Genomic DNA, 57,671 nt, shown 5'->3' with positions numbered 1-57,671 from the left:
AGTGCGGCGCATGCACGGTCCACCTGAACGGCCGCGCAATCAAATCCTGCAACATCCTCGCGGTCCAGGCCGAAGGCGCAACCATCACCACCATCGAAGGACTCGCCAAAGACGGCGCCCTGCACCCGATGCAAGCCGCCTTCAAACACTGCCACGGTCTGCAGTGCGGTTTCTGTACGCCCGGTATGGTGATGAGCGCGGTCTCGCTCGTCGAGCGCCAACCCAATCTCACCGGCGACGACGTGCGCGCCCAGCTCGACGGCAATCTCTGCCGCTGTACGGGCTATCACAACATCGTCAAAGCAGTGCTCGAAGGCGCCGAAGGCATGAAGTCCGCCGGCACGGCCAACGCCACCGCCGCGGCCACTGCGCCCGCCACCGCCTGAGGAGCCGACGATGAACGCACCCGACACCCACCTCATCGGTACTTCCGTCGAACGTAAGGAAGACTATCGTTTCCTCACCGGCAACGGTCAGTACACCGACGACATCGTCCTGCCGCAGCAAACCTACGCGGTATTCCTGCGCTCGCCGCACGCACACGCAAAAATCAACAGCATCGACACCACTGCCGCCAAACAGTCGCCCGGCGTCGTCGCGATTTTCACCGGCGCGGACATGGCCGCGGACAGCGTCGGCGGACTGCCGTGCGGCTGGCTGATTCACAGCACCGACGGCAAGCCGATGAACGAGCCGCCACATCCGATCATCGCGCACACGAAAGCACGCCATGTCGGCGATCAGGTCGCGCTCGTCATCGCCGACTCGATCAAGGCCGCGAAAGACGCCACCGAACTGATCGAGGTCGACTACGACGTGCTGCCGGCCGTGGTCGACACCGCACACGCGGCCGATCCGGGCCAGGCCGCGGTTCACGACGAGGTGCCGGACAACGTCTGCTACAACTGGGGCCACGGCGACAAAGCCGCGACCGACGCCGCCTTCGCCAAAGCCGCGCACGTCACCACGCTCGACATCGTCAACAACCGCCTGATCCCGAACGCGATCGAACCGCGCGCGGTCAACGCAAGCTACTCAGTGCAGGACGACAGCTATACGGTCTACGTCGCGAATCAGAATCCGCACGTGGAACGCCTGTTGATGGCCGCGTTCGTGCTGTCGCTGCCGGAATCGAAACTGCGCGTGATCGCACCGGATGTCGGCGGCGGCTTCGGGTCGAAGATTTTCCTGTATGCCGAAGATGTCGCGCTGACGTGGGCATCGAAGAAGATTCGCCGTCCGATCAAATGGACCGCCGAGCGCTCGGAAGCCTTCGTGTCAGACGCGCACGGCCGCGATCACGTGACCAAGGCCGAACTGGCGATGGACGCCGACGGCAAGTTCCTCGCGATGCGCATTCATACGATCGCCAACATGGGCGCGTATCTGTCGACCTTCGCCTCGAGCGTGCCAACCATCCTGTACGCGACGCTGCTCGCCGGCCAGTACGCAACGCCCGCCATTTACGCGGAGGTGAAAGCGGTCTTCACCAACACCGTCCCGGTCGATGCCTACCGCGGCGCAGGCCGTCCGGAAGCGACGTACGTGGTCGAGCGTCTGGTCGAAACCGCCGCGCGCGAGATGAAACTCGATCCAGCGGAAATCCGGCGGCGCAACTTCATCCGCACGTTTCCGTATGCCACGCCGGTCGGTCTCACCTACGATACCGGCGACTACGAAGCCACGCTCAGCCGTGCGCTCGAACTCGCTGACGTGAAAGGCTTCGCCGCGCGCAAGCAGGAATCCGAAAAGAACGGCAAGCTGCGCGGCCTCGGCTACTCGTGCTACATCGAAGCCTGCGGTTTGGCGCCGTCGAACATCGCCGGCGCATTGGGCGCACGCGCCGGGCTCTTCGAAGTCGGCCAGATTCGCGTGCATCCGACAGGTTCGGTCACCGTGTTCACCGGCTCCCACAGTCACGGCCAGGGGCATGAGACAACCTTTGCGCAAGTGGTCGCGGACCGGCTCGGCATTGCGCTGGAAAGCGTGGAGATCGTTCACGGCGACACCGGTCGCATTCCGTTCGGCATGGGCACATACGGCTCGCGCTCGATCGCGGTCGGCGGCTCGGCGATCATGAAGGCGCTCGACAAGATTGAAACCAAGGCAAAGAAAATCGCCGCACATCTGCTGGAAGCCGCGGCCGAAGACATCGAGTTCAAGGACGGCGTGTTTCGCGTCGCGGGCACCGATCGCACCAAAGCATTCGCCGACATATCGCTCGCCGCCTACGTGCCGCACAACTATCCGCTCGACGTGCTCGAACCGGGCCTCGAAGAAAGCGCGTTCTACGATCCGACCAACTTCACGTATCCGGCGGGCTCGTACATCTGCGAAATCGAGGTCGATCCGGAAACGGGCGTCTGCCGCATCCAGCAGTTCACCGCGGTCGACGATTTCGGCAACGTGATCAATCCAATGATTGTCGAAGGCCAGGTGCATGGCGGGCTCGCACAGGGCATCGGGCAGGCGATGCTGGAGCGCTGCGTGTACGACAACGAAAGCGGCCAGTTGCTGTCCGGTTCCTATATGGACTATGCGATGCCGCATGCGTCCGATCTGCCGAACTTCACCGTCGAAACCGCGAAGGGCACGCCGTGCACGCATAATCCGCTCGGCGTGAAAGGCTGTGGCGAGGCGGGCGCGATCGGTTCGCCACCGGCAGTCATCAATGCAATCCTCGACGCGCTCGCGCCGCTCGGCGTGACCGACCTGCAGATGCCGGCGACACCGCATCGCGTATGGTCTGCAATCCATGCTGCCACGCAACCCCACTAAGATCCTGAGCGGAGCATTCGACATGTATTCATTCGAGTATCAACGCGCGACGGATCCGAAAGCGGCCGCCGCAGCCATCGCCGCCGACAGTGACGCAAAGTTCATTGCCGGCGGACAAAGCCTATTGCCCACCATGCGTCTGCGGCTCGCGCAGCCGTCGCAACTGATCGACGTGACGCGGATTCCTGCGCTTAAATCGATCACCGTCGACGCCGGCAAGGTGACGATTGGCGCAGCCGTATGCCATGTGGACGTCGCGGATCATGCGGAGCTGCGACGGGTGCTGCCGGCGCTCGCGGATCTGGCCGGGCACATCGGCGATCGCCAGGTGCGCGCACTCGGCACCATCGGCGGTTCGCTCGCGAACAACGATCCGGCCGCCTGCTATCCGGCTGCTGCGATGGCTCTCGACGCGACCATCGTCACCGATCGGCGACGGATTTCGTCGAGCGATTTCTTCGTCGGCATGTATGAGACCGCGCTGTCGCCCGACGAGCTGATCGTGGCCGTCGAGTTTCCAGTGCCCGAACGCGCGGCCTACGAGAAATTCCGCAACCCGGCTTCGCATTTTGCGCTGGTCGGCGTGTTCGTCGCGAAGTTCGCGAGCGGCGTGCGTGTTGCTGTGACAGGAGCGGCGTCTGCCGTATTTCGCGTGCCGGAACTGGAAAGCGCGCTGACGGCGAATTTCACGCCCGAGGCCGCGCGAGCGGTAACCGTCTCCGACGCCGACCTGAACACCGACATGCACGCGAGCGCCGAATATCGCGCACATCTGATCCCGGTGCTAGCCGGGCGAGCGGTGACGAAGGCAAACGGTTAGCGATCCTAGCAGTTTGCGGCTGACGTGCCTCGGCGGAGCGCGTCAGCCGTGTTCGATCACGCCCGCGGTATGGCGCGACGCACGCGCTCATCCGCTCCGTTCCGCCGACGGTATGAGTGACACGGCCGAGCGCGCCGTTTTCCTCTTCACCATGCAGAGTCAGGAACACCATGCAGCCTGCTTCAATCGACGACACTCTTGCGCAACTCGCCGCCCAAAGTTACTTCGCCAGCCGCGAACTCGCGACCGCGTTGTATCTCGCCCTGCGCATGGAGCGGCCGTTGTTCGTCGAAGGCGAACCGGGTGTCGGCAAGACCGAACTCGCCAAAGCCGCGGCGGGGATGCTCGGCACCTCGATGCTGCGGCTGCAATGCTACGAAGGACTCGACACCGCCAGCGCGCTCTATGAATGGGACTACCCGCGCCAGATCATGGCGCTGCGTCTGGCCGAAGCCGCTGGCGAGCGACCTGGCAACGACACGCTGTATCGCAGCGAATTCCTGCTGAAGCGTCCACTGCTGCAAGCGCTGATGCCCGACGAAAATCATCCGGGCGCGCGGCGCGTACTGCTGATCGACGAGATTGACCGCGCCGACGAACCGTTCGAAGCTTTTCTGCTGGAACTGCTGTCCGACTTCCAGGTATCGATTCCCGAATACGGCACCGTGCGCGCGGAGCAGCCGCCGCTCGTCGTGATGACGTCGAACCGCACGCGCGAAGTGCACGACGCGTTGAAACGCCGTTGCCTGTATCAATGGATCGGCTATCCCGAGCGCGATCGTGAACTGGAGATCGTCGCCGCGCGCGCGCCGCAGACGTCGGTTGAATTGCAACGGCGCGCGGTTGATTTCGTGCATCGGCTGCGCGGCATGGATCTGTTCAAGGCGCCCGGCATCGCCGAAACGATCGACTGGTGCCGCGCGTTGGAAGCGTTGTCGGTAACGGAGCTCGATCCGCAATCGGTACAGAACACCCTGGGTGTGCTGCTCAAGTATCAGGACGATCTGGCGCGCGTCGACGCCGCGCAGATCGCGCAATGTCTCGTGACGCCGGGATAACGGCGATGACCGCCTCCATCGACCCGTCGGGCGCTCCGATCAATACACCCACACTCGCGCACAACGTCGTCCACTTTGTGCGCGTGCTGCGCGGCGCGGGCTTGCCGATGTCACCGGCGCAAGCCGTCGACGCACTCGCCGCACTGCATTGGATCGACCTCGGCCGCCGCGACGATGTGCGCGCCGCGCTCGCCACGCTCCTCGTCTCCGCGCCGGACGAACGCGACCTCTTCAACGCCGCCTTCGATCTGTTCTGGCGCGACCCGGATTGGGAAGGCAAACTGCGCGCGCTGCTGCTGCCTAAAGTCCGCGACGGGTTGCCGCCACCCAAACGCAACAACCGTCTCGCCGACGCGCTTGCCGTGCGCACGCCCCCCTCGCCGCACAGCAAGGCGCCACAGGAAACCGAACAACACGAACTACACGCGCACGTCACCTTCAGTGCTGAAGAGCGGCTACGTCATCGCGATTTCGAAACGCTTTCCGCTGACGAATGGCGAACATTGCGGCATCTGATCCGCGGCCAGCGTCTGCCGCTTGCCACCGAGCCGACGCGCCGCCTGAAGGCCGCGTCGCACGGCACGCATGCCGATTTGCGCGCGAGCGCACGACAAGCAGTGCGCGCCGGTGGCGACTGGACGGTGTGGAAGTATCGCGCGGTGGTGGAACGCAAACCGCCGCTCGTGTTGCTGCTGGATATCTCCGGTTCGATGAGCAGCTATTCGCGCGCGGTCCTGTACTTCTGCCACGCGCTTCTGCAATCGCGTGAGCGTCTGCAGGTGTTCCTTTTCGGCACGCGCCTGACCAACGCGACGCGCGCGCTGCGCGAGCGCGATCCCGACGTGGCGATCGCGACGCTCACCGATCAGGTGGTCGACTGGTCGGGCGGCACGCGGATCGGCGCGGCGCTCGCCGAATTCAACCGGCGCTGGGCACGTCGCGTGCTGACTGGCCGTGCCACGGTGCTGCTCGTCACCGACGGCCTGGATCACGAAGCGATCGACGTGCTCGACACCGAAATGGCCCGTCTGCGCCGCTTCGCATACCGTATCGTGTGGCTCAACCCGCTGTTGCGTTTCAGCGGTTTTTCACCGAAAGCGCGCGGCGTGCAGGCGATCCTGCCGTACGTCGACGCACATCGTCCGGTTCACAATCTGGACAGTCTGACGGCGTTCGGCCGCGACCTCGCACAACTTACGCGCGCGCCTCGTTTGACCGTCTCCGCCAAGACATCTGCAGGAGCAACGCCATGGAATTAAGTGAAACCCATACGCTGCCGGTTTCCCAGCAGCGCGCGTGGGATGCGCTAAACGATACCGAAATCCTGCGCGCGTGCATTCCCGGCTGCGAAAGCATCGACCCGGATGGCGAAAACGCGTATGCGGTGGTGTTGAGCGCATCGGTCGGTCCGGTGAAGGCGCGCTTCAAAGGGCGTATGCTGCTGACCGATATCGAGGCGCCGAGCAGCTACACCATCGTTTTCGAAGGTCAGGGTGGCGCGGCGGGCTTCGGCAAGGGCAATACGCACGTCACGCTCGAACCCGAGGGTGACACCGCGACGAAGCTCACGTACACGGCGACTGCACAGGTCGGCGGCAAGCTCGCCCAGATCGGTTCGCGGCTGGTCGACGGCGCTGCGCGTAAAATCGCGGGCGAATTTTTCAAGCGCTTCGGCGCGCAGGTCGGCGGCGACGCTGATGGCCCGACGGCCCCGGAAGACGGGGACACTGCAGCCGCCGACGCGACGGCGCAGAATACAGAATCGAATGAGCCTGCGGACACCGAGTCCGGCGGCGACGGAACGAAAAGGAAGAAATCATGGACAGCGTGGATCTCGAAGTCCTGAAGTCCAGTGCACGTTGGCTGGAAGAGGGGCATCGCGCGCTACTGGTGACGGTGGTGAAGACGTGGGGCTCGTCGCCGCGTCCCGAGGGCGCGATGCTCGCGGTGCGTGACGATGGCCTCGTGGTGGGCTCGGTCTCGGGCGGCTGCATCGAAGACGACCTGATCGACCGCGTGCGGCAAAAGGGTATTGAGCAGACCCGCCCGGAGGCGGTGAAGTACGGCATTACCGCGGAAGAAGCGCATCGCTTCGGCCTGCCTTGCGGCGGCACGATCCAGCTGGTGCTGGAGCCTTTGACGCCGCAAAGCGGCATTGCCGATCTGTGCCATGCGGTGGAGGATGGCCGTCTGGTGGCACGCGAAGTCGACATGGTGACGGGCGCAGTACGGCTCGATACCGCGCTGGCAACTGACGGCGTGCATTTCGACGGCGAGCGTCTGCTGACGATTCACGGCCCGCGTTACCGGATGCTGGTGATCGGCGCGGGGCAGTTGTCGCGCTATCTGTGCAACATCGCGGTTGGGCTCGACTATCAGGTCACCGTGTGCGATCCACGCGAGGAGTACACCGAGGAGTGGCGCATTCCCGGCACGAAGATCGTGCGGACGATGCCGGACGATACGGTGATCGAGATGAAGCTCGACGAGCGGTGTGCGGTGATTGCACTGACGCATGATCCTAAGCTGGATGATCTCGCGCTGATGGAGGCGTTGAAGACGCCGGCTTTTTATGTGGGTGCTTTGGGCTCGAGAAGGAATAATCAGGCGCGGCGCGAGCGGTTGAAGGAGTTTGATCTGAACGATACCGAGTTGGCCCGGCTGCATGGGCCGGTTGGGATTTATATTGGCAGCCGGACACCGCCTGAGATTGCTGTTTCTATTCTTGCTGAGGTTACTGCGGCTAAGAATGGGGTTTCGTTGCCGACTTTATTGCAGGTTGAGGGCGCTAAGGCAGCGCGGGAGATTGCTGCTTCTGGTGGTGGGGCTGCTTGTAGTGTCTAGGTTTTTGCCTTTTGCGGCGGCATTGTCAGTGTTCTGGGGGCGTTGGCCTTTCCTTGCATTGTTAGTGGTCTATTAGCGTTGCCCCTGTGCGGGGCGGCACCTACTTTTCTTTGCCGGCTGCAAAGAAAAGTAGGCAAAAGAAAGCAGCTTAAACCGCTAATACTAAGTGGGTCCCGTGGTCTGCTGCGGGTAGTGGTACATCTGGAATCCGTGTTCTCGCACATTCGACGTTAGTGACAAAGGTGTCATCAGCTCCCACTCCGCACTGCGTGCGTCGCGGACGGGTCTGCATGGGAAACCACCGGCTTCGGTTGGCGTAGCGGGGGCCGTCGGCTTCGCCTCGGCGACGCGCCTCTGCACTCACCCGGGAACCCCCACTTAAAATGATATGTCGGTGTGCCGCAATCATAGTCACGGTCACGGCTTCGGTGGTGGCAGTGCAAGGACGGCCACGCCCCGTTGGCGAGGCGTGGCCGTCAAAACGTAGAGGGTGGTTTTGTGAAGTGCTCTTCGGCGCGCGCAGCGCCGCCGGAAGTATGACGCCCTTGTCACTAGCGCATGCAGGGGCACGAACACAGATTCCAGATGCACCACTACCCGCTGCAAACCACGGTGCCCACTTAGTATTAGCGGTTTAAGCTGCTTTCTTTTGCCTACTTTTCTTTGCAGCCGGCAAAGAAAAGTAGGTGCCGCCCCGCACAGGGGCAACACTAATAGACCACTAACAAAACAAGGAAAGGCCAACGCCCTAAGAACACAAACAACAAGCGCCGCGCAGGCAAAAAAACCAGGTCACATTAACCCACAAACCACAGCGGCAACCACCGAGCCGCCCACCAGCATGACACCCACCACGCGGCGCTTATTCAGCTCAGTCCACAGCAGGACACCGGTCAGGGAAAGCAAAATCATCCCCCCCGCGATCGTATCGATCAACAAAACCCACCCAACACTCAAACCCACACCACGATGCAAATTATTCATCGTAGTAAGAAACGAGTTCTGCGTGCGTTTCACCGCAACAAACCCATTCCCAACCCAATACTCAGCCTGCACATTCTGAGTAGGCCCAAAAATCCCGACTTGCCAGAACTCCGGCTGCATCGTGCTGCGATCGCCCCACGCCACCGGATGTGCCGGCTCGCGTTTCACCCGCCCCGGCTTGCCGTCGATCTTCAACTCACCCTTGAGCCACTTCGCCATCTCCATCGGCGACTTCAGCTGCCCTTGCGGCACAGAAATCTGCATCTCCTCGACCTGCGGCTCACCCGACGACACTTTCAACGGTCCGCCCCGATGATTCAGCAAAAAACCCGTCGCGCCAAACATCAGCCCCAACACCGCGCCCCACAGGCCAACCCAGCCGTGCACCTTGCGCAACCACTTGATGAAATTCGCCCGCCGCGAACGCTGGCGCCGCGCCGCCTGCTCGGCGTCGTCCATCAAATGATGACCGCGCTCCGACGTATGTGCCGTGTATTGCGTGCTGCCACCAGCAGCAGGTTTCATATCGATCGAATCAGGCGCGTTCACATCCATGCTCCAGGCGCAGCAAGTTAAACCCTCGCCAACGGGCGGCGGCCAGGCGCACGCTCTCATCAGCGGTAAAGGAAAGTTCGAAGAGAAAGGCCGGACAGACCCGGCTTGCGGTCCAGGCCGTCCAGCTGAGAGGCTGGCTGGCAGTCACAGAGGAGGAGAAATGTGACAGAAAGCTGGCGATGCCTTTCAATTGAGAATGGATATCATTACACAATTAGGGCATTTGCTCAATCGCAATGCTCGGTATCCGCTTGACATCCGGGCGGCGCAAACCGACTCTAGCTGGCGATCCCGTCAACGTTGCCGTTCCGGATACCTGCCCGCCATGCGCCTCACCTCTTTGGTCTGTCTTGCCTCTCTCGGCTGGCTTGCCGGCGTTCATGGCGCGAGCGCGAGCATCGCGGCCAAGCTGGACGATCCCTATACCAACGAAGGTGAAACGCAGACCTTCACCGTCAACGCCGACGGCTCCTTCTCGAAGCTCGATTCGATGACGCTGCACGTGAACAACGAAGCAGGCGTCGCGCGAGTGGCGCAGCAATACGTCTGGTTCAACCGCAATATGGCGGACGTGCAGATCATCGAGGCCTACACGACCACCGCCGACGGCGTGCGTCACGACGTGCAGCCCGATCAGATCCGCGACGTGCAGGAAGCGCGCTCGTTCGACGCGCCGATGTTCCAGGACATCCAGGAAAAGGTGATCGTGTTCCCCGCCGTCGAGCCCGGCGCGCGCGTACACCTCACCTATCGCAAGACGCAAAAGCAGCCGATCGAGTTGGGCGAATTCAGCGACTTCACACCGCCCGATCTCGCGCCGACCCACAACTTTCACCTCATCTACGACCTACCCGCCGGCAAGCCGCTTTATGCCGATGCACGCGGCTTCACCGCGCTTCAACCGGTCACGCGCGACGGCCGCACACGCTACGAATACCGTTACGACAAGGCGCATTTCAGCCGGCTGGAGCGCGGCTCGATCGCGTACGTGTCGTACGGCGACCGGCTAATGGTCTCGACCTTTCCGGACTACGCCGCTTTCGCCGCCAGCTACCGGACGTCCGCCGCCGACCCGAGCGCGCGCGACACCGCCGTCACGCGTCTTGCGCAAAACCTCACCGCGCGCGACCACACCCCGCACGACAAAGCCAAAACGCTGTACGACTGGGTGCGCCGCAACGTCCGCTATGTGGCGATCTACGTTGGGCGCGGCTCGGTGGTGCCGCACAGTGCAAGCGCGATCCTCGCGAACCGTTATGGCGACTGCAAGGACCACGTAGCGCTGTACGGCGCGATGCTCGACGCCATCGGCGTTCGCAACGAGCCGGCCTTGATCAGCAGTGGCTCGATTTACACGTTGCCCAGCGTGCCGGGCTATGGCGTCATCAATCACGTGATCACCTGGCTGCCGGATTTGCAACAATACGCGGACTCGACCGCATCGAATGTCGAGTTCGGTTTTTTGCCGTCGTCCGATATGAACCGGCCTACCGTCCTCGTCAATCAGGGGGTGGTCGCACAAACGCCGGCCACCGAGTTGATGACGCGCAGCACCGACCTGTCGATCAAGGTCGAACCGGATGGCTCGGCGAGCTTCACCTATCGCCTGGAAGCATCGGGCGCCACTGCCGAACAGGCGCGCGCGATGTTGCGCACACAGACGCCCGCGCAACGTGAGGATTCAATTCAGGCAGAACTGCGCAGCGCCAACCTGCGCGGCACCGCCACGCTGACCACCAGCGACCTCACCGTTGCCGACGGCCCGCTGACGATCTCGATGAAAGGCACGCTCGAAAGTCTGGTGGTACCGGGCGCCGCGGCATCGATTCCGGCGCTGACGAGTATGGCCGGCGGCTTCGAGGCGGACACCCGCTACTGGCTCGGCGAACGGCAGCGCACGCAGCCATTCGTCTGCCACAACCTGGCACTGCATGAACGCGCGCGCATTGAATTGCCGGCGAATTTCCACGTGCTGGAAATGCCGGAAGCGAAACGAACCCAGGACCGCTTCGTCGATTTCCAGTCGCAGTACACGTTCGATCCACTCAGCAACGTGGTGACGATGACGCGCGACGGCGCCACCCATTTCGATAGCGAGGTCTGCACGCCCGACGACTTCGCGAAAATGCGTCCCGCGATCGAAGCGATCGGGCGCGACGTGCGCGCCGAAGTGATTGTCAAATCGACGCTGGTGGAATCGTCGAGCGTGGCGTCGCAGGCGCCGTAGGACCGCTACCGCTCAAACCGGCCAGAGCGGCCCTTCCTCCATCGCGCCGAGTTGCTCGCGCAGTTCGAGGATGCGGTCTTCCCAATAGCGCTGCGTGTTGAACCACGGAAACGCCGCCGGAAACGCCGGGTCGTCCCAGCGGCGCGCGAGCCACGCCTGATAGTGAATCAACCGTAGCGTGCGCAACGCTTCGACGAGATACAGTTCGCGCGGCTCGAAGTCGCAGAAGTCTTCGTAACCCGCGAGCAGATCCGCCAGCGCACGCGAAGCCTCGACGCGATCGCCCGGCAGCAGCAGCCATAAATCCTGCACGGCCGGACCCATGCGGCTATCGTCGAAGTCAACGAAATGCGGACCCGCGTCGGTCCACAACACATTGCTCGGATGACAATCGCCGTGCATTCGCAGCATGCGAATATCGCCGGCACGCTCGAAGGCGCGCTCGACGGCCTCAAGTGCGAGATTCACCACGGTCTGCCAGGCGGTGCGGACATCGTCGGGCACAAAGTTGTGCGACAGCAGGAAGTCGCGCGGCTCGTAGCCGAACGTGTTGATGTCGAGCGTAGGACGTTCGGTGTAGTTCTGCGTCTGTCCAACCGCATGGATGCGGCCGATGAAACGCCCCAGCCATTCGAGCGTATCGCGCCGGTCCAGATCGGGCGCACGGCCGCCGCGGCGTTCGAAGATCGAGAAACGGAAACCGTCAAAGGTATGCAGCGAGCGGCCTTCGAAAACACGCGCGGGCACTGCCGGAATCTCACGCGCGGCGAGATCGGCAACAAAGGCGTGTTCTTCGAGAATGGCGGCGTCGGTCCAACGCTCGGGACGGTAGAACTTGGCGACCACTGGCGGGCCGTCTTCCACGCCCACCTGGTACACGCGGTTCTCGTAGCTGTTGAGCGGCAGCATGCGACCGTCGGTGTACACACCGACGCTGCTGAGCACGCTGTCGAGCGCGTCGAGCACGATTTCCGGCTTGAGCCGGGCGAAAGGTACGGCGCTATCGGCGCCGTCCTGTGGGTCGAGATTGTCGTCGTTCATGTCCGCATTGTGCGCCGCGCCGTCGTCAAAGACGAGGGCGTCGGCTCACCTTGCGGCTAACTGCCACCTGCAACCACCATGAATCGGACTCAAACCAGCTTCAATGCACCTGTGCGCTCGACGGGCGAACCTGCTCGCCCGTATCGATCAGATCTTCAAGGAAAAAGGGTTCAGTATTGAGATGCTCCGATGTGCCGGGTTCGCCGGCATACCAGGCCACCATAGCCATGTCGCCGAGAATGCGCATGACAATCCCGCGTGCGCCCTGCGGCACCGCGATATGCACCGATCGGACAATGGAACCGATTTGCATGATGTTTCCCCGTTTCTCCCATAGCCGGCTTTATGGTTTCCGCGCCGGTCAAGGTGATGATAAAAGCGCCGCTTCGCCGATAACGTTGCGTACGCACCCAATCTGCTGCGCGTAAGACGCGTGAGAGGTTCGAGTCATTGTTCCCGTTTTGCGGGGCCATGGAAAGCGCGAACTCAGGGCTGTTCACCCGTCGTTTCGCCCTATTCCCATTACAGCGCGCCGGGCCGATGATCTGGGCGTAAAGCGTCGTAACGAGACCATCATAAACCCAGCCGGGGCGATATATCAAAATCATGCACCGTCAGAACGACCCGCTTAATTCGCCCGTGGCGACCGCCGGCCGCCGTCGCGGCATGCCTCATGGCCGCTGTGCACGCCACGTCCGCGGCGCCGGCTTTCATCCCCTTCACTAGCCATGTGGATCGTTCGTCTGGCGCTGCGGCGCCCCTATACCTTCGTCGTGCTGGCCCTGCTTTTGCTGATCGTCGGCCCGCTGACGATCCTGCGCACGCCGACCGACATTTTCCCAAATATCGACATTCCGGTGCTTTCGGTGATCTGGTCGTACAACGGCCTGCCCGCCGACGAAATGGAAAAACGCATCGTGCTCAACTACGAGCGCGGGCTGTCGACCGCGGTCAACGATATCGAGCATACGGAGTCGACTTCGCTGAATGGGATCGCAGTGGTGAAGATCTTTTTCCAGCCGCACGCGAATATCGATGAAGCGCTCGCCGAAGTCACGGCGCTGTCACAGACGCAATTGCGTTCGCTGCCGCCAGGCATCACGCCGCCGAATATCCTGCGCTACAACGCCTCGACGGTGCCGATCCTGCGCCTCGCGCTGTCGTCAGCTTCGCTCACCGAGCAGGAGCTGTTCGACTTCGGCAATAACTTCCTGAAGACGCAACTCGCCACCGTGCCGGGCGCTTCGGCTCCGTTGCCGTACGGCGGCAAGCAGCGGCAGATCATGGTCGATATCGATTCGCGCAAGCTGCAGGAGCGCAATCTGTCGCCAATGGACGTGGTCAACGCCGTCACCGCACAAAATCTGATCCTGCCCTCCGGCACCGCGAAAATCGGTTCGACGGAATATTCGGTGGAGATGAACGGCAGTCCGGATTCGCTCGCTGGCCTCAATAACATTCCGATCAAATCCACGGCTAACGGCACCGTCTATATCCGCGACGTCGCTCATGTGCGCGACGGCTTCCAGCCGCAAACCAACATCGTGCGCGTGAACGGCCAGCGCGCCGCCTTGCTGACCATCAACAAAAGCGGCAACACATCCACGCTCGAAATCGTCGACCGTATCAAGAAGATGATGCCGACGCTGCGCAACCTCGTGCCGGCTTCGCTGAATATCGACCCGGTGGCCGATCAGTCGCTGTTCGTGCGCGCCTCGGTGCAGGGCGTGCTGCGCGAAGCGCTGATCGCCGCGTGTCTCACCGGTCTGATGATTCTGCTGTTCCTCGGCAACTGGCGCGCGACGTTGATCATCGCCGTGTCGATTCCGCTGTCAATGATCACCTCGATCATCGCGCTGTCGATGCTTGGCGAAACCATCAACATCATGACGTTGGGCGGGTTCGCGCTCGCGGTCGGTATTCTGGTCGACGACGCGACGGTGGCGATCGAAAACATCAGCCATCAACTCGAGCAGGGCAAGACGCTGGAGCAGGCGATTCTCGACGGCGCGCACCAGATCGCGATTCCGACTCTGGTCTCGACCTTATCGATCTGCATCGTGTTCGTGCCGATGTTTCTGCTGACGGGCGTCGCGCACTACCTGTTCATTCCGCTCGCCGAAGCGGTGGTGTTCGCGATGCTGGCCTCGTATTTCTTCTCGCGTACGCTCGTGCCGACCATGGCGAAGTACCTGCTGCGCCACCACCACAAGCCGGCGGATCTGCATCACGCGCCCGAGCAAACGCGCAATCCGTTCATGCGCGTGCACTATGCCTTCGAGCGCGGCTTCGCACGTTTTCGCGATCGCTATCGCGTGTTTCTCGAGGCGCGGGTTGCACGACCGGGTCTGTTCGTGACGCTGTTCCTCGTCTGCTGTGGCGCGTCGATGCTGCTGATGCCGTTTCTCGGCCGCGACTTTTTCCCGCAAGTCGATGCGGGCACCATTGCGCTGCATCTACGCGCGAAAACCGGCATGCGGGTCGAGGAAACCGCAGTAGTGACCGATCGGGTCGATACGCGGATTCGTCAGCTGATACCGCCGGGCGAGTTGCATTCGCTCATCGACAATATCGGCTTGCCGGTCTCGGGCATTAATCTCTCGTACAGCAACACCGGCACGATCGGCACCTCGGATTCGGACGTGCTCATCACGCTGAATCCCGATCATCATCCGAGCGCCGATTACGTGCGCACGCTGCGCCGCACGCTCACCGATGAATTCCCCGGCGTGCAGTTCGCCTTCCTGCCCGCGGATATCGTCAGTCAGACACTCAACTTCGGCATGCCCTCGCCGATCGACATTCAGATCGTCGGGCGCGACGTCGCCGGCAATCGCGCGTTCGCCGCGCAGTTGCTGAACCGGCTGCGCACCGTGCCGGGTCTCGCCGATGCGCGCATCCAGCAGCCCGCCGATTTGCCGCGCATCTTTATCGACGTGGACCGTACACGCGCACAGCAAGCCGGCTTCTCGCAACGCGACATCGCAAGCGATCTGCTGATTACGCTGTCCGGCAGCCAGCAGACCACGCCGACGTTCTGGCTCAATCCGCGCAACGGTGTCAGCTACAACGTGATCACGGAAGCGCCGCAATACACGATCGATTCGCTGCAATCGCTCGCGAACATTCCGCTGAATGCCAACGGCCGCAGCAATATCCTCGGCTCACTCGCCACGATGAAACGCGAAGCGGGCAACGCGGTGCTCACCCACTACAACGCGCAGACCACCATCGACATTTTCGGCACCGCCGACGGCCGCGATCTTGGCGGCGTCTCCGACGACATCAGCAAGATCATCGACAACGCCAAAGCCAACCTCCCCAAAAGCTCGACCATCGAAGTACGCGGCCAGGTGCAGACGATGAACGATTCGTTCTCGGGCCTGTTCGCCGGTTTGGTATTTGCGATCCTGCTGGTGTATCTGCTGATCGTGGTGAATTTCCAGTCGTGGCTCGATCCCTTCATCATCATCACGGCGCTGCCGGGCGCGCTCGCAGGCATTGTGTGGATGCTGTTTCTCACGCACACCACGCTGTCGATTCCTGCGCTGACGGGCGCGATCATGTGTATCGGCATCGCCACTGCGAACTCGATTCTCGTGATCAGCTTTGCACGCGAACAACTGCTCGAACACGGCGACGCGACGCGCGCGGCGATCGAGGCGGGCTTCACGCGTTTCCGCCCGGTACTGATGACGGCGCTCGCGATGGTGATCGGCATGGTGCCGATGGCGACCGGTCTCGGCGAAGGCGGCGAGCAGAATGCGCCGCTCGGGCGCGCGGTGATCGGTGGTTTGACGGTCGGCACGTTAGCTACGCTGATCTTCGTGCCCGTTGTGTTTTCGATGATCTACCGGCGGCTCGCGGCACGGCGCCAGCGTGCGGCCGAGCATGTGGTGCAAAAACCATGACAACTAGTACGACACACGCAACACAAAGCACAAGAGGCAGCTTCGACTGCCCACGCATTCTGATAGGGGAAGCTTGATGGAAGGAAAACGTCCAGACGGATCCAACGCCGCGCCCGATCCAGCAAAAGGGAAGCGCGCACGCTGGGTAATCGTGGCAGTAGTCGTGGTGATCGTCCTGCTCGCGGCGCAAGGTATCTGGTCGCGCCATGACGCGCATGCGGCACTCGAGCGCGACGCCGAGCACGCCAGTCAGACGAACGTCGAAGTCGTGCGTCCGCAGAAGTCGACGGCGGGACTCGACCTCGTGCTGCCCGGCAACGTGCAAGCCTTTCTCGACACGCCGATTTACGCACGCACCAACGGCTATCTGAAGAAGTGGTACGCGGACATCGGCGCGCACGTCAAGAATGGCCAGTTGCTCGCGGAGATCGACACACCGGAAGTCGACGATCAACTGCGCGCCGCCCGCGCCGACCTCGCGAATGCCAACGCCAACTACGCGCTCGCGAAAAGCACCGCCGACCGTTGGACTGACATGCTGAAAAGCAAATCGGTCTCGAAGCAGGAAACCGACGAGAAGGTCGGCGACATGCTCGCGAAGAAAGGCACGCTGGACGCCGCTCACTTCAACGTGGCGCGCCTCGAAAAGACGCAGTCGTTCCAGAAGGTCTACGCGCCGTTCGATGGCATCGTGACGGCACGCAATGTCGATGTCGGCGCATTGATCGACGCAGGCAGTTCCGGCGGACCGGCGAAGGAACTGTTCCATGTCGCGCAGGCGGATAGATTGCGTGTGTATGTGAACGTGCCGCAGGCCTACGCACAGCAGGTCCGCGCGCAGCAGACGGCGTTTCTGACGCTCACCGAGACGCCGCCCAAACATTATCCAGGGACCGTGGCGCGTACCTCGGGCGCCGTCGATCCGCAACAGCGGACCATGCTCGTCGAAGTCGACGTAGACAATCGCAATGGCGATCTGCTGCCGGGCGCATACGCGCAGGTGCATTTCGCGTTGGGCGCCGGCGCCGCGCCGTTTACGCTGCCTGGCAACGCGCTGCTGTTTCGCTCGGACGGCGTGAAAGTGGCCACCGTGGATCCACAGCACAAAGTGAAGCTGCTGTCGGTTTCGCTCGGAACAGACTTCGGCACGCGCGTAGCAATCGCATCCGGTTTGCAAGGCGATGAACAGGTGATTCTGAATCCGCAGGATTCGATCATCGATGGGGCGCCGGTGCGGATCGTGCCGGCAAAAGCGGGGGCTGCTGCGAGTAGCGCAGCGGGTGCTTCGAGTGCGGAGGGCGCTGCGGGCGCCTCTGGTGCTGCGGCCGCAAGCGCGCCAATCGCCCACGTCGCCAGCCTGCAATCAGCGAGGATGTCCTTGTGAGCGCGCCAGTATCACGTCGCCATGTCGGGCCACCGTTTGCACACGGCTCGCTGCTTGCCGTAGCGTCGGTCTTTGTGTTCACGCTCACCGCCTGCACCGTAGGCCCCGACTACGTCAAACCACCTGCCACCACCGCCGCAACCTACAAGGAACTCGAAGGCACCGGCTGGAAGCCCGCGCAACCCGCCGATACCTTTACGCGCGGCGCGTGGTGGAACGTCTACGCGGACCCGACGCTCGACGCGCTCGAGCAGCAGGTCGCGAGCGCGAACCAGAACGTGCAGGCCGCCGAGGCGCGCTTTCGCGCCGCCCGCGCGACAGTTGCGCAATACCGCTCGACCTTCTTCCCTGTCGTCAGCGCGAACGGCGATTATTCTCGTGGGCGGACCTCGGAGAATGTGCTGCATAAATCGACCGCCGGTCTCACGCTGAACGATTACCTCGTGCAAGCCGACGCGTCGTGGGAACCGGACTTGTGGGGCCGCGTGTCGCGCAGCGTCGAGGGCGCGAAAGCCGAAGCGCAGGCGAGCGCCGCCGATGCGCAAGCCGCGCTCCTCTCGATGCAGGCCGAACTGGCAACGGACTACTTCGAACTCCGCGGTCTCGATCAGGAACGCCAACTTCTCGACGACACGATCAAGGCCTACAAGGAAGCACTCGATCTGACGCAACACCGCTACACCGGCGGCATCGCCACCGACGCCGATGTCGCGCAGGCGCAGACGCAGTTGCAAACCACTCAGGCGCAAGCGCTCGACCTCGGCGTGCAGCGCGCGCAACTCGAACATGCGATCGCGATCCTGATCGGGCAGACGCCCTCGACGTTTTCCCTGCCGGTTGCGCCGCTCACCGCCGTGCCGGTGGTCGCGGCGGCCGGCGTGCCATCCGCGTTGCTCGAACGACGGCCCGACATCGCGTCGGCAGAGCGGCACGTCGCCGATATGAACGCGCAGATCGGCGTGGCAACGGCGGCATTCTTTCCGAACCTGATTTTGTCGGTGACGGGTGGGCTCGAAGCGACCAACTACAGCCAATGGCTGCTGGCGCCGAGCCGTCTGTGGTCGCTCGGGCCAACACTGGCCGGCACGCTGCTCGACTTCGGCGGACGTGCATCGGTGAAAGAGCAAGCCCGTGCGCACTACGACGAAAGCGTTGCGCAGTACCGCCAAACCGTGCTGACGGCGTTCGGCCAGGTCGAAGACAACCTCGCCGCATTGCGCGTGCTGGAACAGGAAGCCGCCGCGCAAGACGACGCCGTGGCTGCCGCGCAGCGTTCGCTGGCGGTCGTGTCGAATCGCTATAAAAACGGCGCGATTACGTATCTCGACGTCGTGGTCGCGCAAACCACGGCGCTCAGCAACGAGCGGAATGCGGTGTCGATCGCGCGCCGCCGCATGGCCGCGAGCGTCGCGTTGATCAAGGCATTGGGCGGCGGTTGGGACGCGTCCGCCTTGCCGACCGACGAACAGATCGTGCATCCCGTACCGCCCGCGAGCGATGCGGCGGCGCACGGTTAAACTTTTCAGCGTATCCTTAACTGCTTTGAGTACTTTGCGCTCCCCAAGGAGATTTTTTCGTGACCGCATCGCCGGATTCCCACCGGACTGCTGCTTCGGCTGTTCCTGTTTCGTCTGCTTCGTTCACCTCCGCTACTGTGCCTGGCGTCCCTGACATTCCCTATCTCGAACGCGGCACGCGTGCCTATTGGCGCGCCAGCATCGCACTGCTGTTCGCGGGTTACGCCACCTTCTCACTGCTGTATTGCGTACAGCCACTGCTGCCGGCGTTCTCTACGGCGTTCAACGTAACGCCGGCACAAAGCAGCTTGTCGCTCTCACTGACGACAGCCGCGCTCGCGCTCGCCATATTCGTGGCTGGGTTCGTCTCCGAAGGCTGGAGCCGTCACAAGTTGATGACGGCATCGCTCACGCTGTCGGCGCTGCTGACGATCGCCGTGTCGATCGCGCCGCACTGGCATCAATTGCTCGTGTTGCGCATGCTCGAGGGCCTCGCGCTCGGTGGCGTGCCCGCCGTCGCGATGGCGTACCTCGCGGAAGAAGTGCATCCGGATGGACTCGGTCTGGCGATGGGGCTTTACGTCGGTGGCACGGCGATCGGCGGGATGGCTGGGCGCGTGATCACCGGCGTGGTCGCGGATCTGTTTTCGTGGCGCGTGGCAATCGGTACGATCGGCGTGCTCGGCATTCTGTCGATGCTCGCGTTTCGTGCGTTGCTGCCGCCGTCGCGCCATTTCGTACCGCGTCGTGGGCTCGGCTTTTCCCATCACCGCACCGCCTTGCTCAAACAATTCACGCGACCCGGCTTGCCGCTGCTATTTCTGCTCGGCTTCGTGCTGATGGGCAGCTTCGTCACGCTGTACAACTACATCGGTTACCGGCTGCTCGCGCCACCGTACCTGCTGAGTCAGTCAGAGATCGGCGCGATTTTCGTCGTCTATCTGACGGGCGTGGTTGCCTCGCCGTGGTCGGGCCGCATGGCCGACACCTTCGGCCGGGCGCGCGTGCTGACCGCCAGCTTGCTGCTGATGGCATTTGGACTCGCACTCACGATGCTGCATCCGCTGGCAGCCATTGCGACCGGCATTGCTTTCGTGACGTTCGGCTTTTTCGCCGGACACTCGGTGGCGAGCGGCTGGGTCGGACGCCTCGCCAAGGAAGCCAAAGGCCAGGCGGCCGCGCTATATCTGCTCGCGTATTACATCGGTTCGAGCGTGGTCGGTTCTTATGGCGGACGCGTATGGGCAGCCGATGGCTGGAACGGCGTCGCCGGACTGGTCGGCGTGCTGCTTGTCGTAGGCCTCGTTGCGGCCATGCGCTTGCGGCAGCGCGAACGGATCACGGCATGAGGGAACGCTGCTGATCGGCCTTGCGGAAACCCGGCCTGGACACAGCGTGAATCAGGGCCTGCACGGGGTATGCCCCTGTAAGGCGAGAACTATCCGCAGCGCATCAAACAAGCTCGGAAAGTAAGGCCTGTGTAAGCAAACACTTCATTTTTTACGAGGTTTTTGCTGCAACGCGCCAATCGCGGCTCCCCCTGCGGCACTGGGTTCAGCAGCCTGCGAAGACGCGCTGCAGCGCCGCAATACGTTGTTATGTTGATCTAACCGTCGCCTATACTCGAATCGACTGCTGGCAGTGCATGACTCCAGAAATCGAGCCGCTGCCCGCGTTGGTATTACATAAGGAGACGGGTATGACGACCTACTTTACGATCGGCGATTTCATCCTGGTCATTCCGATGGCGCTGGCCGGCGCCCTGTTTGTCGGCGCGCTCCCCTGCAAGACGGAATTTCGGCACAACGCGTTACGCGTGCTTGGCGCGCTGATCGGTGTGGTGTTCGCGGTCGTGCTGGTCGAAGGCTTGCCTGCGCTAGTGTAGCGGGGTCCGGCGAAGGCGGCCTGTGCGCTTCGCCGATGGTTCGGTCAACTGAACGCACTCGCTTCGGCCATTGCGTGGGAAACGTGTGCGCTTGAATTGCGTTTGAAAGAAAGCCGCCTCATGGGCGGCTTTCTTCGTTTCTACGGCGTGTCTCTACGACCTGACACGCTGCGGGATCAAATCGCCTGATCCGTCGACGGTTTTTCCCACAGGTTGATGCCGCCTTCGGTCGCATAGCGATCGATCTCCGCCAGCTCCTCCTTCGAGAACGCGAGATTCTTCAGCGCACCGACGTTCTCACGCACCTGTTCCGCGCGGCTTGCGCCGATCAGCACCGACGTGACGCGCGGATCGCGCAGCGCCCAGGCGAGCGCCATCTGCGCGAGGCTTTGTCCGCGACGCTGCGCGATGTCGTTGAGCTTGCGCACGTGCTCGATGTTTTGCGGGCTCAGATGCTCCTGCTTCAACGAACCGCCGCCCGGCTTATTGACGCGCGCGTCTTCCGGCACGCCGTTCAGATATTTGCCGGTGAGCAAGCCCTGCGCGAGCGGCGTGAACGCGATGGCGCCCGCGCCGACTTTCTCGAGCGTGTCCAGCAATTCCTGCTCGATCCAGCGGTTGAGCATGTTGTACGCCGGCTGATGGATCAGGAGCGGCACCTTGTACTCGGCGAGCAGCTTCGCCATTTCGAGCGTCTTGGTGGCCGAGTATGACGAAATACCGATGTACAGCGCCTTGCCCTGCTGCACGGCGGTTGCCAATGCACCGGCGGTTTCTTCGAGCGGCGTATCGGCATCGAAACGATGCGAATAGAAGATATCGACGTAGTCGAGGCCCATGCGCTGCAGGCTCTGATCGAGACTCGCGAGCACATATTTACGCGAGCCGCCGCCCTGACCGTACGGACCCGGCCACATGTCCCAACCTGCCTTCGACGAAATCAGCAGTTCGTCGCGATACGGCTTGAAGTCGTCCTTGAAGAGCCGGCCGAAATTGGTTTCGGCGCTGCCGTACGGGGGGCCGTAGTTGTTGGCGAGGTCGAAGTGCGTGATGCCCAGATCGAAGGCCGTGCGCAGGATGTCGCGCTGCGTGGAGATCGGCGTGGTATCGCCGAAGTTGTGCCACAGGCCCAGCGACAGCGCCGGCAGTTTGAGACCCGACTTGCCGCAGACTCGGTATTTCATGTCCGAATAGCGTTCTGAAGCTGCTTCGTAAGCCATTGCTAGTGTCCTTGATGTTGAAGTCGCCCGGCGATCACGGGCGTGAGGAAATCACATGCTGCGGGAGGCGTGCAGGTTTTATATTCAGGTATGGGTGAGGCCAGACCGCTATGGTAGCCAATCGCCGCGATGCGTGCAGGCGCCCAGTATGCGGGATGGACGACGGCTTGCGGCTCCCTTACACTTTGGCCGATCAAAGCTTAGCGGAGGGATGGGTTCATGACGAAGGCGATTTCAATCGCGCTGATTGTCGGCGGTATTGTGTTGTTGTATTTCGGCGGGCAGGCGTTCAACTCGGTCAGCAGCGAGGTGTCCCGCGTGTTCACCGGATCTCCGACCAACAAGGCGATCATGCTGATTGTGGGCGGCGTTATCGCCACGATTGCCGGCCTGACCGGGGTGGCAGTTTCCGGGCGCAAGCGGTAGAGCGTGAATTGCCTGCACGGCGTGGGACCAAAGGGCCTCCGCGCCGCGAAAGGCAAAAAAACCTAAAAGACAATTTCAGGCTTGGCCGCCGAGCGGGATCCCGGCAGGGGCACATTGCTCGCCCCGTGATAGGTGAACACCAAAGAAAATTTCACCTGATCGCTGAGATTCTTGCCGGCCGAATGCAGCGTGTTGCAATGAAAGAACACCACGTCGCCGGGCTTTAGTTCGGGCGAAACCGCAGTGCGAATCAACGCCTGATTCTCTTCCAGATCCGAGCGGAAAAACTTGGCCTCGTCGAAGCGGTCGGATGTGAAAGCCGCGCTGTGCGACTTCGGCACCAGCCACAGCGCCCCGTTATCGACCGTCTCCGACCCCACCGCGAGCCACACCGACACCAGGTCGTCACGCTCGAACGACCAATACCTCACGTCACGATGCCAGCCGGTCAAACTGCCATAAGCAGGATGCTTGGTCATCATGCAATTGTGATGCGCCCGCGATAAGCGCGGCTCCTCGCCGAAGTACAACTCCATCCAGCCGCGAATTTCCGGCGCGGTGGCCCATTGCGCAAAATGCGGATGGCGCCCGTACGCATCCAGCAGGCGGCGAACCGTATGCCCACCCGGCGCGTGTTTGGAGTCCGGTGCGCCCGGATAGCGCAGATCCGCTTCGAATTCGATTGGCGCGGCCGCTTCCTGCAACTGGCGCTCTGCAATCTGCTTCAGTTCAGTGCAACGCTCGGGCGAAACCAGTCCCGGCACGACGACAAATCCCTGCTCCCGCAACGTTTGAATCTGCTCTTTCTTCGAGTGAAGTGACATGGTGTTCCGTTACTTTCGACTGACTGATGCTCGATTGTAAAACGGGCGCGATCGGACTGCGTGCTGTTTCATCTGCCGGGAAGCCGGGCCTTACGCACTACTTTCACGCGAATGGGCGGTTTGCATGGCACGCAGTCTGGGCACGCACGCACGAAAATCGCCCGCAAAGGGCGCGACCCCGCAAACAGGCAAATCCTGTTCACTCCGTAAAAACCCGTATTCGCAGGGTAAAAACCGACTTTCTGACGTCATGAATCGCGTGTAGCCTGCACACATGTTGATCGTTCTTCCCGCACTTTTACGGCACGCGCTGCCCGCCAAGGCCGACTCCGCCGTCCTCCGTGTCCTTTCCAGTCGAATTCCGGGCTTTCGCGCCGTCCATCGCGACACCGCCGTTGGCACATTTGGTGCTCTTTCTGGCGCACACTCCGTCGCGCGACACGTTGCCCACTTGTGAAGCCATGCATACTCTTCTGAGCACCCGTCTTACCCGCGCCGCACTTAAAGCGGCGCGTCCGGCACGCCGCCATGTTGTGCGTGCACTGCGTCACCATGCCACCCGCACTCGCGCATTAGGCGAACAATGGCGCGAAGCCAAAGCGGTCGACGGCATTCGCACGTGGTTCCACACCTTCTTCTCCGCACTGCGCCTGCAAGGCAGTTCGCGCCGCTTTTCGCTGCGCACGCTGCTGCGCAAACCGACGCCGTTGCGCCTCACCGCTACGCACAATGCGCCGGTCGCCGCCCCGCAGAGTACGAGCCGCCGCCCGCGCCGGATGTCGACGAGTGGTAGCAGCGGCTGGTTTGCGTTCGCGTTTGCGAGTCGCTGAGTGCGTGGCTAAGTGAGTGGCCGAATGAGTCGCGGCACACCGCAAAGGCAATAAAAAACCCCGTCCCCGGCTTGGCGCCCGGGCGGGGTTTTTTGTTGAAGCGGATTGCGTGCGCTTATTCGGCGAGCGCGACAACCGGTTCGGTGCCTGCTGCTTCGGCGAGCACGAGTGCCTTATCCGTGGCTTCCCACGTGAATTCCGGCTCTTCGCGGCCGAAGTGGCCGTAGGCCGCGCTCTTCTCGTAGATCGGGCGCAGCAGGTCGAGCATCTGGATGATGCCCTTCGGACGCAGGTCGAAATGCTCCAGCACCAGCTTCGTGATCGTCGCATCCGATACGCGGCCCGTGCCGAACGTGTTGACCATGACCGACGTCGGCTGGGCAACGCCGATCGCGTACGACACCTGAATCAGGCAGCGCGACGCCAAACCAGCCGCCACGATGTTCTTCGCGACATAACGGCCGGCATAAGCTGCCGAACGGTCGACCTTCGACGGATCCTTGCCCGAGAACGCGCCGCCGCCGTGCGGAGCTGCGCCGCCGTACGTATCGACGATGATCTTGCGACCCGTCAGGCCGCAATCGCCTTGCGGGCCGCCAATCACGAACCGGCCGGTCGGGTTCACCAGAAACTTGATGTCGCCCTTGATCAGGTCAGCCGGCAGCGTCGGCTTGATGACTTCTTCGATCACGGCTTCGCGCAGCGTGGCCAGATCGATGTCCGGCGAATGCTGCGTGGACAGCACGACCGTGTCGATCGCATGCGGCTTGCCGTCGACATAACGCACGGTGACCTGCGACTTCGCATCCGGACGCAGCCAGGGCAGGCGGCCGTCGCGGCGCAGATTCGCCTGACGTTCCACCAAACGATGTGACAGGTGGATCGGCAGCGGCATCAGTTCCGGCGTTTCTTCACACGCATAACCGAACATCAGGCCCTGGTCGCCGGCGCCTTGATCGAGGTTGTTGTCGTGCGCGCGGTCCACGCCCTGGGCAATGTCCGGCGATTGCTTGTCGTACGCCACCAGCACCGCGCAGCCGCGGTAGTCGATACCGTAATCGGTGTTGTCGTAGCCGATGCGCTTGATCGTGTTGCGCGCAACCTGTATGTAATCGACGTTCGCGGTGGTGGTGATTTCACCGGCCAGCACGACGAGACCCGTGTTGCACAGCGTTTCGGCTGCGACACGCGAGTACTTGTCCTGGGTCAGGATGGCGTCGAGGATGGCGTCCGAAATCTGATCCGCGACTTTGTCGGGATGGCCTTCGGACACGGATTCGGAAGTGAAGAGATAATCGTTTGCCACGTTGCAGACTCCTGTTTTGTGGTTACGGTTGAGTTTCACGTAGCCAGCTTCGGGAGCCTTGAAGCGGCGACGCTTTAGCGGATTACCTTACCGGCAGGGGGCTTATCCCATGGATCGCACCCGCCAGCTTCGCCCCGCAAGTTGTCTATTAACTCGGCGAAGCCCTTATTATAGCGACTTCCTTTGATTGTCACAGAGTGATCACCCGTGCTGTATTTCGACCCGTCTTCAGGTTTCTTGAGCAAAGCGTCGCTCGACGCCCTATACGGAGGGCCGGCATGCTGAGTCGTCTTGGTGCCCATCTGGCCATTGGGCTGCTGAAACTTCTGGCGTTGCTGCCATACGGTTTCGTTGCGCGACTGGGCGACGGGCTGGGCTGGCTGCTCTATCAGATCCCCAGCAACCGTAAGCGCATCGTCCACATCAATCTGAGCTTGTGTTTCCCGGAGTGGACCGCCGAGCATCGCGAAGAGATCGCGCAGAAACACTTCCGCCACGCGATTCGCAGCTATGTCGAGCGCAGCGTCCAGTGGTTCGGCTCGGCGAAGAAGCTCGAAAAGCTCGTGCAGGTGGATAGCGAGATCGACCTGCTGGACCCCGACATGCCGCCCACCCTGTTGCTTGGCGCGCATTTCGTCGGTATCGAGGCAGGCTCCGTGTTCATCAATCACGCGCTGCGCCGGCAGTGCGGCGCGCTCTATCAACCGATGTCCAACAAGGTGCTCGACGACGTGGCGATTGCCGCGCGCGGCCGGTTCGGCGCGGACATGGCAAGCCGCGCGGACAGTGCGCGCATCGTGCTGCGCTGGCTGCGCGACCGCAAGCCCGTCATGCTCGGCGCCGATATGGACTACGGCATGCGCAACTCGACGTTCGTGCCGTTCTTCGGCGTACAGGCGTGCACGCTGACGGCGGTCGGGCGGCTCGCTGGGGTCGGCCATGCGCAAGTGGTACCGTTCATCGGCGAGGTGCTGCCGAACTACAAGGGCTACCGGCTGAAGGTCTTCAAGCCGTGGGACAACTATCCCTCGGGCGACGACGACGCCGACGCGCGCCGCATGAACGCCTTCCTCGAAGAGCAGATTCCGCTGATCCCCGAGCAGTACTACTGGGTGCACAAGCGCTTCAAGACCCGGCCGCCGGGCGAGCCGAGCGTCTACTGAACGGTCTTCGAAAAAAGCGCCTGAACGCTTAAATAAAACGACGTTCGGCGCACCTGCGGGCGCGTCACTTACAATAGCGTGATGAAACTGAAATTCACCAAAATGCACGGCGCGGGTAACGACTTCGTCGTGCTCGACGGCTACACCCAGCCGGTCAACCTGACGCCGGCGCAGGTGCGCGCGCTCGCGGACCGGCATTTCGGCGTTGGCGCCGACCAGTTGCTGCTGGTCGAGAAACCCACCGTGGACGGCGTCGATTTCAGATATCGCATCTTCAATTGCGACGGCGGCGAGGTCGAGCACTGCGGCAACGGTGCGCGCTGCTTCGTCAAGTTCGTGCGCGACAACGGCCTGACCGACAAGCGCAGCGTGCGCGTGCAAGTGCAGAACGGCACGATCCTGCTGACCATGCAGGAAAACGGCGAAGTGCTGGTCGACATGGGCGCCCCCGTGTTCGAACCGGAGCGCGTACCGTTCGCCACCAAAGGGCTCGAAGGCCGCCGCGAGGGCGCGGACACGCTCTGGCCGCTCGACGTGAACGGCGCGACGCGCTGGATTTCGGTGGTGTCGATGGGCAATCCGCACGCGGTGCAAGTGGTCGACGACGTCGAAGATTTTCCGGTCCTCGTCGAAGGTCCTGTGATCGAACGGCATGCACGTTTCCCGCAGCGAGTGAACGCGGGCTTCATGCAGATTGTCGGACGTAGCGAGATCAAGCTGCGGGTCTACGAACGCGGCGCCGGCGAAACGCTGGCGTGCGGCACGGGCGCGTGCGCGGCAGTCGCCGCCGGCATTCGCCGCGGGCTGCTGGACGCGCCGGTGCGGGTGCACACGCACGGCGGCCAGCTGACCATCACGTGGGATAACTTGCAAGAAGGCACGCCGCTGCTGATGGCTGGCCCCGCGGCAACCGTCTTCGAAGGCGAAATCGAACTGGCCGACTGACCCGCGCCAGCGCACTACCCGATTCAGCGGCCGAGCGATCGGCCCAGGATGTACCAGACAAGTGGCCTCGAACAGGCCGACGAAGAAGCCGATGAAAAGCCGGACGAAACAGCTCTTCACCGGCCGACCGAACTCATGACCGATGCGCCGCCCGAAGGCGTCGTCCCGTAGTCCTTTAGCCGAAACCATGAACGATCGCGAAGTCGCCGAATACCTGCTCGCCAACCCCGAATTCTTCGCCGAACACGCGGAAATGCTCGCGACGATCCGGCTTGCGAACCCGCACGGCAAAGCCGCGGTGTCGCTGCAGGAACGGCAAATGGAAATGCTGCGCGACAAGAACAAGCATCTCGAACGGCGGCTGGCCGAGCTGCTGCGCTATGGGCACGAAAACGACAGCATCGCTTCAAAATTCAATCGCTGGACCATTCGCGTGATGGCCGAACGCGATCCGTACGCGCTGCCGCGTACGATCTCCAACGGCTTACGCGATATTTTCGACGTGCCACAAGCCGCGCTGCGTGTGTGGGATGTCTCCGAGCCGTATGCACAGGCCGAGTTCGCGCGCCATGTCGGCGAGGAAGTACGAATCTTCGCGAATAGCCTCACCACGCCGTACTGTGGCGCGAACACCGGCTTCGAAGCGGCGCAGTGGCTGGTGCCGACGGTGTCGGCGGTGAGCGACGACGGGGCCGCAGGCGGTACCGACGAGTCCGCGCACGCCACTGAGTCGATTGCGCTGCTCGCACTGCGCGACCCCGAGGGCAAGGAAGAAGCACCCACCTTCGGCCTGCTGGTGATGGGTTCGGCCGATGCCCGCCGCTTCCACGACGGCATGGCAACCGATTTCCTGACGCAGATCGGCGCGTTGGCGAGCGCGGCGCTGAGCCGTCTGCTGCCGCGCTGAGCCGCCGATCCCGCCAAAGGCCATCGTGACCGAAGCCGACCCGATCGCCGCCTATCTGTCGAATCTCGAACATGAGCGGCGACTGTCGGCACACACGCTGCGCGGCTACACCCACGAACTCGAAGAGCTCAAGCTGCTGGCCAAAGGCCGGCCGCTCGAAAGCCTCACCGCTGTCGATATTCGCGGCGCGGTTTCGCGGGCGCATGCCGGCGGCCTGACGGCGCGCTCGATCAGCCATCGGCTGTCGTGCTGGCGGGCGTTTTACCGCTGGTTCGCGGGACGCGTCGATCTGCCGGCCAATCCGGTCGCCACTGTGCGGGCGCCGAAGCAGGCCAAATCACTGCCGAAAGCGCTGTCCGTCGACGACGCCACGCGCCTGATGGAAAGCCCGCCCGCTGCGACGCCTGAAGGTTTGCGCGACCACGCGATGCTCGAACTGTTCTACTCGTCGGGCCTGCGACTGTCCGAGCTGGTCGGTCTCGACGCCCGTTTTGCCGACGCCAGCGGTTACCGCTCCGCGGGCTGGCTCAAGCTCGATTCCGCCGAAGTCGAAGTGCTCGGCAAAGGCAATCGGCGCCGCATCGTGCCAGTCGGCAGCAAGGCGCTCGATGCCCTGAACGTGTGGCTCGCTGTGCGTGATCAGATGGTGAAACACGATCCGCATCCGCTGTTTCTGTCGGCGCGCGGCAATCGGCTGTCGCCGAATGTCGTGCGTGATCGCGTGAAGCGCGCGGCGCTGGTCGCCGGCATTCCCGCCAATGTGCATCCGCACGTGCTGCGGCATTCGTTCGCCACACATGTGCTGCAATCGAGCGGCGATCTGCGGGCCGTGCAGGAACTGCTCGGGCACGCCAGTATCACCGCCACGCAGGTCTATACCGCGCTCGATTTCCAGCATCTCGCGCACGTCTACGATCAGGCGCATCCGCGCGCCAAAAAACGCGACTGATTCCGCTCTTTGCTTTTTTGCGGCTTGCGGTCTCCGCCTTCGCTTCACTTGCCGTGTGCCTCTTTGTCCACGCGGCCTACTGCTCCTGCTGACACCCCAATGAATACCGTTACGCTCAAACCGTCGAAAGAAAAATCGCTGCTGCGCCGCCATCCGTGGGTCTATGCCAACGTGATCGATCGCGTCGACGGCAATCCCGCTCCCGGCGCGACCGTGCTGGTGCGCGCGCACGACGGCCGTTTCCTCGCCCGTGCGGCCTACAGCCCGCATTCGCAGATTCGCGCACGCGTATGGAGCTTCGACGAAATGGAGCCGATCGATCACGCGTTCTTCAAGCGCCGCGTGCAGCGCGCGCTCGCGCACCGTCAAACGATGGTGCACAACACCGGCGCGGTGCGGCTGATTTTCGGCGAAGCGGACGGCCTGCCTGGCCTGATCGTCGATCACTACGTCGCCGAGGACGCGGGCCAGCGCAGCCAGCTGGTGTGCCAGTTCATGGCGACGGGCGTCGAAGCATGGAAGGAAGCGATCGTCGCGGCGCTGACCGACGCGACCGGCTGTCCTAACGTCTACGAGCGTTCGGACGTGTCGATTCGCCAGAAAGAAGGGCTCGAGCAGATCACCGGCGTGCTCGCGGGCGAGGCGCCGTCGGAAGCGCTGATCGCGAGCGAAAACGGCGTGCGCTATCACGTCGACGTGCGCAACGGCCACAAAACCGGCTTCTACGTCGACCAGCGCGACAACCGCTTGCTGGTGCAGGAGCTGGCGAAAGATCGCGACGTACTGAATTGCTTCTGCTACACCGGCGGCTTTTCGCTGGCGGCCTTGAAAGGCGGAGCGAAGCGTGTGGTGTCGATCGATTCGTCGGGCGACGCGCTCGCGATCGCGCAGCAGAACGTGGCCGCCAACGGTTTCGACGCCGAACGCGCTACCTGGCTCGACGCCGACGCGTTCAAAACCTTGCGCCGCCTGTACGACGAAGGCGAACGCTTCGACCTGATCGTGCTCGATCCGCCGAAATTCGCGCCTTCGCGTGAACACGTGGACCGCGCCTCGCGCGCCTATAAGGACATCAACCTGACCGGCCTGAAGCTGCTGCGCCCGGGCGGCCTGCTGTTCACCTATTCGTGCTCCGGCGCAATCGACTCCGAACTGTTCCAGAAGATCGTGTCCGGCGCGGCGGCCGATGCGCGTGTCGATGCGCGGATTCTCAAGCGCCTCGGCGCCGGGGTCGACCACCCGCTGCTCACCGCCTTCCCCGAAGGCGAATACCTGAAAGGCCTGCTGTTGCAAATTGCCTGATCGCCCATAGCTTCAGGGTTATTTCCCGCGTGCCGCGGAGGGGTTCGCCCCCGCTGCCAGCGCCGGCTTGACAGATATGTTTCAATATCCGGCTAGATCGGGTCGCGCGCCGTCAGGCTGGCGCGCCCGGCAAACCGGATTCGCAGACGCATTCGCTGAACGTTCGCGCTGCACATTTCGATTCCGCACAGACTCACGTACATACAGGCGACCAACATGATCCCAGTCACCATCCTGACCGGCTTTCTCGGCAGCGGCAAAACCACCCTGCTCAAGCGCATCCTGAACGAAAAGCACGGCATGAAGATCGCCGTGATCGAGAACGAGTTCGGCGAAGAGAACATCGACAACGAAATCCTCGTGCAGGACACGAGCGAGCAGATCATCCAGATGAGCAACGGCTGCATCTGCTGCACGATCCGCGGCGACCTGTCGCGCGTGCTGGGCGATCTGGTGGCGAAGAAGCAATCCGGCGAACTGGATTTCGACCGTGTCGTGATCGAAACCACCGGTCTCGCCAATCCGGGCCCGGTCGCGCAGACGTTCTTCATGGACGACCAGATCGCCAACGAATTCCTGCTCGACGCGATCATCACGCTGGTCGACGCGAAGCACGCGAACCATCAACTGGACGAGCATGAAGTGGTGCAGCGCCAGGTCGGCTTCGCCGATCGCCTGTTCATCACCAAGTCCGATACGGTCGACGAAAAGCACGTGGACGATCTGCGCCATCGCCTGCTGCACATGAACCCGCGGGCTGCGATCAAGATCGTCAACTTCGGCGAAGCGGACATCAAGGAAATCTTCGACCTGCGCGGCTTCAACCTCAATTCGAAGCTCGAAATCGACCCGGATTTCCTCGCTGAAGACGAACATGCGCACAGCCACGCTCACGCGCATGACGAGCACGGCCACACCCATGCCGATCACGACGATCACGATCACGAAAACTGCGATCACGACCACGGCAAGTGCGACCACGAAGGCCACGACCACGCGCATCACCATCACGCGCACCACGACGACAAGATCAAATCGTTCGTCTACCGCAGCGACCGTCCGTTCGATCCGAACAAGCTCGAGGACTTCCTCGGCGGCATTCTGCAGATCTACGGCGAGCGCCTGCTGCGCTACAAGGGCGTGCTGTATATGAAAGGCGTCGACCGGAAGGTGGTGTTCCAGGGCGTGCATCAGATGATGGGCAGTGATCTGGCCGCGAAATGGCAGCCGATCGAGAAGAAGACCAACAAGATGGTGTTCATCGGCATCGAACTGCCGCAAGACCTGATCACCGACGGCCTGGACGCCTGTCTGGCGTAAGCGTCACAAGTCGTCGCAAATGCCGGCTCGTGCCGTGCCGGGCAAATGGCGCGGCACGCGGCATGCTGGAGCGCGCTTATCACGAGCGTGTGTCCGGCGGGCACCATGGTAATCGTCTGCAGAATACGGGCGGGAGGAGCGGCCCGAAAGCCTGCTGAAATGTCGGCCGTGTGAAAAGCACGTGAAAACCCTGCTGTATTAAAGCGTACACGACCATCGCTTTTTGACCGTGCGCGCGTTATATTTTCGGGATATCAGTGCGCCGCCGGGGGATTTTCACCAGTTGCGGTGCTGGATTGTGATTCAGTTACAATACGTGCCCACTGGAGAATGACAACGAATTGCCCGGTCAGCGCGTATCCCGCGCCGGGCCTGAAACGGCGCCGGAAAATCTTATCCGGAAAGCACGCCGACAATGCCGGCTGGCACAGCAGTCAATGCGCGCTGCCGGCAAGCAATGCCTCAGGAGCATTTGAGAAACGGTTTCCAGAGGAGTTCGGCCCCGCATTGGCGTAGCGACGCCCGGCGCGTGGGCGCAAGGCGCTTCGGCGTCACCGACAGCCCATCGTCCGTGCCCGCCCAGCGCTCAGCGTCCTAGTGGCGCCTTTGCGGGCAATACGAAAGTGCGGGCACTATGTAAGAGTTTTGCCTCACATTGAAGAAGCAAGCCAGATGACGACGAAACGACTCTTGACTGAAGCCGAAATCCTGAAGATGAGCGATAAGGATTACATGAATGCGGATCAGCTCGCTTTCTTCAAGAACAAGCTCGAACAGCTGCAGGCGGACATTCTCCGCAATGCCGGCCAGACGACCGAAAACCTGCGCGAAACAGTAATCGTGCCGGACCCGGCCGACCGTGCAACGATCGAAGAAGAGCATGCGCTGGAACTGCGCACGCGCGACCGCGAGCGCAAGCTGCTGAAGAAGGTGCAGCAATCGATCGCGCGCATCGATTCGGGTGATTACGGCTGGTGCGAAGAAACCGGCGAGCCGATTGGTGTTCCGCGTCTGCTCGCACGGCCCACGGCTACCCTGTCGCTCGAAGCGCAGGAACGCCGCGAACTGCGCCAGAAGCTGTTCGGCGACTGAACGCCAACGGCGCGGCTTCGGCTCCGCGCCCTTTTAAGCTGCTTCGTCGAGAGGCGCACGGTGATCTGTGCGCCTTTTTTCTTTTGTGTGCCCCTGCGCACAGTCCCCCGCTCCGAATCCCGTGTTTTTGTCTTATGCCGTTTGCCGGCTCTTGATATGACCGCGCACGCCCTAAAATAAGTCGGACATGCGTTGCACGAGCGCGCGCCGGCCGGTTGATCGTTTCAGCGTTGCGCGCCGTCCGCTTCCAGGATTCATGCGGTGGTGCATTACATTGTGCTGCCGTGTCCTACCCGTTTTGCAAAGAGGAACGCATATGGAGCAATTTCACGGCACAACGATCGTTTCCGTGCGCCGCGGCGACAAGGTCGCGCTTGGCGGCGACGGCCAGGTGACACTGGGCAACATCGTCATGAAAGGCGGTGCGAAGAAAGTCCGGCGCATCTATAACGGCAAGGTGATGGTCGGCTTCGCCGGCGGCACGGCCGACGCCTTCTCGCTGCTCGACCGCTTCGAAGCGAAGCTGGAAAAACATCAAGGCAATCTGACCCGCGCCGCCGTCGAACTCGCCAAAGACTGGCGCACCGACCGCATGCTGCGCCGCCTCGAAGCCATGCTGATCGCCGCGGACGCCACCACCACCCTCGTCATTACCGGCAACGGCGACGTGCTCGATCCGGAAGGCGGAATCTGCGCGATCGGTTCGGGCGGCGCCTACGCGCAAGCCGCCGCCAAGGCGCTCGTTGACAATACCGATCTATCGCCACGCGAGATCGTGGAGAAGTCGCTGGAGATTGCCGGCGACATGTGCATCTATACGAACCATAACCGCGTCATCGAGACGATCGAGTAAGGACCCACGATGAGCACCATGACCCCTGCCGAGATCGTCTCGGAACTCGACAAACACATCATCGGCCAAGGCCGCGCGAAGAAAGCAGTTGCCGTGGCGCTGCGCAACCGCTGGCGCCGTCAGCAGGTTGAAGACCCGCTGCGTCAGGAAATCACGCCGAAGAACATTCTGATGATCGGACCGACCGGCGTCGGTAAAACCGAAATCGCGCGGCGTCTGGCGAAACTGGCCGACGCGCCGTTCATCAAGATCGAAGCCACCAAGTTCACCGAAGTCGGCTACGTGGGCCGCGACGTCGACAGCATTGTGCGCGATCTGATGGAGATCTCGATCAAGCAGACGCGCGAAACGGAAATGCGCAAAGTGCGGACCAAGGCTGAAGATCAGGCCGAAGACCGCATCCTCGACATCTTGCTGCCGAGCGCCCGGCCGGTTGGTTTCGGCGCGAGCTCAAGCGCCACGGACACGGCGGACGAAGGCAGCACCACGCGCCAGACCTTCCGCAAGCGCCTGCGCGAAGGCCTGCTCGACGACAAGGAAATCGAACTCGACGTCGAACAGCCGCAAGTGGGTATGGACATCATGGGGCCGCCGGGCATGGAAGACATGACCGAGCAGATCCGTTCGATGTTCGCGAACATCGGCGGCGGCAAGAAAACGCGCCGCAAGCTGAAGGTGAAGGAAGCGCTCAAGGTGCTCACCGACGAAGAAGCCGGCAAGATGCTCAACGACGAAGAGGTGAAAGCCAAGGCGGTGCAGAACGTCGAGCAGAACGGTATCGTGTTCCTCGACGAAATCGACAAGATCGCGTCGCGCAACGAAGCAGGCGGCGGTGAAGTGTCGCGTCAGGGCGTGCAGCGCGATCTGCTGCCGCTCGTCGAAGGCACCACGATCAACACCAAGTACGGCATGGTGAAGACCGACCACATCCTGTTCATCGCGAGCGGCGCGTTTCATCTGTCCAAGCCGAGCGATCTGATTCCGGAACTGCAAGGCCGCTTCCCAATTCGGGTCGAACTGGATTCGCTGTCGGTGGGCGATTTCGAATCGATCCTTGTGTCGACTGACGCGAGCCTCGTGAAGCAATACCAGGCACTGCTGGCCACCGAAGACGTGCACCTCGAATTCGCCAACGACGGCATTCGCCGCATGGCCGAAATCGCGTACTCGGTCAACGAGAAGACCGAAAACATCGGCGCACGCCGTCTGTACACGGTGATCGAAAAACTGCTTGAAGATGTCTCGTTCGCAGCCGGCAATCATTCGGGCAAGACGGTGCAGATCGACGCGGCGTATGTCGATCGCGCGCTGAACGATGTGGCGGAAGATGAGGATCTGTCGCGCTACGTGCTGTGATGCCGATGCTGACGCCGCGTTAAAGCCGCGCGCCTCGCACACCGCCAATCATGTGTGAGGCGTAAAAAACGGGCTGTCTTGTGAAAGACAGCCCGTTTCGCTTTCCGGCCCGCAAGGGCGAGAAGGCCTCTGCGCCTACTGCTTCACCGGCCGCTTCGCCAACTTCCGCTGCAGCGTTCGACGATGCATGTTCAACGCGCGCGCAGTAGCCGAAATATTGCCGCCGTGCTCCGCGAGTACACGTTGAATATGCTCCCACTCCAGGCGCGCAACCGACAACGGCGTCGGATGCTCGATCGCCTCTTCCGCTTGCAGCGCGCTCGCTTCGCTTTGCAGCGCAGACAAGATCGTCTCCACGTTGGCGGGCTTCGCCAGGTAGTTATCGGCGCCGTCTTTCACCGCCTGCACGGCCGTGGCGATGCTGGCATAACCGGTCAACACCAGCATGCGCGCATCAGGCTGCAAATCACGCAGCGGCGCGACGAGCGTAAGACCGGAATCATTGCCGAGATGCAGGTCGACCGTGATCTGGCTGAACTTCTGCTGGTTCGCCAACTTGATCGCCTCATCCGCGTTGTGCGCTTCGGCCACCGTATAACCGCGCCGCGTCAAACCGCGGGCGAGGATGCCGGAGAACACCTCATCGTCGTCGATCACCAGAAAATTCATATCGCTCATGCCTGTTTCTCCGTGTTGGATGGTGTAGTGCCTTGACGGCCCGCGCCTGATAATTTGCGCGCCGCAAGCGGCAGTCTCAACACTGCACGCGTGCCACGCGGCTTGATCTCGCTGACATCGGCCAGCTCGATCGATCCCTTCAGACGTGCCGCCGCTGAAAATGCCAGATACAGGCCCACGCCGTGCCCGCCCTGTGTGCTGTCGACCGGCATCGCGCCAAGCGACCCGCGCAACGCAGCGGGAATGCCAGGGCCCGCGTCGCATACCTCGAATGCGATCTGGTCGCCGCGAGCGGTGAGCGTGCACGATAGCGTGACGTGATCGCGGCTCGCACGCGCGGCGTTGTCGAGCAGAATCGTGAGAATCTGACTGACCGCAACCGTATCGTCAAGACTGACGTCCGCAGGCGGCACGCCGATCCGCTCGAACTTCACATGCGGGTGACGCAAGCGCCATTGTTCGCCAAACGACTCGAGCCATTCGCTGACCGTTTGCCGGTTGGTCGCGGTCGATGCACGGCTGCGCAGCCGCGCAAGCGCCGAAGTACACAGCGTCATTTGCTGTTCGAGCAACTCCAGATCTGCGCTGTATGGCGCGAGTCCCTTATCGGTTCGCGCGGCGTCGCGCAATTCTTCGGACAACATCGCAATTGTAGACAGCGGCGTGCCGATTTCGTGCGCGACAGTGGCGGCCTGGACGCCGAGCGCGACGGCGCGTTCATCGTGAAGTAAGCGCTGCTGCGCCTCTCCGAGCGCTGCGTCACGTAGTCGCAGAGCGCGTGACATGCGTGCGACGAACCACGCAATCAGGCCAACGCTGACCATGAAGTTCACCCACATGCCGGCGCGAAAGTAGTCGAACAGGTTCGCGGGGTTGTCGAGATTGAGAGGCACGGAATCAAAACCGAGCACGGCGTAGCAGGCCACGGCGAACGCGGCGAGCCACGCCATCAAATGCCATGGCAACACGGCGGCGGCAATGGCGAGCGATGGCAGGTACAGCGAAACGAATGGATTAGTGGTGCCACCGGAGAGGAACAGCAGCGCCGACAACGCGCCGAGATCGACCCAGATCTGGCCGAACAGTTCGAGATTGGACTCAGGCCGCTGCTGCGAAACGCGCCACCACGTAAGCCCGTTGAAGATCACCTCGAGGGCGATCACGAGCAACATCGCGGGCAACGGCAGGTGCACGCCGAAGAAGGTCTGCACAAACGCAATCGTCACCAGTTGGCCAATGATGGCGAGGCTGCGCAACCAGAACAGATGGCCGAGGTTGACGCGGCCGGTGTTAGTTATACGGTGCATGACTTTAGTTTAACTGTTCGGACTAGTCCGACTTACCTCACGGCCTTGCGCCGGTAACATGGAATTTTGCGACAGCGTTGCGCGAGCCGGTTGCTCAAAATCGGTCCTCGCGCCATCCAAACTTAACCATGCTGCCAATCTCTGATAGCGAGACCCCTGCCTCATCAGCTTTCCTGACTTTCCTGCGACATGCCGCCGCAGCCCGGCAAACCGGCACCGCAGAAGCAGAGGCCAGATGGCTCGATGCCGCTGCACAACGCCATCCACTCGACAACGAGTCCATCGATTTGCTCGTCGCCACTTTGCTCGCAGAACATCGTGACGACGACGCGGTCGAACTCGCCGCCATTATTGCCCAACTCGATCCCCACCGCGCGCTTGCACACTTTCGTTTCGGCTACGCGCTGCAGATGGCAAACCGGCATAGCGCGGCAATCTCGCCATATCGCCGCGCACTCGCCATCGATCCGAAACTGCCGCAGTTGCGTAACAATCTCGCCGGTGCCCTCGCGCTCACTGGCGGCGACCTCAACGAGCAGGTCGCACTACTGGAACGTGCGGTTCATGAAGAACCCCGCAACGGCGACGCATGGACCAATCTCACTCAGGCGAGCCGCGCCAATTTGAATCTGCCACGCGCGCTCGAAGCCGGCGCAAGGGCCGTTCAATGCGCGCCGCATAGCCCGCTAGCGCATAACAACTATGCGCTGGCGCTACGTGAAGCGCAATGCTGGGACGAAGCGGAGCACGCCGCAAGAACCGCCTGCGCAATAGCACCCAACGACGCGAGCATGCGCTCCAATCTCGGCATGCTGCAACTCATGCGAGGCGATTACACGCACGGCTGGCAAGCCCACGAAGCGCGCTGGGACGGCTCGTTTGAATTGGGCGGCAACCGCCCGGCGATGCCGGCGCCGACCTGGCAAGGCGAACCGCTCGCCGGAAAAACACTGCTGGTGTGGGGCGAGCAGGGCATGGGCGACGTCTTGCAGTTCAGCCGCTATATCCCTCTGCTGGCCGAACGTGTTCATCGCGAGGGCGGCCGCCTCGTCTGGAATTCATTTCCGCAGATGGGTGCGTTGCTCGCGCGCAGCCTCGGCGATCATGTGGACGATTTCTCGGCCGGTGGTGGCGTCGAATCTTTGCCGCCTTTCGACTACGAAATCCCGTTGCTCAGTCTGCCTTTGATATTCGACACGCGCGAAGAGACGATTCCCGCTGCGACTCCGTATTTGCATGCGGACGCTGCGGCGCGTGCGTCGTGGCAACAGCGGCTTGCCGGCGAAACACGGCTTAAAGTCGGGCTGGCGTGGACCGGCAGTCTTGGCCATCAGCGCAACCCATTCCGGCGAGTGGGTTGGGAGCGCTATGCAAAACATTTCGGCGGCATGCAGGGCGTGGCGTTCTATTCGCTGCAGCCGGGTGCTGAGGCGGACGTCGCGGCGGCCCGGGCAGCGGGCCTGCCACTGTCGGACCACACCGCCGAATTTGCCACCTTCGACGACACGTCGGCATTTGTCAGCGCGCTCGATCTCGTCATCACGGTTTGCACGTCCGTGGCGCACCTGAGCGGCGCACTCGGCCAACGCACATGGGTGCTGCTCGATGTCAATCCGCATTGGGTCTGGCTGCTCGACCGGCCCGAGAGCCCGTGGTATCCGAGCGCGACTCTCTACCGGCAGCCGCAGTTCGGCCAATGGGATCCGGCGCTGGAGGCTGTTGCACATGATCTGAGCGCGCTTGCGGCCCGCCACCACGCGGCATAGGCCGGCATGGAGCGGCAACGCGGCCGACAGAACCGCGCCGCGTTCAAAGTGACCGGCTCCTCCCGGACCCGATTGCACGGCTCGCGCGATTTCCGCTGCAAGACATTCAGGACACAGGCAGCGTCCTGACGGATCAAGCCGGTCGGCCGGCAGGGCTGGCATCTCACGGCACCAGCAGTCGAACGGCACCCCATGCATGGCGCAATCGAACGCATGACCACAGCGCGGGCAAAGCGCGCTGCTTGCGGAGTGGGAAGCTGACGGTTTCATGAGGGGCCGGATGATCTCGCTTCAGCCTGGATCAGGAAATGATGCCACGACTGGCGCGCCGCCGTGAGTCGGCCGTTCGGCCAATTCACAGGCAGTTCTGAACGGCGGTAGGCTTGATTGCCGTCCGCCGCTTCGGGCCGCTCATTGCGCAGTGCGCAAAGCCGGCGCCGCCCGTCACCGGCGCCGCTATCGAAAACCCTGTTGCAGGGTGCCAGTCCTGTACAATTCGCCCTGTTTTAACTGTTCCGTGCCTGAGCCTGCCGCCATGTCCGAGCTTCCCGACCTTTCGCAGATCGCGCCCACCCTGAAGGCTGAAATACTGGCCGAGGCGCTGCCTTACATTCGCCAGTATCACGGTAAGACCGTGGTCATCAAATACGGCGGCAACGCCATGACCGAGGAGCGACTCAAGCAGGGCTTCGCGCGCGACGTAATTCTGCTGAAACTGGTCGGTATCAATCCGGTCATCGTGCACGGCGGCGGTCCGCAAATCGACCAGGCGCTGAAGAAAATCGGCAAGCAGGGCACGTTCATTCAGGGCATGCGGGTCACCGACGAAGAGACGATGGAAGTCGTCGAATGGGTGCTCGGCGGCGAAGTGCAGCAGGACATCGTCACGCTGATCAATCATTTCGGCGGCCACGCGGTCGGCCTGACCGGCAAAGACGGCGGCCTGATCCACGCGCGCAAGATGCAGATGCCGGATCGAGACAATCCAGGCCAATACCTGGATATCGGTCAGGTGGGCGAAGTCGAGGCGATCAATCCCGCCGTCGTGAAAGCGCTGCAGGACGACGCCTTCATTCCGGTGATCTCGCCGATCGGCTTCGGCGAAGACGGCCTGTCGTACAACATCAATGCGGATCTGGTCGCGGGCAAACTGGCGGTCGTGCTGAACGCCGAAAAGCTCGTCATCATGACCAACATCCCGGGCGTGATGGATAAGGAAGGCAATCTGCTGACCGATCTCTCGGCGCGCGAAATCGACGGCCTGTTCGCTGACGGCACGATCTCCGGCGGCATGCTGCCGAAAATCTCGTCGGCGCTGGATGCGGCGAAGAGCGGCGTGCGGTCGGTACACATCATTGACGGCCGCATCGAACACTCGGTGCTGCTGGAAATTCTCACCGAACAACCGTTCGGCACGATGATCCGCTCGCATTGATTCCTGCCTCAAACCCGGCCCACACGGTGCGCCACTCAGGCGTGCCATGCGGGCCGCTGCCGCTGCGCCCAGCGGCGCACCACGCGCCGCCCTCCGGCGCAAAAACGCTCTCCCTTCTTTTACCGCCTTCCGCATCGCGAAGCGTCGTCCGCGTTTGCTGCGTGAAGCGACTGCCCGCGCCTGAACGGCGACCTCCATCATGCGCACCCCCACTTCCCGACGCCGTCGTCCGCATATCGCAGGCGGCAGTCCGGTCTGGCTATTCGATCTCGACAACACGCTGCATCATGCCTCGCACGCGATTTTTCCGGCGATCAATCAGGGCATGACGCAGTACATCATCGACGCATTGCAAGTCGACATCGACGAAGCCAACCGTCTGCGCACCGGCTATACGCAACGCTACGGCGCGACGCTGCTCGGTCTGGCACGCCACCATCCGCTCGACCCGAACGACTTTCTGAAAGTCGTCCACACGTTTCCCGATCTCGGCTCGATGATCCGTCACGAACGCGGCGTCGCGCGCCTCGTTGCGTCGCTGCCCGGCCGCAAGATCGTGCTGACCAACGCACCGGAGGCCTATGCGCGCGCGGTACTCGCGGAGTTGCGCATCGAGCGTCTGTTCGAGCAGGTGATTGCGATCGAACATATGCGCGATCGCCGCAACTGGCGCGCCAAACCCGACCATTCGATGCTACGCAAGGCGATGCGCGACGCCCACGTCTCGCTCAAGGACGTGATCCTCGTGGAAGACACGCGCTCACATCTGAAGAACTACCGGCGGCTCGGCATCCGCACCGTGTGGATCACCGGCCATCTGCCGCGCAAACCGCACGCGGACGGCGTGCCGACGCGTCTGCCGGGCACCGGTCGGCCGCACTATGTCGATCGATGCATTCGTTCGTTAAAATCGCTACGACTGGGCAGCCGCTCGGTTCGTTTGAAGAGATAGCAGACGGGGCGACAGCCATGCAGCCGATCGACAAGCCTGACGAAGCCGTAGCCGAACACGAACCCGCCCCGTCGGGCGCCCCGCGTGCGCCGCGCCTGAAGCCGGGCGAGCGCCGCGTGCACATCCTGCAGACGCTTGCCGCGATGCTGGAAGCGCCGAAGAGCGAAAAGATCACCACGGCGGCGCTCGCCGCCCGGCTCGGCGTCTCGGAAGCCGCGCTGTACCGGCATTTCGCCAGCAAGGCGCAAATGTTCGAAGGGCTCATCGAGTTCATCGAGCAGACCATCTTCGGCTTGATCAACCAGATCGCCGACAGGGAAAGCAACGGCGTGCTGCAAGCCCGCGCGATCGCGCTTATGCTGCTCAACTTCCCTGCGAAGAATCCCGGCATGACTCGCGTGCTGACCTGTGAGGCGCTGGTCGGCGAGCACGAACGGCTGACCGAGCGGGTCAATCAGATGCTGGAGCGAGTCGAGGCGTCGTTGAAGCAGTGTTTGCGGCTGGCTCAGATGGAGGCAAACGCAAGCACGGGGGAAAACGCAAGCCAGAGCGCCAATGCACACGCCGCGCCATTGCCCGCCGGCTACGATCCCGCGATCCGCGCGAGCCTGCTGCTGAGCTACATCATCGGCCGTTGGCATCGGTATGTACGCAGCGGCTTTGCACGGCCGCCCGCCGAACACGCCGACGCGCAACTGCTGCTGATTCTTCAGTAGTCCGCGCGGCAGGCGCAGCGACAGGGCCGCGCCCGCGACGCTGCCGCAGGAAATTTTCCGCTATACTTTGCGCCTGACTGCGGCTCGCCGAACTACCTGAGACCGCTGTCCGAAGCACCCTGAACACCTATCACGCGCCGATTTGCTGACTCGATTGCGGGCGCGCGAACCAGCGGGAACATACGATCCCGCGGTTCACTATAAATGCGGCTAAAGAGGTCGTCAGCCGCGCACACCGCTTCTCCTCCGTGCTTCGCCGACGCCAATCTAGCCGCCCTGTATTTGTTAAATGGCGGAATGAATGGAATCGATCGGTATCGTCGCTCCCCAAAAAATGCATTTCACCGAGCCGCTGCTGTTGCAGAACGGCAGCTCGCTGGCTGGTTACGACCTGATGGTCGAGACCTACGGCACGCTCAACGCCGCGCGCAGCAATGCCGTGCTGGTGTGCCACGCGCTCAACGCGTCGCACCACGTTGCGGGCGTGTACGCCGACGATCCAAAGGACATCGGCTGGTGGGACAACATGGTCGGCCCGGGCAAGCCGCTCGACACCGACCGGTTCTTCGTGATCGGCGTGAACAACCTGGGTTCGTGCTTCGGCTCGACCGGGCCGATGAGTATCGATCCGGCGACCGGCAATCCCTACGGCGCGACCTTTCCTGTCGTCACGGTTGAAGACTGGGTGAACGCCCAGGCACGCGTCGCCGATGAGTTCGGCATCACGCGTTTCGCCGCGGTCATGGGCGGCAGCCTCGGTGGCATGCAGGCGCTCGCGTGGAGCACGATGTATCCGGAGCGCGTGGGCCATTGCATCGTGGTCGCGTCCACGCCGAAGCTCTCCGCGCAGAACATCGCATTCAACGAGGTGGCGCGCTCGGCGATCCTGTCGGACCCCGACTTCCACGGCGGCAACTACTACGCGCACAACGTGAAGCCGAAGCGGGGCTTGCGCGTCGCGCGCATGATCGGCCACATCACCTATTTGTCTGACGACGACATGGCCGAGAAATTCGGCCGCTCGTTGCGCCGCGCGGAGGGCGCGGTGGACGCGTACAACTTCAACTTCGACGTGGAATTCGAGGTGGAATCGTATCTGCGCTATCAGGGCGACAAATTCGCCGATTACTTCGACGCGAACACGTACCTGCTGATCACCCGCGCGCTCGACTATTTCGATCCGGCCAAGGCCTTCGACGGCGATCTGACCGCCGCCGTCGCCCACACCACGGCGAAATACCTGATCGCCAGTTTCTCGACCGACTGGCGTTTCGCGCCGGCCCGCTCGCGCGAACTGGTGAAGGCGCTGCTCGACCACAAGCGCACGGTGACGTACGCGGAAATCGATGCGCCGCACGGCCACGACGCCTTTCTGCTCGACGACGCGCGCTACCACAACCTGATGCGCGCCTATTACGAACGTATTGCGAACGAGGTGAACGCATGAACCAGCGAGCACTCGATTACCTGGCGCTGCGCCCGGACTTCCGCGCGATCGCCCGTTGGGTCGAACCGCGCGCCACCGTGCTCGATCTGGGTTGCGGCGACGGTTCACTGCTGTCGCTCCTGACCGAAGAACTGGACGTGCAGGGCTACGGCATCGAAATCAACGACGCCGGCGTGCTGGCGTCGACGCAGAACGGCGTCAACGTGATCCAGCAGAATCTGGAAGACGGCCTACGCCTGTTCGAAGACGGCAGCTTCGATTTTGCGGTTCTGTCGCAGACGCTGCAAACCATCCATCAGACCGCCGCGATCCTGCGCGAGACTGTGCGGGTGGGCAAGGAATGCATCGTTTCGTTCCCGAATTTCGGCTACTGGGCGCATCGGCTGTCCGTGCTGCAAGGCCGCATGCCGGTGTCGAAGTCGCTGCCTTTCCAGTGGCACAACACACCGAACGTGCGGGTGCTGACGATCAAGGATTTCGAGGCACTGGCGCCGGAAGTCGGCATCGAAATCCTCGACCGCGTGGTGCTGCACGAAGGCCAGGTGGTGCGATGGGGCGTGAACTGGCGTGGTAGTCTTGCGGTCTATCGCGTCAAGAAAAGCTAACGCCACTTATCCACATGTCGAACCCGCCGCACGAGGCGCCTGCACTTACCGCTCACGAAGAACATCCCGGCTGGCGCGCGTTCCTGAATACGCGCATGCTGATCTGCGTCTTTCTCGGCTTTACGTCGGGACTGCCGCTGTTCACGCTCGTCTATCTGGTGCAGGCGTGGCTACGCTCCGAAGGCGTCAATCTGAAGGAAATCGGCCTTTTTGCGCTGATTCAGTTCCCGTACACCTGGAAGTTCATCTGGGCGCCGCTGATGGACCGCTACGTGCCGCGTTTTCCGGGCTGGCGTCCGGGCAGACGGCGCGGCTGGATGCTGGTCACGCAGATTCTGGTGGCGGGCGCGATTGGCACGCTCGGTTTCGTGTCACCAAAGGATTCGATCTGGACGGTAGCAGCTTTGACAGCGTTGGTCGCGTTTTTCGGCGCGAGCCAGGATATTGTGATCGACGCCTACCGGCGTGAGTTGCTGAGCGACACTCAGCAGGGTCTCGGCAATGCGGTGCATGTAAATGCCTACAAGATCGCGGCACTGGTGCCGGGTTCGCTGGCGCTGATTCTGTCCGACCATCTGCCGTGGACTACCGTTTTCATCGTCACCGCCGCTTTCATGCTGCCCGGCATGATCATGACGCTTGTGGTGCGCGAACCCCAGGTGCACGGCACGCCGCCGAAGAATCTGCGCGAAGCAATCGTGCAGCCGTTCAGCGAATTTATTCAACGCGACGGCTGGCGCGGCGCGCTGTTCGTGCTCGGCTTCATCTTCCTTTACAAGCTCGGCGACACGATGGCGACGACGCTGTCCACGTCGTTCTTTCTCGACATCGGCTTTTCGCGCACGCAGATCGGCGTGATCGCCAAGACCACCGCGTTTGGCGCGAGTCTGGCGGGCGGGATCGTCGGCGGGATCTGGCTGATGAAGGTCGGCATCGGCCGCGGGCTCTGGATCTTCGGCGTCCTGCAGATGGTTTCGACGCTCGGCTTTGCATGGCTTGCGCATCTCGGCCCGGCATCGCCCGGTTTGACCGTGATTTACGACATCGCCGTCTGGCTGAGCCAGGGCACCTCGAAGCTGCTCGCGCTGGTCGGCGTCGACTGGACCGTGCAGCTTGATCCGCGCTCAGTCGCACTTGCGCTGGTCTATGGCCTCGAAACCTTCGCGACCGGTCTGACGATGGCGGCCTTCACCGCTTACATCGCCAGCACTACCGATCCGCGTTACACCGCTACGCAGTTCGCGCTCTTCACGAGCCTAGCTTCGGTGCCGCGCACGTTGGCATCGGCGGCAAGCGGCTATGTGGTCGCAAAAATCGGCTGGTTCGACTATTTCATCGTGTGTACCGCGCTGGGGCTGCCCGGCATGCTGCTTCTGCTGCGCATCGCGCCCTGGAGAACCCGGCCGTGACGACGCTTCAGTCAAAGCGCGGGGCGCGCCCGGTTTCGGATGCCTTCGGGGCACCTGCGCTGAAGGCCGGACGCGCGGTTCGGCGTGCGGCGTTGGCACTCGGTTGCGCGAGCCTGACATTGGCGGCGCCGTTGAGCGCCTACGCGACAGCGATGCCTGCGGTCGGCTCCAGTGCAGCAGCGCCAGCCACCACCACACCGGCTCCGGCAGCGGCGCCGATGCCAACGCCGGCGGCAAAATCGGCACCGAACACAGCGAGCCCCGAAAACGCGACATCGGCGACGGCCGGCGCGACCAGCGCCACGAACGCCGGCAGCGCACCTGCACCCGCGACACCGCCCGCGTCGACACAGCCGCCGCCGGCACCCGTAACGGCCAAAACGCCGGCAGCCACCTCGACGCCGGCTACGGCCGTAAAAGCGCCTGCCGCGACGTCAACGCCCGCCGCAGCCACCAACACTCCCACGCCGCCGACTTACAGTGCGCCGAACACGCAGTTGCGCTATGGCGGCTACCTCGTGTTCCGCAACCTGATCCCATCACCGATGCTCGAGGCGCAAGCTGCCGAAGAGTTCAGCCAGATCACGTACGGGGCAGAACACGCGAACCGCCTGTACGGCGACACCGACGCCCACGTCACGCGGGTGCGGTCGATCGTCGACAAGATGATCCCTTACTCGCTGAAATGGAATGAGCGGGCCAAGGGCTGGAAGTGGGATGTGGCGGTGGTGCGCTCGCCCGATATCCGCATGTACTGCCTGCCGGGCGGCAAGATCGTGGTGTATAGCGGCCTGCTCGACCGCGCGCGTCTGAACGACAACGAACTCGGCATGCTGATCGGTCACGAGATCGCGCACGCACTGCGCGAACATGCACGTGAGCGGCTCGGCGAACTGCAGTCGAGCCAGCTCGACTCGTCCGGCACGATCCCGCAGCTCTTCGGGCTCGCAGATCTGGGCGCCGCGCCGCTCGGCATCGGTTCGCGGTTGCTGGAGATGAAGTACGAGGGCACCGACGAAACCGAGGCCGACGTGATCGGCAGCGATATCGCTTCGCGTGCCGGCTTCGATCCGCGCGCGGCGGTCACGCTATGGGACAAGTTGGCCACGGCGACGCGCAGCAATCGCGATCAAGGCTATATCTACGTGCACCCTTACACACCGGCGCGGCGTCAGGACATCATCAAGCGTTTGCCGGATATGTTGCCGCTCTATGCGAAGGCGATCGGCAAGAGCGTCGATGCGCTGCCGGACTATGCCGGCATGGGTCGCCCGCGCCGCAAACCGATCAGCGAGTGAGTTGCGCGAGCCGAGGCGCTTGCGGCTCGCGCGGTTCCCTTGCAACTCGGGCAGTGCTTACTTCTTGACCTTGTGATCGTAGTCGACCGTCAGCGGCGCATGGTCGCTGAACTTGATATCGCGGAACACGTCGGTACGTTTCGCCTTGCTGGCGATTCCCTGCGTCGCGATCTGATAATCGATCCGCCACCCCACGTTCTTCGCATACGCCTGACCGCGATTGCTCCACCAGGTGTATTGCTCGGGCCGCTGATCGAGCGTGCGAAATACGTCGACGTAACCGACTTCGTCAAACAGCTTGGTGAGCCACTCGCGCTCTTCCGGCAGGCAGCCTGAATTCTTCTGGTTGCTCTTCCAGTTCTTGATGTCGATCTCTTTGTGGACGATGTTCACGTCGCCGCACACGATCACTTCCCGTTCCTTGGCCAGTTCCGCGAGATGCGGCATGAACTCGTCCATGAAGCGGAACTTGGCTTGCTGGCGTTCGTCACCGCTCGATCCCGACGGCACATACACCGAAATCACTGACAGTTTGCCGAAGCGCAATTCGACATAGCGCCCTTCCGGATCGAATTCCTCGCTGCCGAAGCCGATCACCACTTCATCCGGTTCATGGCGCGTGTACACGCCCGCGCCGCTATACCCCTTCTTCACCGCATGCTGGAAATAGCCGGTAAAACCGTGCGGCGACATAAACTCCGGCGTCAGATCGTCTTGTGAGCATTTGATTTCCTGCACGCACACCACGTCGGCTTTCTGTTCGCCGAACCAGTCGAAAAATCCCTTCTTTGCCGCTGAGCGGATGCCGTTCAGGTTGGCGGTAATCACACGCAACATGTCGTTCCCTTTATGTTCAATTCGTTTCTGGAGCACTAGACCAAAGGCGCAGGGTCATTCGACCTTGATGCCCTTCAGCGATTCTTTGGCAGGCGGATATTCGAGCTTTAACGCTTCGAACGTGCGTAGCAACAACTCGGCGACCATCACATTGCGATGGGTTTTCGAATCGGCCGGGACCACGTACCACGGCGCGTATTCGGTCGACGTCACGGCCAGCATATCGCGGTAGGCCGCCTGATATTGGTCCCACTGCTTGCGGGCTTCGAGATCGGCGACGTCGAACTTCCAGTGTTTGTTCGGATCGTCGATGCGCGCCTGCAGACGCTCACGCTGCTCATCTTTCGAAATATGCAGCATGCACTTGACGATGGCCGTACCGCTGTCAGCCAGCAGCTTTTCGAACTGACGAATGTGGCAACAGCGCTGCTCGAATGCTTCGGCATCCAGACTGCCGAGCACGGTCGGCACCAGCAGATCTTCGTAGTGGCTACGATTGAAGATGGTCAACTCACCGGCAGCAGGCGCCTGCGCATGCACGCGCCAGAGAAAATCGTGCGCCAGCTCCACAGGCGTCGGCGCCTTGAACGGCACGATGCGCAAACCGAGCGGATCGACCTCATGAAACACCGCGCGGATCGTGCCGTCCTTGCCACTCGTGTCCATGCCTTGCAACACCAGCAATACCCGGCGTTTCTGCTGCGCATGCAGGCACTCCTGCTGCGTGTCGAGGATCGCGCCGATCTCCGACAATCGCGCCCGGTCCGCATCTTTCGAACCGCTTGAAAAAGGCTTCGAGGCCGGGTCGAAAGCGTCGAGCGAGAATTTGCTGTTCTTCTTGCCTTCGTCGAAATACGGCACGCGGAAATCGTCGAGTTCGGGTTGCTTCGCCATTCACACTCCGTGATCTGCGTTCAGCGGTATAAAAGCGAGCCCGCAAAATGAAACGGGCCGTTGCTCCACTTTCGTTTCCGGCAACAGCCCGCGATGACCGTCGCATCCGCACCGGTCACATTACTTCAACTCAGGACAGCTTCTTCTTCAGCAGTTCGTTCACCTGCGCCGGATTGGCCTTGCCCTTGGTCGCTTTCATCGCCTGACCGATCAGCGCGTTGAACGCCTTTTCCTTGCCGGCGCGGAATTCCTCAACCGATTTCTGGTTCGCGGCGAGCACTTCGTCGATGATCGCTTCCAGCGCGCCAGTGTCCGAAATCTGCTTCAAACCCTTTGCTTCGATGATGCGGTCGGCAGCAGCTTCGTCGGTGGCCTTCTCTTCCCAGATCGCGAGGAAAATTTCCTTGGCGATCTTGTTCGAGATCGTGCCGTCGGCGATACGTTGCAGCAACAACGAGAGTTGCGCGGACGAAACCAGGCTGTCGGCGATGTCCCGGTCTTCGCGATTCAGTTGCGACGACACTTCGCCCATCAACCAGTTTGCCGCGACCTTCGCGCTCGACGGGCCGACCTTGAGGACGACCGCTTCGTAGTACGCAGCCATGGCCTTGCTCGACGTCATCACGTTGGCGTCGTACGGCGTCAGGCCGTATTGCGTGACGAAGCGCTGTTGAATCGCGACCGGCAGTTCCGGCATTTCGCCCTTCACGCGCTCGACCCACGCGGAGTCGATCACGAGCGGCATCAAATCGGGATCGGGGAAATAGCGGTAATCGTGCGCGTCTTCCTTGCTGCGCATCGAACGCGTTTCGCGCTTGTCCGGATCGTACAGACGCGTTTCCTGCACCACCGTGCCGCCGTCTTCGATCAATTCGATCTGACGGCGCACTTCGTACTGGATCGCTTCTTCGAGGAAGCGGAACGAGTTCAGGTTCTTGATCTCGGCACGCGTGCCGAATTCCGCCTGACCGACCGGGCGCACCGACACGTTCGCGTCGCAACGGAACGAGCCTTCCTGCATGTTGCCGTCGCAGATGCCGAGCCAGGTGACCAGCGTGTGCAGCGTCTTGGCATACGCGACCGCTTCAGCCGCGCTGCGCATTTCCGGCTCGGTGACGATTTCGAGCAGCGGCGTGCCGGCACGATTCAGGTCGATGCCGGTCATGCCCGCGAAGTCTTCGTGCAGCGACTTGCCCGCGTCTTCTTCGAGGTGAGCGCGCGTCAGGTTGACGATCTTCTCGTACGCTTCCTTGCCCGCCTTTTCGTTAGCCGGGACCTGAATCGTCACCTGGCCGCCCTGCACGACGGGAATTTCGTACTGGCTGATCTGATAGCCCTTCGGCAGATCGGGGTAAAAGTAATTCTTGCGCGCGAAAATGCTGCGCGGCGCGATCGTCGAGCCGATCGCGAGGCCGAACTGAATCGCACGCTCCACGGCGCCGCGGTTCATCACCGGCAACGTGCCCGGCAATGCCAGATCAACGGGGCTGGCCTGCGTGTTCGGTGCAGCACCGAATTGCGTGGCGGTGCCCGAGAAAATCTTCGATTGGGTCGACAGTTGCGCGTGGGTCTCCAGACCGATCACGACTTCCCATTGCTTGGTCATGGTGCTCACACTCCTGCCGGCGCTTTGCGGTGCCAATCGGTCGCGCGCTGGAACGCGTCGGCCACTTGCAACATCCGGGCTTCATTGAAATAGTTGCCGATGATCTGCAGACCCACCGGGCGCTGCGCATTCGCGCCTGCGCCGAAGCCGCACGGCACGCTCATGCCCGGCAAACCAGCCAGGCTCACCGACAACGTGTAGATGTCGGCCAGATACATCTGCACCGGATCGTCGCCCTTCGCGCCGAGGTCCCACGCCACCGACGGCGCCACCGGGCCCATGATCACGTCGCACTGCTTGAACGCTTCCTGGAAGTCCTGCGCGATGATGCGGCGGATCTTTTGCGCCTGCAGGTAGTACGCGTCGTAATAGCCGTGCGACAGCACATACGCGCCCACCAGAATGCGGCGCTTCACTTCCGGACCGAAGCCTTCGGCACGCGACTTCTTGTACATGTCGAGCAGATCGCGGTATTCCGCGGCGCGATGGCCAAAGCGCACGCCGTCGAAACGCGACAGGTTCGACGAAGCTTCCGCCGGTGCGATCACGTAGTACACCGGGATCGACAGCTCGGTTTTCGGCAGCGAGACTTCCACCAGCGTGGCGCCTAACGCTTCGTATTGCTTCAAAGCAGCGTCGATCGAAGCGCGCACGTCATCTGCAAGGCCTTCGCCGAAATACTCTTTCGGCAGCCCGATGCGCAGGCCGGCAAGCGGTTTGTCCGCACCGTCTTCCTTCCACGTCTTGCCGATGTAGCGCGTGAAGTCTTCATCTTCGCGCGTGAGGCTGGTCGAGTCGCGCTCGTCGAAACCGCCCATGGCGTTGAGCAGCGTGGCGCAATCCGCAGCCGTTTGGGCCAGCGGACCGCCCTGGTCCAGCGACGACGCGAACGCGATCATCCCGTAACGCGACACGCGGCCATACGTCGGTTTGATGCCGGTAATGCCGGAGAACGACGCCGGCTGACGAATCGAGCCGCCGGTATCCGTGCCAGTGGCAGCCGGCGCGAGGCGTGCCGCGACCGCAGCCGCCGAACCGCCAGACGAACCGCCCGGCACAGCCAGACGATCCCACGGATTCTGCACGGGGCCAAAGTACGAATTCTCGTTGGACGAGCCCATCGCGAATTCGTCCATGTTGGTTTTGCCCACGCACACCATGCCGGCGTTCTGCAGCCGCGCGACCACGGTGGCGTCGAACGGGCTTTCGTAGTTCGACAGCATCTTCGAGCCGGCCGTGGAGCGCCAGCCCTTGGTGACGAACACGTCCTTGTGGGCGATCGGCAGGCCGACCAGCGGGCCGGCGTGGCCGGTGTGAAGCAGCGCGTCGGCCGCTTTCGCCTGCGCGAGCGTCAGGTTGGCGTCGACCTGAATGAAGGCGTTCAGGCTGTTAGCCGCGTCGATCCGCTTCAGATAGAGTTGCGCCAGTTCGACTGCCGAGCATTCCTTGGCTGCCAGTGCGGCGCGCAGTTCGGTCAAGCTTTTTTCATGCATTGCGTTTTATCCTGGGCTTGATTCGCGGGTCTTACTCGATCACCTTCGGCACGAGGTACAGGCCGTCCTGAACGGCCGGCGCCGGGCGCTGGAAGGCTTCGCGGTCGACCGTTTCGGTCACCGCGTCGTTACGCAGACGCAGCGCGACGTCTTCGATCTGCTCGATCGGATGGGCAAGCGGGGCGATGCCGGTGGTATCGACCGCCTGCATTTGCTCGACAAGGCCGAAGAAATCGTTGAGCTGGGCAAGCGTGTGCTCAGCTTCGGCATCAGCCAGTTCGAGCCGCGCGAGGTGCGCGATGCGTTTAACATCGGTCAGGGTCAGAGCCATGCATTCACCGGAAAATGTGGTGGACCGCCGCAGCGCGGGAAAAACGATGCTGCGACAGCGGGTTACGACGCTGGAGGAAGACCTCGAAAAAGGGGCCAGCGGCGGCAAAAAGTGCCGTCCGTTTCCTTCAAAACATCCAAAATTATAAGGTATCATTACGCGTTCGACCCAAACCCGGACCGACTTACCAAGGCCTTTCTGAACAATTCCCAAAGATAGTTCGGATTTTTCTGACTGGGCCTTGCACCGGCCTCCGGTAGACTCCCTCGCAGCTTCAAGTTCCTGTGGCGCCGCTTCCGCCCGGTTGAAGCTGTTATTTTTTCCGCTGCCGCCTTGCGCATACGTTGCGAGGGCTGGCCCCAAGCGAGACAGGATTTTGAATGTTCGGTTTTCTGCGCAGCTACTTCTCCAACGACCTGGCGATTGACCTTGGCACTGCCAACACGCTCATTTACATGCGTGGCAAGGGTATCGTTCTTGATGAACCGTCGGTGGTCTCGATCCGCCAGGAAGGCGGTCCCAACGGTAAGAAAACCATTCAGGCAGTCGGCAAGGAAGCCAAGCAGATGCTTGGCAAGGTGCCGGGCAACATCGAGGCGATCCGCCCGATGAAAGACGGCGTGATCGCTGACTTCACCGTCACAGAACAGATGATCAAGCAGTTCATCAAAACTGCTCACGAATCGCGCATGTTCTCGCCGTCGCCGCGCATCATCATCTGCGTGCCGTGCGGTTCGACCCAGGTCGAGCGTCGCGCGATCAAGGAAGCGGCTCACGGTGCCGGCGCTTCGCAGGTTTACCTCATTGAAGAACCCATGGCAGCGGCAATCGGCGCGGGCCTGCCGGTGTCGGAAGCAACTGGCTCGATGGTGGTCGACATCGGCGGCGGCACGACCGAAGTCGGCGTGATCTCGCTCGGCGGCATCGTGTACAAGGGTTCGGTCCGCGTAGGCGGCGACAAGTTCGACGAAGCCATCGTCAACTACATCCGTCGCAACTACGGCATGCTGATCGGCGAACAAACCGCCGAGGCCATCAAGAAAGAAATCGGCTCTGCGTTCCCGGGTTCCGAAGTCAAGGAAATGGAAGTGAAGGGCCGCAATCTGTCGGAAGGCATTCCGCGCAGCTTCACGATCTCCAGCAACGAAATCCTCGAAGCCCTCACCGATCCGCTGAACCAGATCGTGTCGTCGGTGAAGATCGCGCTCGAACAAACGCCGCCGGAACTGGGCGCCGACATCGCCGAGCGCGGCATGATGCTCACCGGCGGTGGCGCACTGCTGCGCGATCTGGACCGCCTGCTCGCCGAAGAAACCGGCCTACCCGTGCTCGTCGCCGAAGACCCGCTGACCTGTGTTGTGCGCGGCTCGGGCATGGCGCTCGAACGCATGGACAAGCTGGGCAGCATCTTCTCGTACGAGTAAGCGAGCCCGTCTCCATGTCAGTAGCGCGGATCTGGCAAACGGCCCCTTGCGGGCCGGTTTGCCGTTGGCTGGGCCTGCCAGCCTCCGCGCGCTGAACGCGCGTCCCTCGCGCGCCGCCGTCTCACCCAACCGCTCACGCCCCCGGCGCCGACCATGGAATACAGTCCGCCGCCCCTGTTCAAGCAAGGCCCGTCCGCCCTCGCGCGGCTGGTGTTCTTCGTCGTGCTGGCGCTCGCCTTGCTGATCTCCGATGCACGCTTCAAAACGCTCGAAATCGTTCGCGGCGTGCTCGGCGCGGGTCTTTATCCGTTGCAACGCGCAGCCCTCGTGCCGCGCGACGTCTTCATGGGCGCTGCCGACCTGGCCGTGACCAGCGCCACGTTACGTAGCGAGAACGACAAGCTGCGCACCAAAGATCTTCAGCTCTCGCAGCAAGCCAACACGGCCGCCGAACTGGCTGCCGAAAACACGCATTTGCGCGCGCTGCTGCAACTCTCGCAGCGCTCGACCACGCAATCGCTGCCCGCCGAAATCCAGTACGACACGCGCGACCCGTTTACGCAGAAGGTCGTGATCGGCCGCGGCGCCCAGCAAGGCGTCCAGGACGGTTCGCCGGTCGTCAACGAAGACGGCGTGATCGGCCAGGTGACGCGCGTGTTCCCGCTGCAAGCCGAAGTGACGCTGCTTACCGACAAGGATCAGGCGGTGCCCGTGCAGATCGTGCGCACCGGCTTGCGCAGCGTGATTTACGGCACGCCGAAGGGCGATACGCTCGATCTGCGCTTCGTGCCGATCAGCGCCGACGTGCAAACCGGCGACGAACTCGTCACCAGCGGGCTCGACGGCGTTTATCCGCCGGGGCTGCCGGTTGCGAAGGTGGTGCGGGTCGACAAACAGGCCGATACGGCGTTCGCGCGCGTGATCTGCTTGCCGGTTGCGCCCGTGCGCGGCGCGCGTCAGTTGCTGGTGCTGCACTATCTGAACAACGTGCCGCCGCGTCCGGCAGAAGAGCCCGACGCGGCCACGACCGCCAAGGACGCGAAAGCGAAGAAGGGCGGCAAGCCCGCGGACAGCAAGGCCGCAGCGGATAAATCCGCTGCTAAGCCTGCCGAAAAACCCGCCGCCGCCGCTGCCAAGCCCGCTGAAAAACTGCCGGCCAAAGCCACGTCCACGGAAAAGAAAACCGCCACCGAAAAGAAACCGGCCGCTGACAAGAGCGTGAAGCCGCAAGCCACACCGGGGGCCCAGCCATGAACCGTCCGCAATACATCCTGCAGCCGGTCAATCCGTACTTCATCGCGTTCAGCCTCGCCGCTGCGTTCCTGCTGAACCTGATGCCGTGGGGGCGCCTCGCCGGCGTGCCGGACTTCGTGGCACTCGTACTGCTGTTCTGGAACGTGCACCAGCCGCGCAAAGTCGGCATGGGCATCGCGTTCTTTCTTGGCTTGTTGATGGACGTACACAACGCCAGCCTGCTCGGTGAGCATGCGCTGGCGTATACGCTGTTGTCGTATGGCGCGATTACGATCCATCGCCGGGTCCTATGGATGTCGCTCGGCGTGCAGACTTTCGCGGTGATGCCGCTGCTGGTCGTCGCGCAACTGGTGCCGTTCGTGATCCGTCTGCTGACGGGCGCGGCGTTTCCGGGCTGGAGTTACCTGATCGACGGTTTCGTCGAAGCCGCGCTGTGGCCGGTCGCCAGCATGCTGTTGCTGATGCCACAGCGCCGCCCGGCCGATCCGGACGATACGCGGCCGATTTAATCACGCATCGAGCCCGCCGGCCGTTCCGATGGAATCCACGCTCCCGGCCCGCTCGACGCGCATCGCTGTTCATGCCTCCCGGTTCCGGCCGGTTTGGGCGCACACTCATGATGGCCGTCACGCGGCCTTTTGCAGAATCGCATGACCGAATTCAAGGACACTCAGCAACAGCTCTCGAAGTTCCGCCTGCGCGTCGCGGCGGCGGGCGTGTTCGTGTTCGTCTGCTTCGGGCTGATCGGCTTCCGTTTCCTGGTCCTGCAGGTCTGGCACTACAGCAAGTACTCGCTGCAAGCCGACGAAAACCGCATCTCGGTCGCGCCGATCGTGCCGAACCGGGGCATCATCACCGACCGTAACGGGGTGGTGCTGGCCAAGAACTACTCGGCGTATACGCTCGAACTTACACCGTCGAAGCTGAACGACACGCTCGAAAACGTGATCGACAACCTGGCCGCCGTGGTCTCGATCGACGCACGCGACCGGCGGCGCTTCAAGAAGCTGCAGGAAGACTCGAAAAACTTCGAGAGCCTGCCGATCCGCACCCGCCTCACCGACGACGAAGTCGCGCGCTTCACCGCGCAACGCTTCCGCTTTCCGGGCGTGGAAGTGCGTGCGCGCCTGTTCCGCCAATACCCGCTCGGGCCGACTGCGGCACACGTAATCGGCTATATCGGCCGGATTTCGCAGCGCGATCAGGACCGCATCGACGACGCCAGCGATCAGAACGACAGCGATCCGGATCACTATGACCCGCGCCTCGACGCGAACAACTACAAGGGCACCGACTACATCGGCAAGATCGGCGTCGAGCAGAGCTACGAGACGGAACTGCACGGCCAGACCGGTTTTGAGGAAGTCGAAGTCACCGCCGGTGGCCGCCCTGTACGCACGCTGTCACGTACTCAGGCAACGCCGGGCAATAACCTCGAACTGTCGATCGACATCGGCCTGCAGCAGGTCGCCGAACAGGCATTTGCGGGCCGCCGTGGAGCCCTGGTCGCGATCGAACCGGCAACGGGCGACGTGCTCGCGTTCGTCTCGGCGCCGAGCTTCGATCCGAATTCGTTTGTCGATGGCATCGATCAGCAGACCTGGGACGAGCTCAACAACTCGCCCGACCATCCTCTGCTGAACCGTCCGCTGCACGGCACCTATCCGCCGGGTTCGACCTACAAGCCATTCATGGCGCTCGCCGCGCTGACGCTGCATAAGCGCACGCCGGGCTGGGGCTTCCAGGATCCGGGCTCGTACACGTTCGGCGGCCATACGTTCCGCAACGACGTGCGCTCGGGCCAGGGCTGGGTCGACATGAACCGCGCGATCGTAGTGTCGAACGACACGTATTTCTACATGCTCGCGCACGATCTCGGCGTCAACGCGATCGCCGGCTTCATGAAGCCGTGGGGCTTCGGCCAGATCACAGGCATCGACATTTCGGGCGAAGCGCGCGGCATCCTGCCGTCGACCGACTGGAAGCGCAAGGCGTACCGCAAGCCCGAGCAGCAGCGCTGGTATGAAGGCGAAACGATCAGTCTGGGCATCGGCCAGGGCTATAACTCGTTCACCATTCTCCAGCTCGCCCACGCCACGGCCACGCTCGCGAACAACGGCGTCGTGATGAAGCCGCACCTCGTGCGCGACATCGAAAATCCGATCAGCAAAGATACGCGCCCGGTCGTGCGCGATCCGAGCGACAAGATCGCGGTAAAGCAATCGGACATCGACATCATCAAGCGCGCGATGGAAGGCGTCGTGACCAACGGTACGGCGTCGAAGCTGTTCATCGGCGCACCCTATCTGGCCGCCGGCAAGACCGGTACGGCGCAGGTCTACTCGCTGCAAGGCGCGAACTACAAGGGCCACGCGATCGCCGAGCATCTGCGCGACCACGCGCTCTTCATCGCGTTCGCGCCGGCCGAGCAACCGAAGATCGCGCTTGCGCTGATCGTCGAAAACGGCGGCTGGGGCGCGGAAGCGGCCGGGCCGATCGCGCGGCGTGTGCTCGATTACTACCTGGTCGGCAAGAACAAGCCCGGTGCTCAAGCGGCGGCTGTCGCGGCAGCGGCTTCGGCGACGGAGGATGCATCCGCGCCCGAAGTGGGCAGCGCTCCGACACCGCAGGACGCGGCGCAGCCGGTCAAGGTCGCAGCGGGCTTCACGGCATTGCCGATGCCGGGTGCTGCTTCGGCCGCAGCGGCAGCTTCCGCGGCGGC

The 57,671-nt window shown here is 62.6% G+C and carries 52 protein-coding genes and 1 pseudogene (2 of these 53 cut by a window edge); 38 read left to right on the top strand and 15 right to left on the bottom strand.

Going from position 1 to position 57,671, the window contains the following annotated elements; genetic code table 11:
* The 7 genes from PQQ86_RS00715 to PQQ86_RS00685 all read left to right on the top strand — a co-directional run.
* Positions 1–386: the 3' portion of a (2Fe-2S)-binding protein gene (locus PQQ86_RS00715; protein WP_408264142.1), read on the top strand. It extends 133 nt beyond the left edge of the window; 386 of the gene's 519 nt are visible here — the last part of the coding sequence; its start codon lies off the left edge, out of view; the stop codon is at positions 384–386.
* 10 nt (positions 387–396) lie between these two features.
* A complete protein-coding gene (locus tag PQQ86_RS00710; RefSeq protein WP_408264140.1) occupies positions 397–2,778 on the top strand; it encodes a xanthine dehydrogenase family protein molybdopterin-binding subunit in 2,382 nt (793 codons plus the stop codon).
* A 22-nt stretch (positions 2,779–2,800) separates the two neighbouring features.
* A complete protein-coding gene (locus tag PQQ86_RS00705) occupies positions 2,801–3,598 on the top strand; it encodes an FAD binding domain-containing protein (protein ID WP_408264139.1) in 798 nt (265 codons plus the stop codon).
* Between the two features lie 170 nt (positions 3,599–3,768).
* Positions 3,769–4,656: an AAA family ATPase gene (locus PQQ86_RS00700; protein ID WP_408264137.1), complete on the top strand. Its 888-nt coding sequence runs from the start codon at positions 3,769–3,771 to the stop codon at positions 4,654–4,656.
* Between the two features lie 5 nt (positions 4,657–4,661).
* Complete coding sequence (locus tag PQQ86_RS00695) at positions 4,662–5,915, top strand: vWA domain-containing protein (protein WP_408264135.1); 1,254 nt, start codon at positions 4,662–4,664, stop codon at positions 5,913–5,915.
* The gene (locus PQQ86_RS00690) at positions 5,906–6,502 is read left to right on the top strand and encodes an SRPBCC family protein (RefSeq protein WP_408264134.1); all 597 of its coding nucleotides are present in this window, start codon (positions 5,906–5,908) and stop codon (positions 6,500–6,502) included. The genes PQQ86_RS00695 and PQQ86_RS00690 overlap by 10 nt, the downstream gene beginning before the upstream one ends.
* Positions 6,475–7,500 (top strand): XdhC family protein, encoded by a 1,026-nt coding sequence (locus PQQ86_RS00685; RefSeq protein WP_408264132.1) that lies wholly within the window; start codon positions 6,475–6,477, stop codon positions 7,498–7,500. Before PQQ86_RS00690 ends, PQQ86_RS00685 begins: the two co-directional genes overlap by 28 nt.
* Before the next feature lie 792 nt (positions 7,501–8,292).
* Here the strand turns inward: PQQ86_RS00685 and PQQ86_RS00680 are convergent.
* Positions 8,293–9,033 (bottom strand): PepSY-associated TM helix domain-containing protein, encoded by a 741-nt coding sequence (locus PQQ86_RS00680; RefSeq protein WP_408264130.1) that lies wholly within the window; start codon positions 9,031–9,033, stop codon positions 8,293–8,295.
* Between the two features lie 331 nt (positions 9,034–9,364).
* Between PQQ86_RS00680 and PQQ86_RS00675 the strand changes: the two genes are divergently transcribed.
* Positions 9,365–11,266, top strand: a complete 1,902-nt coding sequence (locus tag PQQ86_RS00675; protein ID WP_408264128.1) for a DUF3857 domain-containing transglutaminase family protein — start codon at positions 9,365–9,367, stop codon at positions 11,264–11,266.
* Positions 11,267–11,278: 12 nt separating this feature from the next.
* On the opposite strand, the gene PQQ86_RS00670 is transcribed toward PQQ86_RS00675, so the two are convergent.
* Both PQQ86_RS00670 and PQQ86_RS00665 read right to left on the bottom strand, forming a co-directional pair.
* On the bottom strand, positions 11,279–12,307 hold the full coding sequence (locus PQQ86_RS00670) for a serine/threonine protein kinase (protein ID WP_408264127.1): 1,029 nt from the start codon (positions 12,305–12,307) through the stop codon (positions 11,279–11,281).
* 100 nt (positions 12,308–12,407) lie between these two features.
* Positions 12,408–12,620: a hypothetical protein gene (locus tag PQQ86_RS00665; RefSeq protein ID WP_035554043.1), complete on the bottom strand. Its 213-nt coding sequence runs from the start codon at positions 12,618–12,620 to the stop codon at positions 12,408–12,410.
* Between the two features lie 415 nt (positions 12,621–13,035).
* Between PQQ86_RS00665 and PQQ86_RS00660 the strand changes: the two genes are divergently transcribed.
* From PQQ86_RS00660 to PQQ86_RS00640, 5 genes are all read left to right on the top strand, one after another.
* Entirely contained in the window at positions 13,036–16,218 is a 3,183-nt protein-coding gene (locus tag PQQ86_RS00660) for an efflux RND transporter permease subunit (protein ID WP_408264125.1), read from the top strand.
* Between the two features lie 76 nt (positions 16,219–16,294).
* Positions 16,295–17,602 (top strand): efflux RND transporter periplasmic adaptor subunit, encoded by a 1,308-nt coding sequence (locus PQQ86_RS00655; protein ID WP_408264123.1) that lies wholly within the window; start codon positions 16,295–16,297, stop codon positions 17,600–17,602.
* Complete coding sequence (locus tag PQQ86_RS00650; RefSeq protein WP_408264121.1) at positions 17,599–19,119, top strand: efflux transporter outer membrane subunit; 1,521 nt, start codon at positions 17,599–17,601, stop codon at positions 19,117–19,119. Before PQQ86_RS00655 ends, PQQ86_RS00650 begins: the two co-directional genes overlap by 4 nt.
* Positions 19,120–19,178: 59 nt before the next feature.
* Positions 19,179–20,468, top strand: coding sequence for an MFS transporter (locus PQQ86_RS00645; RefSeq protein ID WP_408264119.1), 1,290 nt, complete (start codon positions 19,179–19,181; stop codon positions 20,466–20,468).
* Between the two features lie 350 nt (positions 20,469–20,818).
* On the top strand, positions 20,819–21,004 hold the full coding sequence (locus PQQ86_RS00640) for a hypothetical protein (RefSeq protein WP_007179669.1): 186 nt from the start codon (positions 20,819–20,821) through the stop codon (positions 21,002–21,004).
* 176 nt (positions 21,005–21,180) lie between these two features.
* On the opposite strand, the gene mgrA is transcribed toward PQQ86_RS00640, so the two are convergent.
* Positions 21,181–22,224, bottom strand: coding sequence for an L-glyceraldehyde 3-phosphate reductase (gene mgrA, locus PQQ86_RS00635; RefSeq protein ID WP_093634658.1), 1,044 nt, complete (start codon positions 22,222–22,224; stop codon positions 21,181–21,183).
* 219 nt (positions 22,225–22,443) lie between these two features.
* Between mgrA and PQQ86_RS00630 the strand changes: the two genes are divergently transcribed.
* Positions 22,444–22,650, top strand: a complete 207-nt coding sequence (locus PQQ86_RS00630; protein WP_054037169.1) for a DUF3185 family protein — start codon at positions 22,444–22,446, stop codon at positions 22,648–22,650.
* 62 nt (positions 22,651–22,712) lie between these two features.
* Here PQQ86_RS00630 and PQQ86_RS00625 read toward each other — a convergent pair whose 3' ends face one another.
* Together PQQ86_RS00625 and PQQ86_RS00620 are read right to left on the bottom strand one after the other, a co-directional pair.
* Positions 22,713–23,474, bottom strand: coding sequence for a phytanoyl-CoA dioxygenase family protein (locus tag PQQ86_RS00625; RefSeq protein WP_408264117.1), 762 nt, complete (start codon positions 23,472–23,474; stop codon positions 22,713–22,715).
* A gap of 298 nt (positions 23,475–23,772) precedes the next feature.
* On the bottom strand, positions 23,773–23,937 hold the full coding sequence (locus tag PQQ86_RS00620) for a hypothetical protein (RefSeq protein ID WP_408264115.1): 165 nt from the start codon (positions 23,935–23,937) through the stop codon (positions 23,773–23,775).
* Here PQQ86_RS00620 and PQQ86_RS00615 point away from each other — a divergent pair.
* Positions 23,936–24,304, top strand: a complete 369-nt coding sequence (locus tag PQQ86_RS00615; protein ID WP_408264113.1) for a hypothetical protein — start codon at positions 23,936–23,938, stop codon at positions 24,302–24,304. The two genes, PQQ86_RS00620 and PQQ86_RS00615, sit on opposite strands and share 2 nt — an antisense overlap.
* A 115-nt stretch (positions 24,305–24,419) precedes the next feature.
* On the opposite strand, the gene metK is transcribed toward PQQ86_RS00615, so the two are convergent.
* Positions 24,420–25,610 carry a methionine adenosyltransferase gene (metK, locus tag PQQ86_RS00610; protein WP_097390919.1) on the bottom strand — a complete coding sequence of 397 codons (1,191 nt, stop codon included), beginning with the start codon at positions 25,608–25,610 and terminating at the stop codon, positions 24,420–24,422.
* Between the two features lie 278 nt (positions 25,611–25,888).
* On the opposite strand from metK, the gene PQQ86_RS00605 reads away from it, so the two are divergent.
* The 10 genes from PQQ86_RS00605 (at position 25,889) to hslU (ending at position 35,497) form a co-directional block, all read left to right on the top strand.
* The gene (locus tag PQQ86_RS00605) at positions 25,889–26,773 is read left to right on the top strand and encodes a lipid A biosynthesis lauroyl acyltransferase (protein WP_408264111.1); all 885 of its coding nucleotides are present in this window, start codon (positions 25,889–25,891) and stop codon (positions 26,771–26,773) included.
* An 81-nt stretch (positions 26,774–26,854) separates the two neighbouring features.
* Positions 26,855–27,718: a diaminopimelate epimerase gene (gene dapF / locus PQQ86_RS00600; RefSeq protein WP_408264109.1), complete on the top strand. Its 864-nt coding sequence runs from the start codon at positions 26,855–26,857 to the stop codon at positions 27,716–27,718.
* Between the two features lie 48 nt (positions 27,719–27,766).
* Positions 27,767–27,889, top strand: a complete 123-nt coding sequence (locus PQQ86_RS00595) for a hypothetical protein (RefSeq protein ID WP_408264107.1) — start codon at positions 27,767–27,769, stop codon at positions 27,887–27,889.
* A gap of 16 nt (positions 27,890–27,905) precedes the next feature.
* Positions 27,906–28,625 carry a DUF484 family protein gene (locus PQQ86_RS00590; protein ID WP_408264106.1) on the top strand — a complete coding sequence of 240 codons (720 nt, stop codon included), beginning with the start codon at positions 27,906–27,908 and terminating at the stop codon, positions 28,623–28,625.
* Between the two features lie 25 nt (positions 28,626–28,650).
* On the top strand, positions 28,651–29,574 hold the full coding sequence (xerC, locus tag PQQ86_RS00585) for a tyrosine recombinase XerC (RefSeq protein WP_408264104.1): 924 nt from the start codon (positions 28,651–28,653) through the stop codon (positions 29,572–29,574).
* Positions 29,575–29,673: 99 nt separating this feature from the next.
* On the top strand, positions 29,674–30,876 hold the full coding sequence (locus PQQ86_RS00580) for a class I SAM-dependent rRNA methyltransferase (protein WP_211707422.1): 1,203 nt from the start codon (positions 29,674–29,676) through the stop codon (positions 30,874–30,876).
* Positions 30,877–31,092: 216 nt separating this feature from the next.
* The gene (locus tag PQQ86_RS00575; RefSeq protein WP_408264101.1) at positions 31,093–32,196 is read left to right on the top strand and encodes a CobW family GTP-binding protein; all 1,104 of its coding nucleotides are present in this window, start codon (positions 31,093–31,095) and stop codon (positions 32,194–32,196) included.
* Positions 32,197–32,868: 672 nt separating this feature from the next.
* Positions 32,869–33,288 carry an RNA polymerase-binding protein DksA gene (gene dksA / locus PQQ86_RS00570; RefSeq protein ID WP_408198908.1) on the top strand — a complete coding sequence of 140 codons (420 nt, stop codon included), beginning with the start codon at positions 32,869–32,871 and terminating at the stop codon, positions 33,286–33,288.
* A gap of 316 nt (positions 33,289–33,604) precedes the next feature.
* A complete protein-coding gene (gene hslV, locus PQQ86_RS00565; RefSeq protein WP_408264099.1) occupies positions 33,605–34,141 on the top strand; it encodes an ATP-dependent protease subunit HslV in 537 nt (178 codons plus the stop codon).
* Between the two features lie 9 nt (positions 34,142–34,150).
* Positions 34,151–35,497 (top strand): ATP-dependent protease ATPase subunit HslU, encoded by a 1,347-nt coding sequence (gene hslU, locus PQQ86_RS00560; RefSeq protein ID WP_408264097.1) that lies wholly within the window; start codon positions 34,151–34,153, stop codon positions 35,495–35,497.
* A gap of 135 nt (positions 35,498–35,632) precedes the next feature.
* On the opposite strand, the gene PQQ86_RS00555 is transcribed toward hslU, so the two are convergent.
* Positions 35,633–36,175: a response regulator transcription factor gene (locus tag PQQ86_RS00555; RefSeq protein WP_028197735.1), complete on the bottom strand. Its 543-nt coding sequence runs from the start codon at positions 36,173–36,175 to the stop codon at positions 35,633–35,635.
* A complete protein-coding gene (locus PQQ86_RS00550) occupies positions 36,172–37,482 on the bottom strand; it encodes an ATP-binding protein (RefSeq protein WP_200659783.1) in 1,311 nt (436 codons plus the stop codon). Before PQQ86_RS00550 ends, PQQ86_RS00555 begins: the two co-directional genes overlap by 4 nt.
* Positions 37,483–37,610: 128 nt before the next feature.
* Here PQQ86_RS00550 and PQQ86_RS00545 point away from each other — a divergent pair, with 128 nt between their 5' ends.
* Entirely contained in the window at positions 37,611–39,248 is a 1,638-nt protein-coding gene (locus tag PQQ86_RS00545) for a tetratricopeptide repeat protein (RefSeq protein ID WP_408264094.1), read from the top strand.
* 66 nt (positions 39,249–39,314) lie between these two features.
* Here PQQ86_RS00545 and PQQ86_RS00540 read toward each other — a convergent pair.
* Positions 39,315–39,518, bottom strand: a pseudogene (locus PQQ86_RS00540) (cysteine-rich CWC family protein); the annotation flags it as partial.
* Between the two features lie 265 nt (positions 39,519–39,783).
* On the opposite strand from PQQ86_RS00540, the gene argB reads away from it, so the two are divergent.
* The 7 genes from argB to PQQ86_RS00505 all read left to right on the top strand — a co-directional run bounded on the left by argB (position 39,784) and on the right by PQQ86_RS00505 (position 47,110).
* Entirely contained in the window at positions 39,784–40,683 is a 900-nt protein-coding gene (argB, locus tag PQQ86_RS00535; RefSeq protein WP_408215308.1) for an acetylglutamate kinase, read from the top strand.
* Between the two features lie 199 nt (positions 40,684–40,882).
* Complete coding sequence (locus tag PQQ86_RS00530) at positions 40,883–41,635, top strand: pyrimidine 5'-nucleotidase (protein ID WP_408264092.1); 753 nt, start codon at positions 40,883–40,885, stop codon at positions 41,633–41,635.
* Between the two features lie 17 nt (positions 41,636–41,652).
* The gene (slmA, locus tag PQQ86_RS00525; RefSeq protein ID WP_408264090.1) at positions 41,653–42,351 is read left to right on the top strand and encodes a nucleoid occlusion factor SlmA; all 699 of its coding nucleotides are present in this window, start codon (positions 41,653–41,655) and stop codon (positions 42,349–42,351) included.
* A 301-nt stretch (positions 42,352–42,652) separates the two neighbouring features.
* A complete protein-coding gene (gene metX / locus PQQ86_RS00520; RefSeq protein ID WP_408264088.1) occupies positions 42,653–43,798 on the top strand; it encodes a homoserine O-succinyltransferase MetX in 1,146 nt (381 codons plus the stop codon).
* Positions 43,795–44,403, top strand: coding sequence for a methionine biosynthesis protein MetW (gene metW / locus PQQ86_RS00515; protein ID WP_054037137.1), 609 nt, complete (start codon positions 43,795–43,797; stop codon positions 44,401–44,403). Before metX ends, metW begins: the two co-directional genes overlap by 4 nt.
* Positions 44,404–44,417: 14 nt before the next feature.
* On the top strand, positions 44,418–45,812 hold the full coding sequence (locus PQQ86_RS00510) for an AmpG family muropeptide MFS transporter (protein WP_408264085.1): 1,395 nt from the start codon (positions 44,418–44,420) through the stop codon (positions 45,810–45,812).
* A gap of 59 nt (positions 45,813–45,871) precedes the next feature.
* The gene (locus PQQ86_RS00505) at positions 45,872–47,110 is read left to right on the top strand and encodes a M48 family metallopeptidase (protein ID WP_408269990.1); all 1,239 of its coding nucleotides are present in this window, start codon (positions 45,872–45,874) and stop codon (positions 47,108–47,110) included.
* A gap of 57 nt (positions 47,111–47,167) precedes the next feature.
* Here the strand turns inward: PQQ86_RS00505 and PQQ86_RS00500 are convergent, their stop codons facing one another.
* The 5 genes from PQQ86_RS00500 to gatC form a co-directional block, all read right to left on the bottom strand.
* Positions 47,168–47,947 (bottom strand): exodeoxyribonuclease III, encoded by a 780-nt coding sequence (locus tag PQQ86_RS00500; protein ID WP_408264083.1) that lies wholly within the window; start codon positions 47,945–47,947, stop codon positions 47,168–47,170.
* A gap of 54 nt (positions 47,948–48,001) precedes the next feature.
* Positions 48,002–48,841, bottom strand: a complete 840-nt coding sequence (locus PQQ86_RS00495; RefSeq protein WP_408264081.1) for a PPK2 family polyphosphate kinase — start codon at positions 48,839–48,841, stop codon at positions 48,002–48,004.
* A 130-nt stretch (positions 48,842–48,971) separates the two neighbouring features.
* Positions 48,972–50,447 carry an Asp-tRNA(Asn)/Glu-tRNA(Gln) amidotransferase subunit GatB gene (gatB, locus tag PQQ86_RS00490; protein ID WP_408264079.1) on the bottom strand — a complete coding sequence of 492 codons (1,476 nt, stop codon included), beginning with the start codon at positions 50,445–50,447 and terminating at the stop codon, positions 48,972–48,974.
* Positions 50,448–50,452: 5 nt separating this feature from the next.
* Positions 50,453–51,940: an Asp-tRNA(Asn)/Glu-tRNA(Gln) amidotransferase subunit GatA gene (gene gatA, locus PQQ86_RS00485; protein ID WP_408264077.1), complete on the bottom strand. Its 1,488-nt coding sequence runs from the start codon at positions 51,938–51,940 to the stop codon at positions 50,453–50,455.
* A 31-nt stretch (positions 51,941–51,971) separates the two neighbouring features.
* Positions 51,972–52,271, bottom strand: a complete 300-nt coding sequence (gatC, locus tag PQQ86_RS00480) for an Asp-tRNA(Asn)/Glu-tRNA(Gln) amidotransferase subunit GatC (RefSeq protein ID WP_097390900.1) — start codon at positions 52,269–52,271, stop codon at positions 51,972–51,974.
* On the opposite strand from gatC, the gene PQQ86_RS00475 reads away from it, so the two are divergent.
* The 5 genes from PQQ86_RS00475 to mrdA all read left to right on the top strand — a co-directional run.
* A complete protein-coding gene (locus tag PQQ86_RS00475; RefSeq protein ID WP_408264075.1) occupies positions 52,270–52,419 on the top strand; it encodes a hypothetical protein in 150 nt (49 codons plus the stop codon). The genes gatC and PQQ86_RS00475 overlap by 2 nt on opposite strands.
* A 232-nt stretch (positions 52,420–52,651) precedes the next feature.
* Complete coding sequence (locus PQQ86_RS00470; protein WP_004189550.1) at positions 52,652–53,695, top strand: rod shape-determining protein; 1,044 nt, start codon at positions 52,652–52,654, stop codon at positions 53,693–53,695.
* Positions 53,696–53,848: 153 nt separating this feature from the next.
* A complete protein-coding gene (gene mreC / locus PQQ86_RS00465) occupies positions 53,849–54,949 on the top strand; it encodes a rod shape-determining protein MreC (protein ID WP_408264073.1) in 1,101 nt (366 codons plus the stop codon).
* Complete coding sequence (gene mreD, locus PQQ86_RS00460; protein ID WP_097390898.1) at positions 54,946–55,458, top strand: rod shape-determining protein MreD; 513 nt, start codon at positions 54,946–54,948, stop codon at positions 55,456–55,458. The genes mreC and mreD overlap by 4 nt, the downstream gene beginning before the upstream one ends.
* Positions 55,459–55,599: 141 nt before the next feature.
* Positions 55,600–57,671, top strand: partial view of a penicillin-binding protein 2 gene (gene mrdA, locus PQQ86_RS00455; RefSeq protein WP_408264071.1) — the 5' portion only. It continues 250 nt past the right edge of the window; the window shows 2,072 of its 2,322 coding nt (coding positions 1–2,072); it begins with the start codon at positions 55,600–55,602; its stop codon lies off the right edge, out of view.

Source organism: Paraburkholderia sediminicola, from assembly GCF_046026675.1.
GTDB classification, from domain to species: Bacteria; Pseudomonadota; Gammaproteobacteria; order Burkholderiales; family Burkholderiaceae; genus Paraburkholderia; species Paraburkholderia sediminicola_F.
Note: the sequence above shows the minus strand (reverse complement) of the source record. Positions and strands in the feature narration are given on the sequence as shown.

Coding starts and splice junctions, on each gene's coding strand:
- PQQ86_RS00710 (WP_408264140.1), top strand. CDS start 397: ATGAACGCACCCGACACCCACCTCATCGGTACTTCCGTCGAACGTAAG.
- PQQ86_RS00705 (WP_408264139.1), top strand. CDS start 2,801: ATGTATTCATTCGAGTATCAACGCGCGACGGATCCGAAAGCGGCCGCC.
- PQQ86_RS00700 (WP_408264137.1), top strand. CDS start 3,769: ATGCAGCCTGCTTCAATCGACGACACTCTTGCGCAACTCGCCGCCCAA.
- PQQ86_RS00695 (WP_408264135.1), top strand. CDS start 4,662: ATGACCGCCTCCATCGACCCGTCGGGCGCTCCGATCAATACACCCACA.
- PQQ86_RS00690 (WP_408264134.1), top strand. CDS start 5,906: ATGGAATTAAGTGAAACCCATACGCTGCCGGTTTCCCAGCAGCGCGCG.
- PQQ86_RS00685 (WP_408264132.1), top strand. CDS start 6,475: ATGGACAGCGTGGATCTCGAAGTCCTGAAGTCCAGTGCACGTTGGCTG.
- PQQ86_RS00675 (WP_408264128.1), top strand. CDS start 9,365: ATGCGCCTCACCTCTTTGGTCTGTCTTGCCTCTCTCGGCTGGCTTGCC.
- PQQ86_RS00670 (WP_408264127.1), bottom strand. CDS start 12,307: ATGAACGACGACAATCTCGACCCACAGGACGGCGCCGATAGCGCCGTA.
- PQQ86_RS00665 (WP_035554043.1), bottom strand. CDS start 12,620: ATGCAAATCGGTTCCATTGTCCGATCGGTGCATATCGCGGTGCCGCAG.
- PQQ86_RS00660 (WP_408264125.1), top strand. CDS start 13,036: ATGTGGATCGTTCGTCTGGCGCTGCGGCGCCCCTATACCTTCGTCGTG.
- PQQ86_RS00655 (WP_408264123.1), top strand. CDS start 16,295: ATGGAAGGAAAACGTCCAGACGGATCCAACGCCGCGCCCGATCCAGCA.
- PQQ86_RS00640 (WP_007179669.1), top strand. CDS start 20,819: ATGACGACCTACTTTACGATCGGCGATTTCATCCTGGTCATTCCGATG.
- mgrA (WP_093634658.1), bottom strand. CDS start 22,224: ATGGCTTACGAAGCAGCTTCAGAACGCTATTCGGACATGAAATACCGA.
- PQQ86_RS00630 (WP_054037169.1), top strand. CDS start 22,444: ATGACGAAGGCGATTTCAATCGCGCTGATTGTCGGCGGTATTGTGTTG.
- PQQ86_RS00625 (WP_408264117.1), bottom strand. CDS start 23,474: ATGTCACTTCACTCGAAGAAAGAGCAGATTCAAACGTTGCGGGAGCAG.
- PQQ86_RS00615 (WP_408264113.1), top strand. CDS start 23,936: ATGCATACTCTTCTGAGCACCCGTCTTACCCGCGCCGCACTTAAAGCG.
- PQQ86_RS00620 (WP_408264115.1), bottom strand. CDS start 23,937: ATGGCTTCACAAGTGGGCAACGTGTCGCGCGACGGAGTGTGCGCCAGA.
- PQQ86_RS00605 (WP_408264111.1), top strand. CDS start 25,889: ATGCTGAGTCGTCTTGGTGCCCATCTGGCCATTGGGCTGCTGAAACTT.
- dapF (WP_408264109.1), top strand. CDS start 26,855: ATGAAACTGAAATTCACCAAAATGCACGGCGCGGGTAACGACTTCGTC.
- PQQ86_RS00595 (WP_408264107.1), top strand. CDS start 27,767: ATGTACCAGACAAGTGGCCTCGAACAGGCCGACGAAGAAGCCGATGAA.
- PQQ86_RS00590 (WP_408264106.1), top strand. CDS start 27,906: ATGAACGATCGCGAAGTCGCCGAATACCTGCTCGCCAACCCCGAATTC.
- PQQ86_RS00580 (WP_211707422.1), top strand. CDS start 29,674: ATGAATACCGTTACGCTCAAACCGTCGAAAGAAAAATCGCTGCTGCGC.
- PQQ86_RS00575 (WP_408264101.1), top strand. CDS start 31,093: ATGATCCCAGTCACCATCCTGACCGGCTTTCTCGGCAGCGGCAAAACC.
- dksA (WP_408198908.1), top strand. CDS start 32,869: ATGACGACGAAACGACTCTTGACTGAAGCCGAAATCCTGAAGATGAGC.
- hslV (WP_408264099.1), top strand. CDS start 33,605: ATGGAGCAATTTCACGGCACAACGATCGTTTCCGTGCGCCGCGGCGAC.
- hslU (WP_408264097.1), top strand. CDS start 34,151: ATGAGCACCATGACCCCTGCCGAGATCGTCTCGGAACTCGACAAACAC.
- PQQ86_RS00555 (WP_028197735.1), bottom strand. CDS start 36,175: ATGAGCGATATGAATTTTCTGGTGATCGACGACGATGAGGTGTTCTCC.
- PQQ86_RS00550 (WP_200659783.1), bottom strand. CDS start 37,482: ATGCACCGTATAACTAACACCGGCCGCGTCAACCTCGGCCATCTGTTC.
- PQQ86_RS00545 (WP_408264094.1), top strand. CDS start 37,611: ATGCTGCCAATCTCTGATAGCGAGACCCCTGCCTCATCAGCTTTCCTG.
- argB (WP_408215308.1), top strand. CDS start 39,784: ATGTCCGAGCTTCCCGACCTTTCGCAGATCGCGCCCACCCTGAAGGCT.
- PQQ86_RS00530 (WP_408264092.1), top strand. CDS start 40,883: ATGCGCACCCCCACTTCCCGACGCCGTCGTCCGCATATCGCAGGCGGC.
- slmA (WP_408264090.1), top strand. CDS start 41,653: ATGCAGCCGATCGACAAGCCTGACGAAGCCGTAGCCGAACACGAACCC.
- metX (WP_408264088.1), top strand. CDS start 42,653: ATGGAATCGATCGGTATCGTCGCTCCCCAAAAAATGCATTTCACCGAG.
- metW (WP_054037137.1), top strand. CDS start 43,795: ATGAACCAGCGAGCACTCGATTACCTGGCGCTGCGCCCGGACTTCCGC.
- PQQ86_RS00510 (WP_408264085.1), top strand. CDS start 44,418: ATGTCGAACCCGCCGCACGAGGCGCCTGCACTTACCGCTCACGAAGAA.
- PQQ86_RS00500 (WP_408264083.1), bottom strand. CDS start 47,947: ATGTTGCGTGTGATTACCGCCAACCTGAACGGCATCCGCTCAGCGGCA.
- PQQ86_RS00495 (WP_408264081.1), bottom strand. CDS start 48,841: ATGGCGAAGCAACCCGAACTCGACGATTTCCGCGTGCCGTATTTCGAC.
- gatB (WP_408264079.1), bottom strand. CDS start 50,447: ATGACCAAGCAATGGGAAGTCGTGATCGGTCTGGAGACCCACGCGCAA.
- gatA (WP_408264077.1), bottom strand. CDS start 51,940: ATGCATGAAAAAAGCTTGACCGAACTGCGCGCCGCACTGGCAGCCAAG.
- PQQ86_RS00475 (WP_408264075.1), top strand. CDS start 52,270: ATGCATTCACCGGAAAATGTGGTGGACCGCCGCAGCGCGGGAAAAACG.
- gatC (WP_097390900.1), bottom strand. CDS start 52,271: ATGGCTCTGACCCTGACCGATGTTAAACGCATCGCGCACCTCGCGCGG.
- PQQ86_RS00470 (WP_004189550.1), top strand. CDS start 52,652: ATGTTCGGTTTTCTGCGCAGCTACTTCTCCAACGACCTGGCGATTGAC.
- mreC (WP_408264073.1), top strand. CDS start 53,849: ATGGAATACAGTCCGCCGCCCCTGTTCAAGCAAGGCCCGTCCGCCCTC.
- mreD (WP_097390898.1), top strand. CDS start 54,946: ATGAACCGTCCGCAATACATCCTGCAGCCGGTCAATCCGTACTTCATC.